The sequence below is a fragment of the Ramlibacter aurantiacus genome, from assembly GCF_016722895.1.
Taxonomy (GTDB): domain Bacteria; phylum Pseudomonadota; class Gammaproteobacteria; order Burkholderiales; family Burkholderiaceae_C; genus Ramlibacter; species Ramlibacter aurantiacus.
Window position 1 is genome coordinate 1,461,967 of record NZ_JAEQNA010000001.1, and the last position, 56,648, is coordinate 1,518,614.

At 70.6% G+C, this 56,648-nt stretch carries 50 protein-coding genes and 1 tRNA gene (2 of these 51 only partly in view); 37 read left to right on the forward strand and 14 right to left on the reverse strand.

From position 1 onward, the window contains the following. The 3 genes in view from JI739_RS06860 to lnt are tightly spaced (at most 29 nt apart) and all read left to right on the forward strand, a layout consistent with a single transcriptional unit that may run on beyond the window. Positions 1-532: the 3' portion of an SGNH/GDSL hydrolase family protein gene (locus JI739_RS06860; RefSeq protein ID WP_201683056.1), read on the forward strand. 554 nt of this gene lie to the left of the window's left edge; 532 of the gene's 1,086 nt are visible here — the last part of the coding sequence; its start codon lies off the left edge, out of view; its stop codon occupies positions 530-532. Positions 533-561: 29 nt separating this feature from the next. Continuing rightward, positions 562-1,293, forward strand: a complete 732-nt coding sequence (locus tag JI739_RS06865) for a hypothetical protein (RefSeq protein ID WP_201683057.1) — start codon at positions 562-564, stop codon at positions 1,291-1,293. Positions 1,294-1,301: 8 nt separating this feature from the next. Then, on the forward strand, positions 1,302-3,749 hold the full coding sequence (lnt, locus tag JI739_RS06870; RefSeq protein WP_201683058.1) for an apolipoprotein N-acyltransferase: 2,448 nt from the start codon (positions 1,302-1,304) through the stop codon (positions 3,747-3,749). 55 nt (positions 3,750-3,804) lie between these two features. On the opposite strand, the gene JI739_RS06875 is transcribed toward lnt, so the two are convergent. Beyond that, complete coding sequence (locus tag JI739_RS06875; protein ID WP_201683059.1) at positions 3,805-4,578, reverse strand: IclR family transcriptional regulator domain-containing protein; 774 nt, start codon at positions 4,576-4,578, stop codon at positions 3,805-3,807. 67 nt (positions 4,579-4,645) lie between these two features. Here JI739_RS06875 and JI739_RS06880 point away from each other — a divergent pair, with 67 nt between their 5' ends. The 3 genes from JI739_RS06880 to JI739_RS06890 all read left to right on the forward strand — a co-directional run bounded on the left by JI739_RS06880 (position 4,646) and on the right by JI739_RS06890 (position 7,532). Continuing rightward, positions 4,646-5,917 (forward strand): aromatic ring-hydroxylating oxygenase subunit alpha, encoded by a 1,272-nt coding sequence (locus JI739_RS06880; RefSeq protein ID WP_201683060.1) that lies wholly within the window; start codon positions 4,646-4,648, stop codon positions 5,915-5,917. Between the two features lie 148 nt (positions 5,918-6,065). Continuing rightward, entirely contained in the window at positions 6,066-6,539 is a 474-nt protein-coding gene (locus tag JI739_RS06885; protein WP_201683061.1) for an aromatic-ring-hydroxylating dioxygenase subunit beta, read from the forward strand. Between the two features lie 33 nt (positions 6,540-6,572). After that, positions 6,573-7,532 carry a tripartite tricarboxylate transporter substrate binding protein gene (locus JI739_RS06890; RefSeq protein WP_201683062.1) on the forward strand — a complete coding sequence of 320 codons (960 nt, stop codon included), beginning with the start codon at positions 6,573-6,575 and terminating at the stop codon, positions 7,530-7,532. Positions 7,533-7,554: 22 nt separating this feature from the next. Here JI739_RS06890 and JI739_RS06895 read toward each other — a convergent pair whose 3' ends face one another. Next, a complete protein-coding gene (locus tag JI739_RS06895; RefSeq protein WP_201683063.1) occupies positions 7,555-7,977 on the reverse strand; it encodes a DUF1810 domain-containing protein in 423 nt (140 codons plus the stop codon). 10 nt (positions 7,978-7,987) lie between these two features. Then, positions 7,988-8,908, reverse strand: coding sequence for a YihY/virulence factor BrkB family protein (locus JI739_RS06900; protein WP_201683064.1), 921 nt, complete (start codon positions 8,906-8,908; stop codon positions 7,988-7,990). A gap of 253 nt (positions 8,909-9,161) precedes the next feature. Between JI739_RS06900 and JI739_RS06905 the strand changes: the two genes are divergently transcribed. Both JI739_RS06905 and JI739_RS06910 read left to right on the forward strand, forming a co-directional pair. Beyond that, positions 9,162-10,118 carry a hypothetical protein gene (locus JI739_RS06905; protein WP_201683065.1) on the forward strand — a complete coding sequence of 319 codons (957 nt, stop codon included), beginning with the start codon at positions 9,162-9,164 and terminating at the stop codon, positions 10,116-10,118. After that, positions 10,118-10,726, forward strand: a complete 609-nt coding sequence (locus JI739_RS06910) for a DUF938 domain-containing protein (protein ID WP_201683066.1) — start codon at positions 10,118-10,120, stop codon at positions 10,724-10,726. Before JI739_RS06905 ends, JI739_RS06910 begins: the two co-directional genes overlap by 1 nt. Before the next feature lie 4 nt (positions 10,727-10,730). On the opposite strand, the gene JI739_RS06915 is transcribed toward JI739_RS06910, so the two are convergent. Continuing rightward, positions 10,731-11,975 carry a citrate synthase gene (locus JI739_RS06915; protein ID WP_201683067.1) on the reverse strand — a complete coding sequence of 415 codons (1,245 nt, stop codon included), beginning with the start codon at positions 11,973-11,975 and terminating at the stop codon, positions 10,731-10,733. Positions 11,976-12,110: 135 nt separating this feature from the next. On the opposite strand from JI739_RS06915, the gene JI739_RS06920 reads away from it, so the two are divergent. From JI739_RS06920 to JI739_RS06980, 13 genes are all read left to right on the forward strand, one after another. After that, complete coding sequence (locus tag JI739_RS06920; protein WP_201683068.1) at positions 12,111-13,070, forward strand: cupin domain-containing protein; 960 nt, start codon at positions 12,111-12,113, stop codon at positions 13,068-13,070. A gap of 49 nt (positions 13,071-13,119) precedes the next feature. Next, the gene (locus JI739_RS06925) at positions 13,120-13,677 is read left to right on the forward strand and encodes an NADPH-dependent FMN reductase (protein WP_201683069.1); all 558 of its coding nucleotides are present in this window, start codon (positions 13,120-13,122) and stop codon (positions 13,675-13,677) included. Between the two features lie 49 nt (positions 13,678-13,726). Continuing rightward, positions 13,727-14,899 carry an ABC transporter substrate-binding protein gene (locus JI739_RS06930; RefSeq protein WP_201683070.1) on the forward strand — a complete coding sequence of 391 codons (1,173 nt, stop codon included), beginning with the start codon at positions 13,727-13,729 and terminating at the stop codon, positions 14,897-14,899. A gap of 157 nt (positions 14,900-15,056) precedes the next feature. Continuing rightward, positions 15,057-15,941: a branched-chain amino acid ABC transporter permease gene (locus JI739_RS06935; RefSeq protein ID WP_201683071.1), complete on the forward strand. Its 885-nt coding sequence runs from the start codon at positions 15,057-15,059 to the stop codon at positions 15,939-15,941. Next, positions 15,938-16,924 (forward strand): branched-chain amino acid ABC transporter permease, encoded by a 987-nt coding sequence (locus tag JI739_RS06940; RefSeq protein WP_201683072.1) that lies wholly within the window; start codon positions 15,938-15,940, stop codon positions 16,922-16,924. Before JI739_RS06935 ends, JI739_RS06940 begins: the two co-directional genes overlap by 4 nt. Further along, positions 16,921-17,703, forward strand: coding sequence for an ABC transporter ATP-binding protein (locus tag JI739_RS06945; RefSeq protein WP_201683335.1), 783 nt, complete (start codon positions 16,921-16,923; stop codon positions 17,701-17,703). Before JI739_RS06940 ends, JI739_RS06945 begins: the two co-directional genes overlap by 4 nt. After that, entirely contained in the window at positions 17,696-18,424 is a 729-nt protein-coding gene (locus JI739_RS06950) for an ABC transporter ATP-binding protein (protein WP_201683073.1), read from the forward strand. The genes JI739_RS06945 and JI739_RS06950 overlap by 8 nt, the downstream gene beginning before the upstream one ends. Before the next feature lie 17 nt (positions 18,425-18,441). Continuing rightward, positions 18,442-19,056, forward strand: a complete 615-nt coding sequence (locus JI739_RS06955) for a VOC family protein (RefSeq protein WP_201683074.1) — start codon at positions 18,442-18,444, stop codon at positions 19,054-19,056. A gap of 10 nt (positions 19,057-19,066) precedes the next feature. Continuing rightward, positions 19,067-19,624, forward strand: a complete 558-nt coding sequence (locus JI739_RS06960) for a VOC family protein (protein ID WP_201683075.1) — start codon at positions 19,067-19,069, stop codon at positions 19,622-19,624. 23 nt (positions 19,625-19,647) lie between these two features. Continuing rightward, complete coding sequence (locus JI739_RS06965; RefSeq protein ID WP_201683076.1) at positions 19,648-20,826, forward strand: alpha/beta hydrolase family protein; 1,179 nt, start codon at positions 19,648-19,650, stop codon at positions 20,824-20,826. 188 nt (positions 20,827-21,014) lie between these two features. Next, positions 21,015-22,940 carry a PAS domain-containing hybrid sensor histidine kinase/response regulator gene (locus JI739_RS06970; RefSeq protein WP_201683077.1) on the forward strand — a complete coding sequence of 642 codons (1,926 nt, stop codon included), beginning with the start codon at positions 21,015-21,017 and terminating at the stop codon, positions 22,938-22,940. 33 nt (positions 22,941-22,973) lie between these two features. Further along, positions 22,974-23,453, forward strand: coding sequence for a bacteriohemerythrin (locus JI739_RS06975; RefSeq protein WP_201683078.1), 480 nt, complete (start codon positions 22,974-22,976; stop codon positions 23,451-23,453). A 141-nt stretch (positions 23,454-23,594) separates the two neighbouring features. Beyond that, entirely contained in the window at positions 23,595-25,241 is a 1,647-nt protein-coding gene (locus JI739_RS06980) for a tannase/feruloyl esterase family alpha/beta hydrolase (protein WP_201683079.1), read from the forward strand. A gap of 58 nt (positions 25,242-25,299) precedes the next feature. Here the strand turns inward: JI739_RS06980 and JI739_RS06985 are convergent, their stop codons facing one another. Beyond that, complete coding sequence (locus tag JI739_RS06985) at positions 25,300-25,689, reverse strand: polyhydroxyalkanoate granule-associated phasin (protein WP_236589093.1); 390 nt, start codon at positions 25,687-25,689, stop codon at positions 25,300-25,302. Between the two features lie 149 nt (positions 25,690-25,838). Between JI739_RS06985 and JI739_RS06990 the strand changes: the two genes are divergently transcribed. The 4 genes from JI739_RS06990 to ligA all read left to right on the forward strand — a co-directional run bounded on the left by JI739_RS06990 (position 25,839) and on the right by ligA (position 28,792). Then, positions 25,839-27,113 carry a LysR substrate-binding domain-containing protein gene (locus tag JI739_RS06990; protein ID WP_354003685.1) on the forward strand — a complete coding sequence of 425 codons (1,275 nt, stop codon included), beginning with the start codon at positions 25,839-25,841 and terminating at the stop codon, positions 27,111-27,113. A gap of 66 nt (positions 27,114-27,179) precedes the next feature. Further along, positions 27,180-27,890 carry an alpha/beta fold hydrolase gene (locus tag JI739_RS06995; RefSeq protein ID WP_201683081.1) on the forward strand — a complete coding sequence of 237 codons (711 nt, stop codon included), beginning with the start codon at positions 27,180-27,182 and terminating at the stop codon, positions 27,888-27,890. 14 nt (positions 27,891-27,904) lie between these two features. Then, a complete protein-coding gene (locus JI739_RS07000) occupies positions 27,905-28,342 on the forward strand; it encodes a nuclear transport factor 2 family protein (protein WP_201683082.1) in 438 nt (145 codons plus the stop codon). Between the two features lie 9 nt (positions 28,343-28,351). After that, complete coding sequence (gene ligA, locus JI739_RS07005; protein WP_201683083.1) at positions 28,352-28,792, forward strand: protocatechuate 4,5-dioxygenase subunit alpha; 441 nt, start codon at positions 28,352-28,354, stop codon at positions 28,790-28,792. 108 nt (positions 28,793-28,900) lie between these two features. Here the strand turns inward: ligA and JI739_RS07010 are convergent, their stop codons facing one another. Then, positions 28,901-29,548, reverse strand: a complete 648-nt coding sequence (locus JI739_RS07010) for a glutathione S-transferase N-terminal domain-containing protein (protein ID WP_201683084.1) — start codon at positions 29,546-29,548, stop codon at positions 28,901-28,903. A 164-nt stretch (positions 29,549-29,712) separates the two neighbouring features. Here JI739_RS07010 and selA point away from each other — a divergent pair, with 164 nt between their 5' ends. The 6 genes from selA to JI739_RS24830 all read left to right on the forward strand — a co-directional run bounded on the left by selA (position 29,713) and on the right by JI739_RS24830 (position 37,990). Further along, positions 29,713-31,146: an L-seryl-tRNA(Sec) selenium transferase gene (gene selA, locus JI739_RS07015; RefSeq protein ID WP_201683085.1), complete on the forward strand. Its 1,434-nt coding sequence runs from the start codon at positions 29,713-29,715 to the stop codon at positions 31,144-31,146. Between the two features lie 160 nt (positions 31,147-31,306). Beyond that, positions 31,307-31,399 (forward strand) — tRNA-Sec (locus JI739_RS07020). 95 nt (positions 31,400-31,494) lie between these two features. Then, complete coding sequence (locus JI739_RS07025; protein WP_201683086.1) at positions 31,495-32,391, forward strand: NAD(P)/FAD-dependent oxidoreductase; 897 nt, start codon at positions 31,495-31,497, stop codon at positions 32,389-32,391. Between the two features lie 18 nt (positions 32,392-32,409). Further along, positions 32,410-34,044: a UGSC family (seleno)protein gene (locus tag JI739_RS07035; protein ID WP_435531589.1), complete on the forward strand. Its 1,635-nt coding sequence runs from the start codon at positions 32,410-32,412 to the stop codon at positions 34,042-34,044. A 195-nt stretch (positions 34,045-34,239) separates the two neighbouring features. Continuing rightward, positions 34,240-36,180: a selenocysteine-specific translation elongation factor gene (gene selB / locus JI739_RS07040; RefSeq protein ID WP_201683089.1), complete on the forward strand. Its 1,941-nt coding sequence runs from the start codon at positions 34,240-34,242 to the stop codon at positions 36,178-36,180. A 370-nt stretch (positions 36,181-36,550) separates the two neighbouring features. Beyond that, positions 36,551-37,990, forward strand: coding sequence for a trypsin-like serine peptidase (locus tag JI739_RS24830; protein WP_201683090.1), 1,440 nt, complete (start codon positions 36,551-36,553; stop codon positions 37,988-37,990). Between the two features lie 9 nt (positions 37,991-37,999). On the opposite strand, the gene JI739_RS07050 is transcribed toward JI739_RS24830, so the two are convergent. From JI739_RS07050 to JI739_RS07085, 8 genes are all read right to left on the reverse strand, one after another. Then, on the reverse strand, positions 38,000-38,773 hold the full coding sequence (locus JI739_RS07050) for an HAD family hydrolase (protein WP_201683091.1): 774 nt from the start codon (positions 38,771-38,773) through the stop codon (positions 38,000-38,002). Positions 38,774-38,856: 83 nt separating this feature from the next. Further along, positions 38,857-39,717, reverse strand: coding sequence for a formate dehydrogenase accessory sulfurtransferase FdhD (locus tag JI739_RS07055; protein WP_201683092.1), 861 nt, complete (start codon positions 39,715-39,717; stop codon positions 38,857-38,859). Positions 39,718-39,775: 58 nt separating this feature from the next. Beyond that, complete coding sequence (locus JI739_RS07060) at positions 39,776-40,315, reverse strand: hypothetical protein (RefSeq protein WP_201683093.1); 540 nt, start codon at positions 40,313-40,315, stop codon at positions 39,776-39,778. Between the two features lie 21 nt (positions 40,316-40,336). Further along, positions 40,337-41,572: a formate dehydrogenase subunit gamma gene (locus tag JI739_RS07065; protein WP_236589095.1), complete on the reverse strand. Its 1,236-nt coding sequence runs from the start codon at positions 41,570-41,572 to the stop codon at positions 40,337-40,339. Then, positions 41,550-41,780, reverse strand: coding sequence for a hypothetical protein (locus JI739_RS07070; RefSeq protein WP_201683094.1), 231 nt, complete (start codon positions 41,778-41,780; stop codon positions 41,550-41,552). Before JI739_RS07070 ends, JI739_RS07065 begins: the two co-directional genes overlap by 23 nt. Next, positions 41,777-42,394 carry a formate dehydrogenase FDH3 subunit beta gene (fdh3B, locus tag JI739_RS07075; RefSeq protein WP_201683095.1) on the reverse strand — a complete coding sequence of 206 codons (618 nt, stop codon included), beginning with the start codon at positions 42,392-42,394 and terminating at the stop codon, positions 41,777-41,779. The genes JI739_RS07070 and fdh3B overlap by 4 nt, the downstream gene beginning before the upstream one ends. Positions 42,395-42,578: 184 nt before the next feature. After that, complete coding sequence (locus JI739_RS07080; RefSeq protein ID WP_201683096.1) at positions 42,579-45,539, reverse strand: formate dehydrogenase subunit alpha; 2,961 nt, start codon at positions 45,537-45,539, stop codon at positions 42,579-42,581. Between the two features lie 23 nt (positions 45,540-45,562). Continuing rightward, a complete protein-coding gene (locus JI739_RS07085) occupies positions 45,563-45,769 on the reverse strand; it encodes a formate dehydrogenase (protein WP_201683097.1) in 207 nt (68 codons plus the stop codon). 311 nt (positions 45,770-46,080) lie between these two features. Between JI739_RS07085 and JI739_RS07090 the strand changes: the two genes are divergently transcribed. From JI739_RS07090 to JI739_RS07115, 6 genes are all read left to right on the forward strand, one after another. After that, entirely contained in the window at positions 46,081-47,463 is a 1,383-nt protein-coding gene (locus JI739_RS07090) for a sigma-54-dependent transcriptional regulator (RefSeq protein ID WP_354003686.1), read from the forward strand. Then, entirely contained in the window at positions 47,448-49,448 is a 2,001-nt protein-coding gene (locus JI739_RS07095; RefSeq protein ID WP_201683099.1) for a sensor histidine kinase, read from the forward strand. Before JI739_RS07090 ends, JI739_RS07095 begins: the two co-directional genes overlap by 16 nt. A 332-nt stretch (positions 49,449-49,780) precedes the next feature. Further along, a complete protein-coding gene (locus JI739_RS24835) occupies positions 49,781-51,286 on the forward strand; it encodes a WD40 repeat domain-containing protein (protein WP_201683100.1) in 1,506 nt (501 codons plus the stop codon). 83 nt (positions 51,287-51,369) lie between these two features. Beyond that, positions 51,370-53,091, forward strand: a complete 1,722-nt coding sequence (locus JI739_RS07105; protein ID WP_201683101.1) for a WD40 repeat domain-containing protein — start codon at positions 51,370-51,372, stop codon at positions 53,089-53,091. 84 nt (positions 53,092-53,175) lie between these two features. Beyond that, complete coding sequence (locus JI739_RS07110) at positions 53,176-54,939, forward strand: WD40 repeat domain-containing protein (protein WP_201683102.1); 1,764 nt, start codon at positions 53,176-53,178, stop codon at positions 54,937-54,939. Positions 54,940-55,074: 135 nt separating this feature from the next. Next, positions 55,075-56,648, forward strand: partial view of a WD40 repeat domain-containing protein gene (locus JI739_RS07115; protein WP_201683103.1) — the 5' portion only. It continues 247 nt past the right edge of the window; 1,574 of the gene's 1,821 nt are visible here — the first part of the coding sequence; the start codon lies at positions 55,075-55,077; its stop codon lies beyond the right edge, outside the window.

Below are 56,648 nucleotides of genomic sequence, written 5' to 3' on the forward strand. Positions count from 1 at the left end.
GGGCTACGCCGCCGACAACGTGCAAAGCTCCTGCACCGACCCGACCAGCGGAACCCGGGTCAACGTGCAGGACGTGCTGTTGCCGCGCGTCGCGCGGATGAACTGGTCGATGTGCGAACTCGCGCGGCTGAAGGGCTTCCGCTGCACCGACAGCTTCGCGCAGTACATGGGCGCGGACTACGACAGCAACGGCGACGGCGTGGTCGATTCGGACGCGCTGCGCTACCTGCCGGGCGAAACCGAGGCGGCCTACGTGAGCCGCATCACCACCACCCTGCGCGCGACCATCCGCGATGCCAATGCGCACTTCGCCACCGCCAGCAGCAGCTACGACTACATCCAATCCGACGACACGCACCCGACCTACACCGGCGGCACGGTCAGCTCCGGGCTGTTCGGCAGCACGACCGGGTCGGGCGCGCCGCGCTACACCTCCTTCACCGACGGCAAGAGCCCGATCTGGAACCGCTACGGCCATGAGCGCATGGGCTGGGGCCTGTCCACGGCGCCGCCCGTGCCGCCGGCACCCTGACCGCGCTGCGCACACCGGGAGCAGCGGCCATGCACGAGCCCACCCGAGCCGGACGACGCAGCTCGAACGACCAGTCGCCCGCGAGCGGCGGCTGGGGCCCCTCGCGCCTCCTGCTCGGCGTCGCGGGGGCCACGCTGGCGGGCGCCGTCGCCTGGGCCGTGCTGGCGCCTCCAGGGGCGCCGGTGCAGCCCGCTTCGGCTCCCGGACCCCGCGCCGCTGCCTCGATCGATCCGGCTCCCGCGAATCCGCCGCTGGCAGCCACGGCCACGGAATCGCCGGCGGCGCCGCAAGCCGCCCTCCCGGCGCGGGTCGCCACCCGGCCGGCCGTCGAGCCGCCGAAGATCCCGCGCACGCGCGACCCGAACGGGGACCTCACGCCCGACCTGTCCGACTACATCAACGAAGGTGAGCGACCGACCATGGCCCAGGTGATCGAGCGGCTGCACCAGGTCGGCATCCACGGCGGCCTGGGTGCCTTCTCGCCGCCGGGTACGCGCCCGCCGCTGGTGGGCATCGCGGTGCCCGAGGATTTCGAGTTGCCTGAGGGCTATGTGCGCCACCACCAGGCCACCGACGATGGCCAGCCCATCGAGCCGATCCTGATGTTCGCGCCGGGCCGCAGCTTCGTCGATGCGTCGGGTCGGCCGGTGGACATCCCGGCCGATCGCGTCGTGCCGCCCGAGCTGGCGCCGCCCGGGCTGCCGATCCGGCGCATCGCGATCCCCGCGCCCGCCGACGCGGCGGGCAGGCGAGGCGGCTGACCGGCGCGATGGGCGGACCCCGGCTGCGCGATCGCCCGTGGGCCGGCATCGTCGCGAGCGCGCTGCTGTGCGCCCTGTACGCCCACGGCGGCGCGGCGTGGCTGCTCGGCTTCGTCGCCTTCGTGCCCTGGCTGCGCACGCTGGACACGTCGCGATCGCTGCCTCGCGCGTTGCTCGGGGCCTGGGCCCTGTCGGTCGGCTACACCGCCGCCGTCCTGGGATGGTTCGCCAGCGCGATCAGCGGCTACCTGCAGGTCGGCACGGCCACCGGGTGGGCGGTGCTGCTGCTGGGGGCGCCCCTGCTGCAGCCGCAGTTCCTGGCGTTCGCGCTGGTGCGGCACCTGGTGGGCCGGCGGCATGGCGCGGTGCTGCGCGCCTTCGCGGCTGTCGCGGCGTGGATCGCGACCGAGGCCTTCGTGCCACGCCTGCTGGGCGACACCTTCGGCATCGGCCTGTATCCCTCGCGCCTGTTCCGGCAGGCCGCGGACCTCGGCGGCGTGGCCGGCCTGACGGCGGTGCTGCTGCTGGTGAACGAGGCGCTGGCGTGTGCCCTCGCCCGTCGCCGCCTGGGCTGGCGTGCGCTGGCGACGCCGCTGGCAGGGGCCGCGCTCGGCCCGCTGCTGCTGGCCGGCCATGGCCTGTCGGCCCTGGCGGACCCACCGCCCACCGGCCCGCTGCTTCGGGTGGCGCTGGTGCAGTCGAACATCGTGGACTACGAGCGCCTGCGCCGGGAGCGGGGGGCCGCGGCGGTCGTGCACGAGGTGCTCGACACCCACGGCGCGATGTCCTGGGACGCCGTCGAGCGGCAGCGGGCGGACGCCGTGCTCTGGTCCGAGACGGTGTACCCCACGACCTTCGGCCGCCCCAAGAGCGAAGCCGGCGCGGAACTCGACCGCGAGATCCTCGGGATGGTGGAGGCGGCCGGGGTGCCGTTCGTGTTCGGCACCTACGAGCGCGATGCCGCCGGCGAGTACAACGCCGCCGCCTTCGTCGCGCCCGGCGCGGGCCTGGTCGGCTTCTATCGCAAGAGCCGGCCGTTCCCCTTGACCGAGTACGTGCCGCCCTGGCTCGATGGGCCGCTGCTTCGGCGCTGGCTGCCGTGGGCCGGCACCTGGCAGCCGGGCACCGGCGCACGCGTGCTGCCGCTGCGCTTGCGGGGCGGTCGCGAGGTCCCGGTGCTGCCGATGATCTGCCTGGACGACATGGACACCGGCCTGGCCGTGGCGGGCGCCCGGCTCGGAGCGCAGGCCATCCTCACGCTCTCCAACGACTCGTGGTTCACCCACGCGCCACAAGGGGCGCGGCTGCACCTCGCAGCGGCCGCCTTCCGCAGCATCGAAACCCGCCTGCCCCAGTTCCGCGTGACCACCAACGGCTACAGCGCGGTGATCCACCCGGACGGCAGCGTGCTCGCGGCCGCCGCCATGGGCGAACGCTCGCTGGTGGTCGGCGAGCTGCCGGTGCATGCAGCACCCCCGACGCTGCTGCTCGCGTGGGGCGACTGGCTCGGGCCTGCCGCCGCGCTGTTCCTGCTGCTGCTGGCCGCGGCTTCGCTCCTGCGCCGGTGGCCTGGGCCGGCGGGCGCGGGCTCGACCGCACGCGCCCACGCGCCGGTGTCCGTGCCGCGCCGGGTGGCCGTGCTGCCGCCGGCGGCGCGCCTGGCGGCCGGGCTGCTGCGGGGGTTCGCGCGCCTGGGCCTGCTCGGCATGGCCGCGGCGCTGTTGCTGGGCGACGCTGGCTGGCAGGGGCGCACCCTGGCCACCCTGCAGACCTTCACCCTCGTCTTCCTGGCACCGGAACTCGCCGCCTGGCTCGTGCTCCGCGCCTACACGGCGAATGCCGCGATCGAGCACGGCGTGCTGGTGCTGGCCCGCGGCCGCCACCGCCTCGACTTGCGGCTGGCCGACATCGCCGCGGCCGAGGCCTGGCGCGTGCCGCTCCCGCGCCCCGGCACCTGGCTGAGGCTGCGTTCCGGGCAGCGGTGGCCCTTCGGCCTGGCCCTGGCGGACACCCGCGCGCTCGCCACGGCACTGGGGATCCCTGGCCCGCCCGATGAGCCGGCCTCGCGCTTGTCGGCCTACGCCGGCACCTGGGCCGCCATCCGCCGGGCGGGACGGCTCGCCCACCCGATGGCCCGGTTCGTCGGGTGGCCGATGCTGCTGGCGATCCCGGCCTTCCGGCTGCACCAGCACATCCTGTACGGCAGCGGCCTGGGCGAATACCACGAGGCCGGGTTGCAAGCGTACGTAACCGGGTTCCTGGTCTGGTGGGCTGCATGGATCGTGGGCATGGTGCTGTACGCGGCGGTGCTGCGAACGCTCATCGAAGCCGGCACCTTCGCGGCGGCCGTGTGGCAACCCGTCGCGGCCCTGGACGTGCGGCGCTGGGTCGAACGGATCGGGCTGCTCGCCTTCTACCTGGGACCGCCTGCGTGGCTGCTGCTGCTGACGGCATGAGCCGTCTTCGAGGCGGCCGGCTCGGGACAAGCCCAGGGCAACCGGTGGATGGCACTCACAGCCGCGCCCTCACCCACTCCTGTGTCCGGCGCATCGCCGGCAGGTAGGCCGCGACCATCTCGCCCGTGGTCATGCGTTCCGCGCGGGTCGAGATCGTCAAAGCCGCGACGGTCTGGCCGGATGCATCGCCCAGCGGCACCGCGATCGAGCGCACGCCCAACTCGATCTCCTCGTCGCAAGCGGCCCAACCCCTTGCGCGGCATTCCTGCAGCCCTTGCATCAGGCCGCGCAGGTCCGTCACCGTGCGCGGGGTGAACGCCTCGCGCTGCGTCGACGCCAGCAGCTTGCGCGCCTGCGCGCCCGGCAGGTCCGCGAGCAGCACGCGCCCCGCCGCCGAGCAGTGCAGCGGCAGCCGGGAGCCCACGCCGAGCCCGACCCGGAAGGTGCGCCGGGCCGTGGATCGGGCCGCGATCACCACGGCCCCCTCGTGCAGCACCGCCAGCGAGGCCGAGTCGCGGCTGCGCTCGCTCAGGCTGTCCAGGGCAGGCTGCACCAGGCGCGGCAGGCGGGTCGAGGCGGCGTAGGCGTAGCTGATGCGCAGCGCCCCGTGGCCCAGCCAGAAATGCTTGCCGTCGGTCTGCATGTAGCCCAGCTCGCACAAGGTCAGCAGGCAGCGCCGCGCCGCCGCCAGGCTCACGTCGATGCGGCGGGCGGCCTCGGTGATGGTCATGCGGGTATGCGCCGAATCGAACGCCTCCAGCAACCTCAGCCCCTTGGCGAGCCCGGCGATGCGGTCCTTGTTGCGCGGCGGTTGGGTGGCGGCGGGCATGCGCGAATTCTGCGCTATGCGCAGGACGGCATTGCCGCCAGGCCCCTCGCGGGACAGACTCCCCCCGATGAACACCCCCGTCCTCGACGCGACCCCGGCAGCCGCAGCCGCCCACCGCAGCTGGCCCGCCGAAGGCTTCACCCGCGCGCCCTACTGGGCCTACCGCGACCCGGCCCTCTATGCGCTGGAGCAGGAGCGCATCTTTCGTGGGCCGCACTGGCACTACCTGGGCCTGGAGGCCGAAGTGCCCGAACGCGGCTCGTACAAGGGCACCTTCATCGGCGAGCTGCCGGTGATCCTGACCCGCTCCGAAGACGGCTCGGTCGCGGCGGTGCTCAATCGTTGCGCGCACCGGGGCAACCTGGTGGTCCGCGAACCCTTCGGCAAGACGCAGAAGCTGCACTGCGTCTACCACTCCTGGACGTTCAGCCTCAAGGGTGACCTGCTGTCGGTGGCGTTCCGCAACGGCCTGCGCGGCGAGGGCGGACTGCCCAAGGACTTCAGCATGGCCGAGCACGGCCTCAGGAAGCTGCGGGTGGCCACGATCTGCGGCTTCGTGTTCGCGACCTTCAGCGACGACACCCCGCCGCTGGAGGAGTGGCTGGGCGAGGTGGCCGACGGCATCCGGCGCGTGTGCCGCGACAAGCCGCTGAAGGTGCTGGGCTACGACACGCAGCGCATCCACGCCAACTGGAAGCTCTATCACGAGAACCCGCGCGACTCGTACCACGCCAACATCCTGCACACCTTCTACGGCACCTTCGGCCTGTCGCGCCAGTCGCAGGAGTCGGGCATGGTGCTGGACGCGAGCGGTCGGCACGTCTACTTCTACACCAAGGCCGGCACCGAGAAGGACTCGGCCGACTACCAGCAGACGGCCGCCGCGCTGCGATCGCACAACGCCGGGCTGGCGCTGGAGGACACCAGCATCCTGAAGTGGCGCGACGAGATCGGCGATGGCGTGAGCATCCAGATCCTCACCACCTACCCGTCCTTCGTGCTGCACCAGATCGCCAACAGCCTGGCCACGCGCCAGCTGGTGCCGCGCGGACCCGACGAGTGCGACCTGGTCTGGACCTACTTCGGCTTCGCGGACGACGACGAGGAGACCACCCGCATGCGCCTGGCGCAGATGAACCTGGTGGGCTCGGCCGGCATGGTGTCGGTGGAGGACGCGGCGGTGTGCGAAATGATGATGCGCGCCATCGGCGACGGCGCCACCGGCGAATCCTTCATCGAGATGGGCGGGCGCGAACTGGACGGCGGCGGCAACACCAAGCTGTCGGAGCGCGCGATCCGCAACTTCTGGCACGCCTACCGCCAGGACATGAGGATCTGACCCCCCCGAAGCGCCTTCGGCGCCTCCCCCCCAGGAGGCGCCACCGGTGGCCCGGCAAAGCCGGTTCCACGGTGGCCCTGGAATTGGCCGCCTAGCTCGAGCCGTTCAAGCGACCCGAAGTCGATGGAGAACTGAAACGATGTCACTGATGCATGAAGAACACTTCCGCGCGGTCGAGAACCTGGTGCACGAATGGGCACGGGCGATCGACGAGAACCGGGTCGAGGCCATCGCCGAGCTGATGCTGCCGAAGGGCCGCTACACGGTGCGCAGCCGCTTCAACGAGGACCGCGGCTTGCCGCACGCGCTGATCGACGCGCAATCGGCCGCGCAGGTGCGCGACCGCATCAAGTCCATGCGCCTGGCCAACATCTACGAGCCGCAGCACATGCGCCACCTGATCTCCGGCGTGCAGATCGTCGGTTCGCGGGACGGCCTGCTCGAGGTCCGCTCCAACTTCGCGGTGGTGCGCACGCTGGAGCTTGAAGGCGACATGAAACTCTTCGCCACCGGCCAGGCGCGCGACCTGGTGGACGTGAGCGGCGAGCGCCCGCTTTTCCACTCGCGCCTGCTGCTGATCGACTCGCGCGCGGTCGAGACCCTGCTGGTCATTCCGCTGTAGCCTGCGCAGGCCATCACCCAAGAAGGAGACAAGATGATCCGTGCCCTGTTCACCGCCCTCGTCGCCGGCAGCGCGGCGCTGGCCGCCGCGCCCTCGTTCGCGCAAGGCTATCCGTCCGCCCCCATCACGGTGGTGATCCCGCTGGCGCCCGGCGATGCGGCCGACACGGCCGCGCGTGCCATGAGCGAGGAGCTATCGCGCCAGCTGAAGACGCCGATCGTGGTGCAGAACCGGCCCGGCGCCGGCGGCAGCATCGGCGTGCAGGCCGTCACCTCGGCCAGGCCCGACGGCTACACCATCCTCTTCACGCAGAACGGTCCGCTGACCATCCGCCGGGTGTTCGAGCCGGCGGCCGCGGGGTTCGATCCGCTGAAGGAGCTGACCCCGCTGGCCATCACCACGCGCACGCCGTCCATCCTGGTGGCGCGGCGCGACGCGCCTTTCAACACCTTCGAGGAGATGGTGGCGCACGCCAAGCGGAACCCAGGGGGTGTGCGGGTGGGCAACGCCGGGCCCGGGTCGGCCGGCGACGTCAGCGTGCACATCATCAACGCGCAGGCCGGCACCGACATGACATCGGTTCCGTACAAGGGCGCGGCGCCTGCCGTCACCGACGTGCTGGGCGGCCAGGTCGAAGGCGTGATCCTGGGCCTGGGGGCGCTCAGCGCCCACCTCAGGAGCGGCGCGCTCAAGCCCATCGCCATCTCCAGCCCGTTCCCCGAACTGCCCAACGTGCCCACCCTGGGCAAGCTGGGCTACAAGCAGGACCTGCTGGGCGTGTGGCTGGCCTTCCTGGCGCCGTCGGGCGTGCCGGCGGAAGTCACCCGCGCGCTGATGCCGGCCCTCGAGCGCGCGGCCAAGAGCCCGGCGCTGGCCGAACGGCTGCTGCCGCTGGGCATCGCGCAGGACTGGGTTCCGGCGGATCGGCTGGCCGAGACCATCACCCGCGAATACGACACCGTCTCGGAGATCAGCCGGAAAATGAAGCGGTGACTGCCGACGTCTCGATCGGGGTTTATTCGCTGCCGGCCAGCAACCGATCCGTCAGTGGATCGCGCTCGCCCCCGAAGTGACTGGCCAGGCAGCGGGTGAAGCAGCTGTCGGCTTCGTCCGCCGCCCGCTCGAAGAGCGTCATGCACGAGCGCAGCTTCATCGCGTCGACCTCGCCGAAGATGTGTTCCGCCGTGAGCTGGGGATGCCGCAGCACCCGCTCGCAGGCCTGGCGCAGCCGGGGGCCCAGCACCGGATGCGCCAGGTAGGCCCGGGCCTCGTCCAGCCCCGACAGGCCATAGTGCTTCGCCGTGGCGCTGCGGCCCAGCGCCGTCAGCTGCGGGAACACGAACCACATCCAGTGGCCCTGCTTGCGGCCCTGCGCCAATTCGGCGCAGACCTGGTCCCACACCGGGTCCTGCGCGAGGACGAAGCGTTGGAGCTGCACGGGCCTGCCCTCACGAGCGCACGGGGGACTCCGACTGACGGTGCGGCTTTTCCGCCGCCGGCTGGCCCGGCGCGCGCTCGCCGATCTGCTTGCCTTTGGGCGAGTGGTGCTCCACCAGCACGTTGACCTCGGAGCCGACCAGCATCACCAGGCCGGCGATGTAGAGCCACATCATCAGGGCCACCACCGCGCCGATGCCACCGTAGACCGCGCTGTAGTCGGCGAAGTTCTGGGCGTAGATGGCGAAGCCCACCGAAGCGATCAGCAGCAGGATGGTGGCCACGACACCGCCGGGGGTGATGAAGACGAAGCGCTGGCCCCTGACGTTGGGCGCGAGGTAGTAGGTCAGCGAGAAGGCCAGCAGGATGGCCAGCACGATGATGACCCACCGCAAGCTGGCGAAGAACGTCAGCAGCGCATCACTGAAGCCGAAGCGTTCGCCCAGCCAGTCCTGCGCGATGCCGCCCATCACGATCAGCGAGAAGGCCGTGATCATCAACGCGCCGAACAGCAGGCTCAAGCCGATGGCCACGAGCCGCGCGCGGATGAAGCTGCGCGCCTCCTTCACGTCGTAGGTGATGTTGAGCTGCTGCATGATCGCGTACATGCCGGTCGAGGCGGCCCACAGCGTGCCCAGGGCGCCCACCGAGACGATGCCCCCGCTCTCCTTCTTCATCACCTCCTCCAGCACCTTGGTGAACATGCTGGCGGCGTCGGCCGGCAGGGTTTGCCGCATGAGGTCCATGATCGCCGTGTCCACCCTCGGAATGGGCAGGAACGGGATCAACCCCATCAGGAGGATCATGGCCGGGAAGATGGCCAGGGTCAGGTAGAAGCCCAGGGCAGCGGCGCCGTTGTAGACGTTGTCCTCGCTGATCTTGGCGTACAGCTCACGCAGGAACTGCATCGGGGGGATGCCGCGAATCTTCATGGTGGCAAGCGTCGCCGCTGCGCGCCACCCGGCCAGTCAGCCGGCGCCGCCGCATGCGGGTGAAGCCTGCCTACGTTCCAAAGATGAAGTAAACCGCCCGCACGGAGCACGAGCATGGCGGCCGGCCCGCCGCCGCCGGCCTACACGCGGTTTCCCCGTTGGCCCACATGCCGTCCGGCTCGCGGCCTTAGAGTGCAACGTCAAGCAGCGCGCAAGCGCGTCCCATCCACTCGTTGCAGCCGGAGGAACCCTCGTGAACACGCAACCCGCTTCCAGCATCCAGGACACCCGCAGCACCACCGGCTCGGCCATGCCCGGCGCCAGCAGCGCCACCGAACGCACCGGCACCGGCAACCCCGCCAATGAATCGTTCCTCAGCCGGGACAACATCCATCGCTTCGCCGACAAGGCCCACCAGGCGATCGATCGCCTGCAGCAGAAGCTGAGCTTCGGCAGCGGCCAAGGCTCGTCCCCGGCCACGCCCACCGATCTGCGCGAGCGCGCCCGGCAGTACGGCGAACAGGCCATGCACGCGGCCCAGCAGGCGCGCGACTACCCCGGGCGCCTGCGCGAGCAGGTCACCACCGAGCCGATCAAGGCGACCGCCGTCGCCTTCGCCGCCGGCGTGGTCTGGGGCATGCTGCCGTCGGGCCGCCGGCGGCACCACCACGTGGAAGTGGTCGAGGTGCCGGTCGCCCACGACGCAGGGGCATCGTTGAGCGCCCGCGCGAACCGCTGGATCGGCGCCGCCGGCGAGCGGCTGCACCACCTGGGCGAGTCGACGCACGACACCGCGCAGCGCCTGGGCGCCGGCACGATGAGCGGCGCCAGCCGCGCCCGCGCCTATTCGAGCCGGCTGTGGCACGACACCCGCAAGTCCATGCCCTACGCCAAGGACCAGCTGCTGGCCCGCTCGCATCACTACGGCAGCCTGGCCCGCACGCAGATGGAAACGCATCCGCTGGCCGGCCTGGCGGTGGCGATCGGCCTCGGGGCCTTGGCGGTGCGCATGACGATGGGGCAGCGCGGCTATCGCTACTCGGCACGCTCGTCCACCCTGGCTGTCGACAAGGACGGCCGCCCGCTGCGCGCCGAACCCGGCGACCGCTCGGCCAGCTCGATGGGCGCGGTGGCCAAGCCGATGATGTCCGGCGCGCTGGTGCTGGGCATGGGCGTGATCCTGGGGGCGCTGCTCTCTTCGCGCCGCTGATGGGCGGCCTGCCCGGCAGTCCCGCCGCCGACCGCAACAAGCAGCCGATCTTCGAGGTGCTGTGCCGCGTGCTGCCGGCCCGCGGCACGGCCCTGGAGGTCGCCGCCGGCACGGGGCAGCACGCCGCCTGGTTCGCCGCCCGCCTGCCGGGCTGGCGCTGGCTGCCCACCGATTTCGACGCCGGCATGCTCCCGGTGATCGCCGCGCGCACGGCGGACCTGCCCAACGTGCTGCAGCCGCGGGCGCTGGACGCGGCGCAGGCCGAGTGGCCGCTGCGCGAACGGTTCGAGCTGCTCTATTGCGCCAACATGATCCACATCGCCCCCTGGACCGCCGGCCAGGGCCTGCTGCGCGGCGCGGCGCGGCACCTGGTACCGGGCGGGCTGCTGGTGCTGTACGGGCCCTACCTCGAAGCCGATGTGCCCACCGCACCCAGCAATGCCGCGTTCGACCAGGACCTGCGCTCGCGCAACGGCGCCTGGGGCTTGCGACGGCTGGACGCCGTGGCGGCCGAAGCGGCGGACGCTGGCCTGGTGCTGCGCGAGCGGCACGCACTGCCAGCGAACAACCTGCTGCTGGTGTTCGCCCTCGACGACCCAGCGACCTGAAGGACTACTCGCGGCGGTGCCGCTGCCGCACCGGCATCGGCACGACGTTGAGCCGCTGCTCGATGGCGTGCGCCACCCAGCCGGCGCATCGCGCCAGCACCCACAGGGCACCGGCCGAGCGCCTCGGCAGGCCCAGCGCCCGCGCCGCGACCAGCAGCCCCAGTTCGAGGCCCGGCTGGTCCACCGCGTCCACATCGTGAAGGCGCATCCGGTCCAGCAGCTGTGACACCGCGGCCCGTTCATCGACCTGCAGGGCCAGCTCGATCAGCATCCGCGCGCGCGGATCGCCGTCGGCGTAGGGCGACTCGTCCTCGGCCAGTCGGCTGCCACGGCCGGCGGGCATCAGCCGGTTGGCCGACGTGCGCGGCACCAGCCCCTCGCACAGCAGGTCCTCCAGACGGTCCACGCTGCCGCCGAGGCGGTGGCCGGCATGCACGCTGAGCCCGGCCATCAGGCAGGCGCCGAGGCCGCTGCCGGCCGACGCCGCGATCCGCACCGCCGTGGTGGACGCGACCAGTCCGTGGTCGGCGCAGGCGATCAGCAGCGCATTGACCAGCCGCAGCGCCTGAGGCCGGAGTTCCGCGCCCAGCGCCTGCAGGATGACCTGCCCGATCGCCGCCTCGCCGGCCGCTTGTTCGAGGACTGACTGCCGCGGGCCGAGCACGCCCAGCGTGCAGGCCATGGCCATGAGCATGCGGCGCGCCAGCCGGGTGGTCGTGCCGTCCCGCAGTTCGACCCGCGCGGACTGGCCCATGACGATGCAGACCAGGCTGAACATCCGCAGCACCGGCACGTGCGGCTGCTGCGCCTGCAGCGCGCCCAGGCAGGCCGGCAGCGCGGCCGGCAAGGGCTCCGCCGGCCACTGCACGGGTTCGTCCATGAGCAGCCCGGCCCAGAGCATCTCGGCCACGTTCTCGAAACGACCCGGGTGCTCCAGCAGCGTCGCCAGCGCACGGCCACGGTAGCGCGGGCCGGCGGAGGTGAGCTGGCAGACCGCGCTGCCCGCGGCCAGGCGGTGCGAGGTCGGGCCGCGTGCGGGCATCGTGCCGGCGGTCGAGGCGGCGGCGCGCCGGCGGCCGGCCAGCCGCTCGACCTCGACGCGCTCGTACATGGATCGGCCCGAAGCCGCGTCCTGCTGGCGCTGCAGCAGACCTCGGCTGACGTAGCTGTAAAGGGTCTGCTGCTTGACTTTGAGCAGGCGGGCGGCCTCCTGCGAGGTCAGGTAGGCCGGATGGGCAGGGGATCGCATAAAAGCTCCCAGGTGCGACCCGCATGTTGATTCAAGGGGGTTGACAGTCAACCTAGGGAAAGCGTGGAGCGCGATCAAGCTCGCCCCCCCTAGCATCAGCCAGTCAACGGCCGCCCACGGGCCTGCTGATTACCCATGGACTACGACAGCATCAGCGATCTTCCCCTGTTGGTCGAAAGGCTGGCGATCGACGGCTGCACACCCGGCTGGGTGCGCCGCCGCAAGCCTTTGCTGTGGGCGCGCCCGCAGTCCACCTTCGAGCCGGCACACTGGTCTTACGCGCGGCTGCGCCCGGCCCTGCTGGCCGCCTGTCGCCTGATCGGCACCGACGAGGCCGAGCGCCGCAACCTCATCCTGCGCAACCCCGCGCCGGGGGTTGATTTCGCCACCACCAATACCCTGGTCGGCGCCTACCAGGCGATCCTGCCGGGCGAACAGGCCCGCAGCCACCGGCACGCGCCCCATGCCTTGCGCGTCATCCTCGAGGCCGAGGACGCCTGGTCGGTGGTCAACGGCGTGCGCCATCCCATGAACACCGGCGACATCGTGCTCACGCCCGGCCAGCACTGGCACGGGCATGGGCACGACGGCACCCAGCCCGCGCTGTGGTTCGACTGCCTCGACGTGCCGCTGGTGCACCTGCTGGAGCCCATGCGCTTCGAGGACCACCCCGCGGGCATGGAGCCGGTGCTGCGCACCATCGACGAATCGCCCATGCGCTGGCGTGCCGCCGACATCGCGCAGCGCCTGGCGCAGGCCCGCGAGGCCGACACGCGGCCCGACGCGCATTTCGGCCTGACGGTCGACCTGTCCTCGCCGGCCCTGCCCACCATCGCCATCCGCGTGCACGCGTGGGACACCGGCTGGGGCCACGCGCCCTACCGCCATGCCGCCAACGAGCTGCTGGTTGTACTGGGCGGACGGGGCACCAGCCGCATCGGCGAGCACCGCTTCGACTGGGGCTACGGCGACGTGCTGGCCCTGCCCATGGGCACAAGGGTGCACCACCAGGTGCACGAAGCGGCCCGGGTCGTGAGCCTGTCCGACGACCCCGTGATGCGCCTGTGCGGCTACTACTTCCTCGAGGGCGCCTGATGGCGCCGCGACCCGCGATTTCCCCTCACCATCGAACCCCCGCCTTTCCATGACCCTCAAGATCCTCGGCATCTCCGGCAGCCTGCGCGAGAAGTCCGTCAACACCCGCGCGCTCAGGGCCGCCGGCGCCGTGATGCCGGCCGGCATGCAACTGGAGATCGCCGACTACGGTGACGTGCCCCTGTACAACCAGGACCTGCAGGACCGCGGCATCCCGCCCGCGGTGGAACGCCTGCGCGCGGCCATCGAGTCCGCCGACGGCGTGCTCTTCGCCAGCCCCGAATACAACTTCTCGATTTCCGGCGTGCTCAAGAACGCGATCGACTGGGTGTCGCGCACCTCGCCGCAACCCTTCAAGGGCAAGCCGGTGGCCATCATGTCGGCCACCTCCGGCCTGTGGGGCGGCGCCCGCCACCAGTACGAGCTGCGCAAGATCCTCGGATCGATGGACGCACTGGCGCTGGTCAAGCCCGAGGTGCTGATCAACCTCGCGCTCACCAAGTTCGACGCCGACGGCCAGCTCACCGACGCCAACACGCTCAAGACGATCACCGACCAGATGGCGGCCTTCCGCGACTGGATCGTGCGCCTGCAGCCCAGGGACTGAGGTCCGCCGTTTCGTCAACTACCCGCCCACAACCACTTGGAGACATGACATGAACGCCTTCACCGCCATCCGCTCACGCCGCGGCGTGCTCGCCGTCGCCGCCGCCCTGGCCTGCGCCGCCGTGCCCGCCTGGGCCCAGCAGGCGAGCGGCCCCATCCGCATCGGCATGATCACCGACCGCGTGGGCCCGGCCAAGCCGTACGCCGAGCCGGTGGCGCAGGGTGCGGTGTTCGCGGTCAAGCAGCTCAACGCCAACGGCGGGCTGCTGGGCCGCCCGGTCGAGCTGCTGGTGGAAGACGACCAGGGCCGCCCCGATGTCTCGGCCACCGCCGCGCGCAAGCTGGTGGACTCGGGCGTGGCCTTCATCCTGTCGGTGTCGCTCACGCCTGCCACGCAGCAGGCGCAGAACGTGACCATGGAAACCAAGACGCCGCACATGACGCCGTCCAACAGCGGCGACACGCTCACCACCCAGATCAACAACCCCAACTTCTGGCAGACCGGACCGCTGGGCTCCACCCAGATCGCCACGCTGTTGTCGTACGCCAAGGCCAAGAACTACAAGCGCGTGGCCCTGATCACCGACAACTCCGACCTGGGCCAGCTGACCAACAAGTTCTTCAAGGCTGGCCTGGAAAAGGCGGGCGTGCAGGTCGCGGTCGAAGAGGTGGTGCCGCGCGGCTCCACCACGGCCGAGCCGCAGATGCAGAAGCTGCGCGCGGCCAATCCCGACGCCATCTTCATGACCGGCGTGCTCACCCCCGAGAACGCGCTCATCCTGCGCGCCTACCGGCAGCTCGGCCTCAAGGCGCCGGTGCTGGGCAACTACAACCTGTCGGTGCCACAGACCTCGTCGGTGGCCAAGGGCCTGCTCGATGGCGTCGTCTTCGTCGATGCCTTCGACCCCGACAAGCCCGAGACCAAGCGCTTCATCGAGGCCTTCAAGAAGGACCAGGGCACCGAGCCCTACAACCTCAACGGCTACGGCTACGACGGCGTGATGCTGGTGGCCGACGCCATCAAGCGCGCCGGCAGCACCGACAAGGAGAAGGTGCGCGAAGCCATGCAGGCGACCAAGGGCTTCGCCGGCGTGATGGGGGCCAAGGGCTCCAGCTACGGCTTCCCCGAGGGCAAGCGCACCGGCTTCGACCCCAATGGCATGGTGGTGCGCGTGTACGAAGGCGACAAGCAGGGCAAGGTGGTGCACGTGGGGGCGAAGTAGGGAGGGTTGGCGGGCCGCCCTGGGCTTGCGGGTCCTGGGCCCCGCCGAGGGGTCGAAGGGCCTGGACGCCACCAGGCTTCGACAGGCCTGTCCTGAGCCTGTCCAGGGCTCAGCCCGGACAAAGCAGAAGAGGCTCAGGCCGAACGCAGAACCACCCATGACCGATTTCTTCGAGATCCTGATCAGCGCCGCCGCCACCGGCTGCATCTATGGCCTGATCGCCCTGAGCTACCTGCTCATGACGCGCCCCACCGGCATCATCAACTTCGCCGTCGGCGAGTGGGGCATGGTCGGCGCCTTCTCCGGCTTCGTGCTCCTGAGCTGGCTCGAGTGGCCGTATGCCGCCGGCATCGCCCTCATGCTGGGCTTCATGCTGGTGCTGGGCTGGGCCACCGAACGGCTCACCGTGCGGCCACTGGTGGAAAAAGGCGCGCCGCCGCTCGCGCCCATCCTCGTGCTGCTGGGCCTGCTGGTGGTGCTGCGCGAGGCGGTGTCCATCGGCTTCGGCCCCGACCCGCGCCCGGTGCCGCCGGCCTTCGGCTTCGGCCGGGTCGAACTGGGCCTGCTGGCCGGTTCGCACCAGAGCTTCTTCACCATCGCGATGACCCTGGCGGTGTTCGCAGGCGTGTGGTGGTTCTTCGAGCGCACGCTGACCGGCAAGTCCTTCGAGGCGGTGGCCATCGACCGGCGCGCGGCCGCGCTCATGGGCATCAACCTCGGCCGCGTCACCGCGCTGTCCTTCGCTGGCGGTGCCGCCGTGGCCGGCCTGGCCGGCATGCTGGTGGCGCCCAACGTGTCCGCCCACTACCTGATGGGCCTGCCCCTGGCCATCCAGGGCTTCACCGCGCTGGTGGTCGGCGGGGTCAACCGGGTCGAAGGCGCCCTGCTCGGCGGCATCGTGCTGGCGCTGGCCGAGCAGCTCACGGTGCGCTACGCGCCGATTCCGGCCAGCCTGGCGCAGGGGGTGCCCCTGCTGCTGCTGATCCTGTTCCTGCTCCTGCGGCCCACGGGCCTGCTGACGGCCAAGGGGGCACGCGCATGAAGACGCTGCTGCGTTACGCCGCCGTGGCCCTGGTGCTCTCGGTGGTGGCCTTCATGCTCGGCTCCTACCACACCGACGTGTACCGCAAGCTCCTGCTGTGGATCGCGCTGGCGCTGGGCTACAACTTCCTGTTCGGCATCGCCGGCCAGGTCGCCTTCTCGCACTTCACCTTCTACGGGCTGGGGGCCTACGCCGTGGTGATCGGCGTGACCCAGCTGGAGCTGCCGCTGGCGCTGGCGGTGCTCCTGAGCGTCTCGATCTGCGCGGTGGTGTCGCTGGCCGTGGCCATTCCGGCCACCCGGCTCGAGGGCTTCTACCTGGCGCTGGCCACCATGGCCTTCGCCCAGCTCTTCGTGGTGTTGCTCAATGCCGGCGGCGACTTCACCGGCGCCACGGGCGGGCTGGCCAACTACCGGCTGCCCGAAGTGTTCGGGGTGTACGTCACCGGCCCCTGGTACACGGTGGTCGTGGTGCTGCTGCTGCTGTTCACGGTGGCGACGCTGTGGCGGCTGGACCGCTCGTACTTCGGCCGCGCCTGCCGCGCCGTGCGCGACAACGCGGAGGCCGCCGCCGCCATGGGCATCGACGTGCCGCGCACCAAGGTGCTGGCCTATGCCGTCACCAGCACCCTGGCCGGGCTGGCCGGCGTGGTGTACGCCTTCGTGGACAACACCGTGAACCCGGTGATCTTCGGGCTCGAGAACTCATTCCTGCTGCTGTTCATGGTGGTGGTGGGCGGTTCGGGCAGCTTCCTGGGGGCGGTCCTCGGCGCCGTGCTGCTGTACCTCATGCCCTTCGTGCTGTCGCCCCTCATCGGCCACCACCATGCGCTGGTGTTCGGCCTGGTCATGATGGCCGTGGTGATGTTCCAGCCCAAGGGCCTGGTCGGGCTGCTGCCGGTGCGCGCACCGCGCCGCGCCGTCACCGAACCCGCCAGCGGCGCACCGGCCGCGCCGGCGCCGCTCGGAAAGGCCGCGAAATGAACGCCCCGCTGCTGCGAACCCGCGGACTGGGCATGCGCTTCGGCGGCCTGCAGGCGGTGGCCGACCTCGACCTGGAGACCTGGCCCGGCGAGATCCTCGGGCTGATCGGGCCCAACGGCGCCGGCAAGAGCACCACCTTCAACCTGATCGCCGGGGCGATGCGGCCCACCAGTGGCGTCATCGAGTTCGACGGCCACGCCATGGTCGGCCGGCCCACGCACGACTTCGCCCGGCGCGGGATCATGCGGACCTTCCAGCACAACAAGCCGTTCGAGAGCATGTCCCTGGCGGACAACGTGAAGGTGGGCATGCACACCCGGCTGCCGCTGTCGCTGTGGCAGGTGCTGGCGGCGGCGCCTGCCACCCAGTCGGTCGAAGCGAAGGCCGCCCGCCGCGCCGAGGAGCTGCTCGAGTTCGTGGGCCTGGGCGAGTGGGTGCATGCCGACGTGGGCACCTTGTCCTTCGGCCAGGGCCGGCTGCTGGAGATCGCGCGGGCGCTGGCGGGCGAACCGCGCCTGATCCTGTTCGACGAGCCGGCCGCCGGTCTCACCGCCGCCGAATGCGAGCGCCTGGCGGGCATCATTGGGCGCATCGCCGCGCAGGGCATCGCGGTGCTGCTGATCGAACACGACATGCGTTTCTTGATGGCACTGGCGCACCGCGTGGCGGTGCTCAACTTCGGCCGCAAGATCGCTGACGGCACGCCCGCCGAGGTGCAGGCGCACGCCGACGTGGTGCGGGCCTACCTGGGCAACGTGGAGGCGCTGTCGAATGCTTGAACTCAAGGACGTGAGCGGCGGGTATGGCCACGGCCACGTGATCGAAGGCATCGACCTGCGGGTGGACACGGGCGAAACCATCGCCCTGCTGGGCCCGAACGGCGCCGGCAAGTCCACGCTGCTGGCTGCCCTCTCGGGCGTGCTGCCCAAGCGCGGCGGATCGATCCGGCTGGACGGCACCGAGCTGGCCCAGGCGTCCAGCCACCGCATCGTGGCCCAGGGCCTGGTGCAGGTGCCGGAGGGCCGGCGCATGTTCGCCCCGCTCAGCGTGGAGGACAACCTGCGCCTCGGGACGGTGGGGCTGCAACAGGCCAGCAGGTCGGCGGTGGCCGAGCGCTTCGACTATGTCTACAAGCTGCTGCCGCGCCTGGCCGAGCGGCGCCACCAGCGCGCCGGCACCCTGTCCGGTGGCGAGCAGCAGATGGTGGCCGTGGGCCGCGCGCTGATGTCGAAGCCGCGCGTGCTGCTGCTCGATGAGCCCTTCCTCGGCCTGGCGCCCCGCGTGATCGAGGAGATCCGCGCCGCGCTGGAGGCGCTGCGCGCCGGCGGCCTGACCATGGTGCTGGTGGAGCAGAAGCTGGACATCGCCCTGCCCTTCACCCGCCGCGCCTACGTGCTGATCAAGGGCCGGGTCGCCCTGGTCGAGGACAGCGCCACCCTGGCCCGGCGCGACGACCTGGCGCAGCTGTACTTCAACCTCGCCACGCAAGCGGCGCATTGAACACGAAGGAGACCCCCATGGCCGATGAACAGACGCCGCTGCGGGCCCGGCACACGGCCACCGCGGCAAGCCGGGGCGTGCATCACCTCGCCCTCAACACCGAGGACATGAAGCTCACCATCGACTTCTACACCCGGGTGCTGGGCATGCCGCTGATCCACGCGTTGCGCGTGCCACCGGGCGTGGGCACCGGCCCCGCCAACCGAGGCAACCCGCCGTTCGAGAACCTGCGCCACTACTTCTTCGATGCCGGCGGCGACACCCTGGTGGCGTTTTTCGAGATGCCGCGCGGCGCCAAGGGCGCGCACGACCGCGACGCGATCGGCGCCATGCAGCACTGCTCGTTCACCACCACGCAGGCACAGTTCGAGGTGCTGCACGCCCGGCTGCGCGAGGCCGGCGTGCCGGTGATCGGGCCGGTGAACGTGGGCGCCCAGACCTGGTCCATCTACTTCTTCGACCCCAACGGCATCCGCCTCGAGTATTCGTGGCAGGAGCATGATGGCGACGATCCGCGCGTGCTCGAGCGCTGGACCCAGACGCGCGAGGAGTGCCTGGCCGAGCTGCGCTCCGTGTCCGACGACGCGGACTGGCTGGCCCGGGTCACGCAACACCTTCCCGAACAGCGCTGAGGAGTACCCCATGTCCGACTTCGTTCCGATCCGACAACTGCACCACTTCGCCTGGCGCTGCCGCGACGCCGAGGAAACCCGCCGCTTCTACGAAGACCTGCTGGGCCTGCCGCTGACCCACGTGGTGCGCGCCGACCATGTGCCCAGCACCGGCGACCACTGCCCCTTCGTGCACCTGTTCTTCGAGATGCGCGACGGCAGCTCCATCGCCTTCTTCGACCTGGGCGACGACCAGGCCGCCGATCCGTCGCCCAACACGCCGGCCTGGGTCAACCACCTGGCACTGCGGGTCGATTCCGAAGCCGAACTGGTGGAGGCCCGGCGACGCCTGACCGAGGCGGGCGTCGAGGTGCGCGGCCCCATCGACCACGACGGCTTCGTCAAGTCCATCTATTTCTTCGACCCCAACGGCATCCGGCTGGAGCTGACCACCCTCACCGCGTCGGAAGACGAGCTGGCCGGCTACCGCCGGAAGGCCCGCGCCGCCTGCGACGCCTGGACCCGGGAGAAACAGGCCGCCCGCGCGGCCTCTTCCACCACCTCTTCCACCGCCTCTTCCGCCGCCTGACCGATCAGTCCCGAACGCACGACATGGCCGACACCACCCCCCGCTACCCGATCGATGCCGAATGGGTGCACATCAAGTTCGCGCAGAGCTCCGCCTTCAAGGAGGTCTACGGCTTCGCCGGCACCCAGGGCTTCGTCAACCTCGAGGGCATTCGCTACGTTCCTCGCGGCAAGCCCTCCAAGACGCTGCTGCTGTACATGCACCCGGCCACCACGCTGCAGCTGCTGCCTATGCCGCGCGCCATGGCCGAGAGCGGCATGCACGTGCTGTGCGCGGGCAGCCGCTACCAGCGCAACGACAGCGCCCTCATCATGGAAAACGTGGTGGTGGACCTGGGCGCCTACATGCGCCATGCGCGCGAGGTCTGGGGGTATGAAAAGGTGGTGGTGGTGGGCTGGTCGGGCGGCGGCTCGCTCGCCTTGTTCTACCAGTCGCAGGCCGAGCATCCCACCGTGACGCACACGCCGGCCGGCGACCCCTGCGGCATCGTCGAGGCCGGGCTGATCCCGGCCGACGGCTTCATCTTCCAGGCCGCGCATGTCTCGCGCGCGGTGGTGCTGACCGATTGGATCGACCCGTCGGTGCTGGACGAGAACGACCCCGACAAGCGCGACCCGGAGCTGGACCTCTACCACCCCGACCACAAGCCCCCTTATTCGGCCGAGTTCCTGGCGCGCTTCCGCGCCGCGCAACTGGCCCGGGTGCGCCGCCGCACGGCCTGGGTCAAGGAAACGCTGGAGATGCTGCGCAAGCGAGGCGGCCTCGAGATGGAACGCGGCTTCGTGACCCACCGCACCATGGCCGAGCCGCGCTTCCTGGACGGCCGCATCGAGCCCAACGATCGCCCGATCGGCACCTGTTTCACCGGCGTGCCGGAGACCGTGAACACCGGCCCGGTCGGCCTCGCCCGCTTCAGCACGCTGCGGGCGTGGCTGTCGCAGTGGTCGCCCGACGACACCAACGCCCATGGCGAGAAGTCCGCCGCGAAGATCTCGGTGCCGCTGCTGGCCATCGAGCACAGCGCCGACGACGCCGTGCCGCAACCGCACACCCAGCGCATCTACGACGCGGCCGCCAGCCGCGACAAGACCATGAAGGTGATCCCCGGCGCGACACACTACTTCTCCGGCCAGCCGGAACACCTGCAGCAGGCGGTGACGCTGTGCACGGAGTGGCTCGCGTCGCGCAAGCTGCTGGGGTGAGCTGGACGAGCTGGCCCATCCGCTCGCCCTGGGCCTGCCGCCTGGTGGCACCGATCCAGCTTCTGTAGCGACCCTTGTCCGCAAGGACGGGGTACACGTCCCTGGCTGGCTCTGCCGTGCCTATTGGGTATGCTCGTGGGCTGCTCCGATGAGCGCCGTCGAGCCGATGCCCCCCTGCCCGCAGACCGATGCGCACGCCTGAAGTACCCTCCGCCCTCGATCCCATCTCAGCACAGGCCACCGCGCTGTACGACCTGCTGCCGACGGGCATCTGCGTGGTGGACGACGAGGGCCGCGTGCTGGCGGCCAACACGATCTACTGCGACATGCTGGGCTATCCCCGCGAAGAGTTGATCGGCACGCCGGTCGCGCGGATCACCTCCGCCGACGACATCGGCCGGGACGACCGCATGCGCCACGACCTGCTGCACGGCGCGTTGCGCGAGTACCGGGTCGAGAAGCGCTACCGGCACAAGCAGGGCCACACGATCTGGGTGCGCGTGGACGCACGCCGGGGCGGTGTGCTGCCCGACGGCCGGCCCTACGCCGTCGGCACCATCAACCCGATCGAGGACCTCAAGCAGACCGAACGCGAGCTGGATCTGACGCGAGCGCATGTCAATGCCGTGTTCGAGCAGAGCACCATCGGCGTCGCGGAGACCGACCTCAGCGGCCGGCTGCTCGCGGTGAACGACCGCTACTGCGAACTGATGCAGCGGCCCCGCGAGGAGCTGATCGGCGTGCGCATGGACCAGTTCACGCATCCCGAGGACCTCGAGGCCAACCTGCCGCTGTTCGAGCGCCTGGTGCCGGGTGACCAACTGGCGATGGACAAACGATACGTCCGCCCCGATGGCTCGCACATCTGGGCCAAGGTCGCCATCTGCCCGATCCGCGGCAGCCGCGGCGAGCCGACCCAGGCGTTGCTGGCCTGCCTGTTCGAGATCACCGCACGCAAGCGATTGGAAGAAAACCTGCGCGAGGCCGACCGCCGCAAGGACGAGTTCCTGGCCATGCTCGCGCACGAGCTGCGCAATCCGTTGGCGCCGATCGCCGCGGCCGCCGGCCTGCTGAAGGATCCGGGCTTGCCGGCCGACAAGCTCGCGCGCATCAGCGACGTGCTGGCACGCCAGGCCCGCCACATGGCCGGCCTGCTCGACGACCTGCTGGACGTCTCGCGCGTGACCCGCGGCCTGGTGGAACTGGACAGGTCGCCGGTCGACCTGCGCACCACGGTGGCCGAGGCCATCGAGCAGGTGCGCCCGCTGATGGAGGCGCGCCGCCACGCGTTCGAGCTGCAGGTGGGCCCGCGCGCCCCGGTCGTCACCGGCGACGCCAAGCGGCTGGTGCAGGTGGTGGCCAACCTCCTGAGCAACGCCGCCAAGTACACGCCCCCGCCGGGCCGCATCCTGCTGTCGCTGCAGGTCGACGGACGCGACGCCATCATCCGCGTGGCCGACAACGGTATCGGCATGACGCCCGAACTGGCCGCCCAGGCCTTCGAGCTGTTCACGCAGGGCAAGCGGCCGGTGGACCGTTCGCAGGGCGGGCTGGGCATCGGCTTGCCGCTGGTGCGCAAGCTGGTCGAGTTGCACGGCGGCCAGGTGCGCGCCGACAGCCCCGGCGAGGGCCAGGGGTGCGAGTTCACGGTGGTGCTGCCCCTGGCCATGCAAGCCCATGCGGCCGGCACGCCGGCCGAGGGCGACGCGCTGGGGCATGCCGCGCGCCGTCCGCTGCGGGCCCTGGTGGTGGACGACAACGCCGACGCGGCGGCCATGCTGGGGCTGCTGCTCGAATCGCTGGGGCACCAGGTCACGGTGGCCAACGACGGCGATGCCGCGCTGGTGGCCGCTCGCGAGCAGCGGCCCGACGTCTGCCTGCTCGATATCGGCATGCCCGGGATGGACGGCAACACGCTCGCGGCACGGCTGCGCCGCATGCCCGAGACGGCCGAGGCCGTGCTGATCGCGGTCACCGGCTACGGCCAGGAGCAGGACCGCCGGGAGGCCGCCGCCGCGGGCTTCGACCACCACTTCGTCAAGCCCATCGCGATGGAGCCCCTGATCGACGTCCTGTCGTCCCTGCCGGCCGTCCAGGCCCGGCTGGAGATTTAGGGACAATACCCGGCCGACGTACCCGCCCGAGCCATGAAATCCGATCTCTCCCATCGCCACGAAGACGCACCGCGCCCGAACAGTGACACCAGCTTCATGTGGTCGGACGCCAGGCTGCTGGGCTTCGGGCCCATGGACAAGACGCACGAAGAGTTCTACACCGTGGCCTTCCGGCTGCTGACCTGCACGGCCGACCGGGCCCAGGCGGCGCTGGACGATTTCGAGGAACACGCCCGCGCGCACTTCGGCGAAGAGGAGGAGTGGATGCGCAGCACCGACTTCCCGCCCTCCGACTGCCACGTCGACGAGCACGCGGCCGTGCTCAAGTCGGTGCAGGACGTGCGCGAGGCGCTCACCGAGGGCCGCGCTGGCGTGGAGCTGGTGCACGACTTCGCCATGCACCTGTTCCAGTGGTTCCCCGGCCACGCCGACTACCTCGATTCGGCTCTGGCCGCCTGGATGGCCAAGCGCACTTACGGCGGCAAGCCGGTGGTGCTGCGCCGCAAGATCTGAACCCGCGGTGATCGCCGGCACTCGAGGCCGGCAAGTCGGCCGCCGACACGACTGGTTACCTTCACCGCTCCATCGCATCTCCTGCGCGTATACCTCGGCTGCCCGCGTCCCTGCGGTGCACATCGACGAAGGAGACAACCGATGAGAGCGACTTTCGGCCGGACAGCTTCGCTGACGGCATTGGCGGCTGCCGCCCTGGCAGCTTGCGGCGGCAGCGACGGTGACCCGGTGGTGCAGACCAAGGCCTGTGCCGATCTGGCCGGCATGACGCTTCCCAAGGACCGGATCGGGCTGGACAGCAACGGTGCCCGCATCGACACGGCCACCGTCGTGGCCGCGGCCGGGGGACTGCCTGAGCATTGCGACGTGCGGGGGGCGATCCTGCCGGTGGATGCCGTCAACGGACTGCCCATCAACTTCCGTGTGAACCTGCCGACCAGCTGGAACGACAAGGCCGTGCACTTCGGGGGCGGCGGCTACAACGGCACGGTGGTGTCCGGCACCGGCGCCGTGCCGTCCGCACCGACGGGTGATCCGGTTCCACTGGCGCGCGGCTACGCCACCTTCGGCAGCGACTCGGGGCATACCGGCGGCAATGCCAGCTTCGGCACCAATCCCGAGGCCGTGCTGAACTTCGGCTACGCGCAGATGAAGAAGACCCGCGATGTCGCCGTGCAGCTGATGCGCGAGCGATACGGCAAGGCGCCCAGCCGCACCTACTGGGTGGGCAGCTCGCAGGGCGGCCGCGAAGGACTGACGGTGGCGCAGCGCTTCCCCGCCGACTACGACGGCATCCTGGTCCGGGTGCCCGTGGTCAACTTCACCGGGCTGCAGATCTTCGGCAACCGCGTCGGCCAGGCCATGTACGACAACGGCAGCGGACTGGGCTGGATGAACAGCGCGAAGGTGCAACTGCTGCACAACGCGGTCATGCAGGTGTGCGATCCGCTGGACGGCCGCACCGACGGCGTGATCAGCAACTACGCCGCCTGCACCTTCGATCCGACCACGCTGCGCTGCCCCTCGGGCACCGACGAGGGCAACACCTGCCTGTCCGACAAGCAGATCGCCACCGTGAACGCCGTGCACCAGGACCTGAACTACGGCTTCACCGTCGCGAACAACGTGAACGGCTATTCCGGCTGGGGCTGGGGCCACGAGTTCGACCCGACCGCCAGCTGGGTGACCTGGGTGACCGGCAGCGCCGCGCCCACCCCCACCACCCCGGGCTCGAACATTGCCAACTTCGGGGCGCAGTACGTGCGCAACTTCATCGCCCGCGACCCGAACTACGACGCACTCAGCACCGACCCGGCGACCGGCTTCACGCCGGCGCGTTTCAGTTCACGGATCCAGGAACTCGCGCCCGTCGTCGACGCGACCAACCCCGACCTGAGCGGTTTGCGCGCGAGCAACGGCAAGCTGATCATCGTGGAGCACGGCGGCGACTACGCGCGCAGCCCGCGCGCCACCATCGCCTACTACAACAGCGTGGTCGCCCGCATGGGCCAGCCTGCGGTGGACGAGTTCGTGCGGCTGTACTTCGTGCCCGGCGCCGACCACGGCGGCAACGGCGCCAGCAACTGGCCCGCCACCCAGTTCGACTGGCTGGCGGCGCTGGAGGACTGGGTCGAGCGCAACCAGCCGCCCGGCGAACGCATCGAGACCGTGCAGCGGGTGGGCGGCTCCGTGGTGGCACGCCGCGCAGCCTGCAAGTGGCCGCTCTACCCGCGCTTCAACGGCGGTGATCCGAACACGGCCGCGGGGTACACGTGTGCGGCGCCTTGAGCAACTCAGGGGTTGAGGGTGAGGGATCAGTGGCTAGGGGGGACACGCCCCCTGGACCCTAGCCCTTCAGCGCTCCCAGGCGCTTCGAGTTGGCGGTCGCGCGGCGGTGCACCGGGGCCAGGCCGCGTGCGGCCACGGCCACGCTGGCGGCGCTCATGTTCTCGGCCCAGCGAGCGGCCGTCCAGGGGCCGCCGGTGAAAGCGCCGGCGGCCATGGTCCAGCTGGTGCGGGCCCACTCCATCCACATCGCCATCCACGATTCGACGAAGGCGGACGACTTCTCGGTGAACATCCGCTGGAACTCACGCCGATCGCGGTTCGACAGCACCGGGCCGGCCAAAGCCATGCGCGACACCCGGTGGGCGACGACTTGCGGGGCGGCGACCGCCAGGGCGGTGCACTGTTTCATCAGCGCCTGCTGGCGGCGCGCGTGGTGGCTGGAACTCATGGGCGTTGCGATTCTTGGTTGCGTTGGATGACCCAGTATCACCAGTGAGGATGGGCTGTGGCTGCCAGCGTGCAGGCATGCAGCACGTGGGCGAAGTCCCACGGTTCAGCCGGCCAAGCGCGCCGGACCCCGTCGATATACTCGCGCCCGTGTCGAGCGACGACCCCCGCCTGTCCCACGCCTCAGCCGCCGAACGAGAGGTGCCGGACAGCATCGAGCGCATCAAGGCACTGCGTTGCCTGTCCGCCGTCGCCGAACACGGCAGCACCACCCGCGCCGCCGAGGTGGTGCACCTGTCCCAGCCCGCCGTCACGCGATCCATCCGCGACCTCGAACACCACGTCGGCGAAGCCCTCTTCGAACGGGGTGCGCGCGGCATGGCTCCCACGCCGCTGGGCGCACGGCTCGCCACGCGGTCCGCGCGCATGCAGGCCCTGCTGGCCCAGGGTGCGGCCGAGGCCCTGCAACTGTCCACGCCGCCGCCACGCCGGGCCCCGCTGCCGCAGCGCTTCGCCGCCTCGGTGGCACCGGCCTTCCTCAAGGCGCTGCTGGCGGTGGCGGCCCGCTCGACCGAATCCGCCGCGGCCGAGGCGCTGGGCATCACCCAGCCGGCCGTGCACCGGTCGCTGCAGGCGCTGCAGGACGCCTGCGGGGCCTCGCTCTACATCAAGTCCGCCCGCGGCACGCGCCTGACCGACAGCGGCGAAGCGCTGCTGCGCCGGGTCAAGCTGGCGGTGGCCGAGTTGCGCGCGATGGAGGCCGACATCGCCGCCTGGCGGGGACAGGTTCGCGGCCGCGTGGTCATCGGCGCGCTGCCCATGTCGGTGCACCTGGTGCTGCCGCGAGCGGTGGCGGCCGTGCGCGAGCGGCACCCGGAGATCCGCGTGACGGTGGTCGATGGCACTTATGAAAGCCTGACCCGCCAGTTGCGCAGCGCCGACGTGGACCTCGTGGTCGGCGCCCTGCGCGCCGAGCCGCCGTCGGAGGTCGAGCAGGAGCCGCTGTTCCAGGACGAGCTGGCGGTGATCGCGCGACCCGACCACCCGTGCCTGCAGGGCGCCGACCTGAGCCTGCAGTCGCTGCTGCATTGGCCGTGGGTGGTGCCGCTGCCCAACACGCCGGCGCGCGCCGCGCTGGAGCGCGCCTTCACCGCGGCCGGGCTCGCGCCGCCAGACGACTTCGTGCAGGCCACCAGCTCGGGCTTCACCCGGGCCATCGTCTCGGGCACCGACTACCTGGCATTCGCCTCGATGGGCCAGGCGCGGCGCGACGAGCGCGCCGGCATCCTCCGCGTGGTGCCGGTGCCGATGTCGAGCACCACGCGCAAGATCGGCATCGCGATGCGCAGCGGCGGGGAGCCCTCGCCGGACCTGCTGGCGCTGCTCGAATCGTTGCGGCTGCAGGCTGGTGCGCTGGGCTCATAAGGCGAACAAATATCCCGGCAGCAATCCGCATTGGTCCCCGCTCGCGGCCCGTGCGATCCTGCCGGGATGGAACGACCGACCCTGGTGATGCTGCCCGGTCTGCTGTGCGACGACGCCGTCTGGGCGCCGCAGCAGCAGGCCCTGGCGGGCGCGCCGTGCTTCATCCCCGACTACGGCCTGGCGTCGTCCATCACGCAGATGGCGCGGCTCGTCCTCGAACAGGCGCCGGCCGAGCGCTTCGCGCTGGCTGGCCATTCCATGGGCGGCCGCGTGGCGCTGGAGATGGCGCGGCTTGCGCCGGCGCGCATTCAGCGGATCGCCTTGCTGGACACCGGCTACGAGGCCCGGCAGCCCGGCGACGCCGGCGATGCCGAGCAACGCAAGCGCCTGGCCCTGCTGGAGATCGCGCGCACCCGCGGCATGCGCGAGATGGCACGCGAATGGGCCGTGGGCATGGTCCATCCGGACCGGCTGGACACCCCCGTGTTCGAGGCCGTGCTGGACATGGTCGCGCGCAAGACGCCCGAGGTGTTTGCGGCCCAGATCGAGGCGCTGCTGCATCGGCCCGATGCCACGCCGGTGCTGCAGGGCCTGCGCTGCCCCACCCTGCTGGCGTGCGGCCGCCAGGACGCCTGGAGCCCCCTGCAGCGGCACGAGGAGATGCAGGCGCTGGTGCCCGGATCGCGGCTGGTGGTGATCGAGAATTCGGGGCACATGAGCACCATGGAGCAACCCGAAGCCGTCAGCGCCGCGCTGCGCGAATGGCTGGTGGACTGAAGGGCTGGACACCGATGAACGAACTCGAACGACTGACCATCACCGCCGCCTGCCGCGATGTGATCCACCGCGGCGCCGCGGCCGTGGACGCCAACGACGCCGACGGCTTTGCCGCGCTGTTCACCGAAGACGGTGTGCTCGAGCGGCCGAGTGGCGCGCCGCTGCAGGGCCGCGAGGCGGTGCGCCAGGCCTATGCCGCGCGCGCGCCGGAGCGCATCACCCGGCACCTGGTCACCAATACGCTGGTCGAGCCCGACAGTCCCACCGAGGCCCGTGCCACCAGCCTGGTGCTGCTGTGGGGCGGCAACGCCAAGGACGAGGCCGGCCCGTACGGCCGCCCGGCCGAACCCCGGCAGATGGTGGGCGAGTTCCACGACGTGCTGGTCAGGACCGACCAGGGCTGGCGCATCGCCCGCCGCCGAGCGCTGTTCGTGCTGCACGCCAGCCACTGAGGAGGCGCCATGTCGTCATCGCCCGATTCGTTCGAGAGCATTCCAGGCACCACGCTGTTCGACGCCCAGCAATCCCGCAAGGGCTACTGGCTCAACCAGTTCTGCATGAGCCTGATGAGCGCGGCAAACCGCCAGCGCTTCCTGGCCGATCCCGAGGCTTACCTCGCCGACTGGCCCATGAGCCCGGCGCAGAAGGAAGCCGTGCTCGCCCGAGACCTCAACAGGCTGATCGTCGAGGGCGGCAACATCTATTTCCTGGTCAAGCTCGGCGCCACCCACGGCGTGAGCGTGCAGAACATGTGCGCCAGCATGACGGGGCTCACCGCGCAGGCCTATCGCGACATGCTGCTGCAAGGCGGGCGGTCGATCGAAGGCAACCGGTACGTGGGGGAAGACGGCGACGCGCAGCCGCACAAGCAGCCGCAGGGGTCGGGCGCCGGGCGGTTCTAGGAACCCGCCCGGTCGCAGCCAGCCCCGCGGGAAGTACCTCGGACGGGCCCAGGGGAACGCTCCGTTCGCGGCCCAGGCATACCCGAGACTCTGCGACCGCACCTGCGCTCAGATGTCCCGCCCACCCGCGGCCACGATGCGCCGGAATGCCGGGGTCCGCAGGCCCGCATTGAACACCTCCGCCAGCCGCGTGCCCGACGCCGGCGCACAGTTCAGCCGGACCATCGTGAACACCGCCGGCACGACCAGGAAGTCCGCCAGGCCCAGGCTGTCGCCGATGCAGTGAGGGCCGCTCCAGTGGGCCAGCCAGCCCTCGAGCGCGGCCTGCCCTTCGCCGAACCAGTGCTGCACCCAGTCGCGCCCCGCCGCCTCGCCCCAGGCCGTGGCGACCCGGTCGCGCACGCGCATGTTGGTCAGCGGATGGATGTCGCAGGCCACCAGGTGGCACAGGCTGCGCACGCGCGCGGCCTGCAGCGGGTCGGCCGGAACCAGGGGCATCTGGGGATAGCAGGCCTCCAGGTACTCCAGGATCGCCATCGACTGCATGATCGCCTCGCCGTTTTCCAGCAGCAGCACCGGCACGCCGAGCGCGGGGTTCAGGTCGCGGTGCTGCGGCCCGTGCTGCTCCCGCTCGCGCAACTTGAGCGGCCGCAGCGGCAGGTCCACCCCCTTGTGGTCGAGCGCGCAGAGCACGCGCAGGCAGGCCGAGGACAAAGGATCGGCCACGATGGCGACCGGCGAGGTGGGGGTGCGCATGAGATCTCCTGGTCTTGTTGTTGTAGCTTCGAGGAAAGCTCGCAAGACGACGTTTTACCTTGAAACCCGTGACGCCCTTCATCGGGCGCCGCCGCGCGGCGTTGCCCTGATGGGCGAGGCCCGCACCGCGTCCAACCATCGATAGAAGCTATCCTGCCTGCATCATGTCCAGCCTGCCTTCCGAGCACCTTGCCTCGCCCAAGGACCTGCCGTCCGTCGACCGACTGCTGCATGGGCCGGCGGCGGCCGCGCTGCTGGACGAGCATGGCCGCACGCTGGTGCTGCACGAGGCGCGCGCGCTGCTGGAGTCGCTGCGTGCGCAGGCCCTGGCGGGCCGGCTCGACGCCACCCGCGTCGAAACGGATGCGCTGGTCACGGCACTGCGCGACCGCATCGCCGAACGCCTTCGCCCACGCATGCGGCGGGTCATCAACCTCACCGGCACGGTGATCCACACCAACCTCGGCCGGGCCCTGCTGGCCGAGCCGGTGATCGAGCACCTGCTGGCCATGCAGGGCCCGAACAACCTCGAGTACGACCTGGCCCGCGGCGGCCGTGGCGACCGCGATGACGTGGTCGAGGAACTGCTCACCACGATCACCGGCGCCGAGGCCGCGACGGTGGTCAACAACAACGCGGCGGCCGTGCTGCTGACATTGGCTGCGACGGCCCATGGACGCGAGGTCATCGTCTCGCGCGGCGAGCTGGTCGAGATCGGCGGCGCCTTCCGCCTGCCCGACGTGATGGCCTCGGCCGGCGCGCGGCTGGTCGAGGTGGGCACCACCAACCGCACGCACGCACACGACTACCAGCGCGCCATCAACGAGCGCACCGCGCTGCTGCTCAAGGTGCACACCAGCAATTACGCGGTGCAGGGCTTCACCGCCTCGGTCGACGAGGCGCAGTTGGCGGCCATCGCGCACGCGCATGGCCTGCCGCTGGCCAGCGACCTGGGCAGCGGCTCGCTGGTGGACCTGGCCACCTGGGGACTGCCGCGCGAACCGCTGCCGCAGGAAAAACTCGCGGCCGGCTGCGACGTGGTCACCTTCAGCGGCGACAAGCTGCTGGGCGGCCCGCAGGCCGGCCTGATCGTCGGCACGCGCGAGGCCGTGCGCCGCATCCGCACCTTCCCCATGAAGCGTGCCCTGCGCATGGGCAAGCTCCCCCTGGCCGCGCTCGAGGCCACGCTGCGCCTCTACCTGCGTCCCGAGAGATTGACGCAGGACCTCCCCACCCTGCGCCTGCTGACCCGCCCCGCCGCCGACATCCGCGCCATGGCCGAGCGACTCGCCCCTGCCGTCACCCACGCCGTGGCCCCTCGCTTCGCCGTGACCGTGGAGGACATGCAGAGCCAGATCGGCTCGGGCTCCCTCCCCATCGACCGCCTCCCCTCGGCCGGGCTCGCGCTCGCACCCGCAGGCACCGCACGCAAAGGCACGGGCAGCGCGCTCGAAGCCCTCGCCACCGCCCTGCGCGCCCTGCCCCAGCCCGTCATCGGCCGCATCGCCGAAGATCGCCTCTGGCTGGACCTGCGCTGCCTCGAATCACCGGATATGCTCACGGCCCAGTTGCCGCAACTTCAGCGAGAGCTCTCATGACCGCTGCTCGGCACGAGAGAAGCGAGCAGGCAGGCCGTCGCGCAGCGGCAGGCCGTTCCAGGGCAACCGCGGAACCGGCTTTGCCGGGCCGCTGGTTGCGCCCCCTGGGGGGATTCAGGGGGCTCGGCCGATAGGCCGCTTCGGGGGGTACAGCGGTTCAGGAGGGGACACGATCCCGGTGGATCGGCCGGGCTTCAAACCCGGTGGGTGGCGCCAAGCGTCGCCGGGTGGGTTCGACTCCCATTCCCCTCCGCCCACGCACGCGCTAGAGCCGCGACATAAGCAGCCCGCATCCCAGCGGCGCCGATGTGATTGCCCGGGCGGCGCGGTCGACGATAAGCTCACCGCATGCAACAGACAGACGTGGCAGTGGTCGGCGGCGGACTCGCCGGCCTGACAGCGGCGGCCGAGCTGGCTCGCCTGGGCGTGAAGTGCACGGCGTTCACCGGCCCCGCACCCGGCGGGCTGCTGCTCTCCATCGAATCGGTGGAAGGCATGCCCGAGCATCCCGAAGGCATCCCCGGCTACGACCTGTGCCCCATGGCGCAAGAGGCGGCGATGGATGCCGGGGCCGAGTTCATCAACGACGACGCCAGCGCCCTGCAGCCCGATGGCGACGGCTGGATCGTGACCAGCCCCGAAGGCAGCGTGCGCGCGCGCGCCGTGGTGCTGGCACCCGGCGCGCACCTGCGGCCGCTGGGCGTGCCGGGCGAGGAGCGCCTGGCCGGCAAGGGCGTGAGCCACTGCGCCAGCTGCGACGGACCACTGCTGCGCGGCAAGCCGGTGGCGGTGGTGGGCGGCGGCGACGCGGCCTGCCAGGAGGCGCTCACGATCGCCGCCCATGCCAGCGAGGTGCACCTGATCTCGCGCGGGCCGCTGCGGGCGCGCGAGAGCTGGCAGCAACGCGTGCGGGCCCAGCCGAAGATCCAGGTCCACGAGGGCGCCCGCGTCACCGCGATCGAAGGCGACAACGGCGTCGAGGCCGTGACCCTGGCCGACGGCCGCACCCTGCCGGTGGCCGGCGTGTTCGCCTATGCCGGCCTGCTGCCCAACACGGGCTGGCTGCAGGGCGTCGTCGAGCTCGACGCGGACGGCCGCATCCCTGTCGATGGACACATGGGCAGCAAGCAGCCGGGCCTGTTCGCCGCCGGCTTCGCGCGCAGCGGCAACAACGGCCAGGCCGCCGAGGCCGAGGCCGATGGCAAGGCCGCCGCCGAGGCCGCGCACAAATACCTCAACACCTGATACAGGAGACCGCGAGTCATGTCCCGCCTGATCCAAGTCCACGACCCGAGGGGCTACGCCCCCAAGGTGTCCGCCAAGCGCCTGGCGCCGCGCCTGCCCACGCTCGAGGGCAAGCTGGTGCACCTGGTCGATTGCCTGTTCGACAACTCCGAGGTCTTCATGCAGCAGCTGCAGGCCTGGTTCCGCGAACACATGCCCAGCGTGCGCACCGAGATCGTCAAGCCCCGCGAAAGCTGGGTCGACGATCCCGACATGCGGGCCAAGGTGGTCCGCGAGGCGGACGCGGCGGTCTTCGCCGTCGGTCTCTGAAGCACTTGCTGCCCGACGGTCGCCGGGCTGGCAATGGCGGTAGAGGCCGATGGTGTTCCCACCGTCGCCGTCCACACGCAACCCTTCGCACGACTGGCGCGCCAGTCGGCTCGCACCAATGGCACGCCCACGCTGCGCCAGGCCTTCGTGCCGCAGCCGGTGGTGGGCGTGCCACCCGAGCAATTGCGCGCCTACATCGACGGTCCCGACCCGGTCAGCAAGCGTCCCTTCATCCGGGAGCTGCTCGAAGGCCTGACCGGCGAACTCACCGCCGAGGACCTGGCGGGCGTGAGCTTCGAGCGCGACACGCCGCGCCTGCTGGACCCCGCTGACGAGGACAGCCTGCACCAGCTCTTCGAGCAGAACCGCTGGACCGACTACATGCCCGTGGTGCTGCCCACCGAGGAGCGCGTGCAGGCCATGCTGCGCGGCACCAGCCGCAAGCCCGACGAGATCGTGGGGCAGCTGCGGCCGGCGAACTTCCGCGAGTTCTGGCAGTTCACCGTGGAGAAGGTCGCGGTGAACGCGGTCATGGCGGGGGCCCGGCCGGAGTACTTCCCGCTGATCCTGGCCATGGCCGCCAGCGGCATGACCGCGCGTTCGAGCAGCACCACCAGCTGGGCCGCGCCGGCCATCGTGAACGGGCCCATCCGCCACGAGATCGGCATGAACAGCGGCATCGGCGCCATGGGCCCGTACAGCCATGCCAACACGGCGGTGGGCCGCGCCTACGGGCTGCTGAGCCAGAACCTGCAGGGCGGCTCGGTCATCGGCGAGACCTACATGGGCTCGATCGGCAACGTCTACAACTACGCCTGCACCTGGGCCGAGAACGAGGAGCGCAGCCCCTGGGAGCCGCTGCACGTGCAGCGCGGCTTCAAGGCCGAGGACAGCACGGTGACCCTCTACCTCGGTGGCTGGTACACCATCAGCGGCTTCGGCACGCGCGAGACCTGGCAGGAGCGCTTCCGCCGCAGCCTGGCGGCCTGCGAGACCTACAGCCCGCCCATCGTGCTGCTCGACCCCATCGCCGCGCGCGAGCTCGTCGACAAGGGTTTCCAAACCAAGCAGCAGCTGGTCGAATGGCTGGCCGACAACGCGCGCCTCACGGCCCGCGAGTACTGGGACGACCAATGGGTGCGCACCCTCATCAAGCCGCATGCCGAGGCCGGCGTGGAGCCCTGGGCGAGCATGCTCAAGGCCGCGCCCGACGAGGTCGTGCGCAAGTACCGCCCCGAGGACATCAGCGTGGTGGTGATGGGCGGCGAAACGCAGGCCGCGTGGAAGATGGTGGGCGGCAGCCTGGGCCGGGCCAAGACGGTGAAGGTGGACGACTGGCGGTGACGCAGGAAGCCCCGGGCTTCGCCCATCGTCCGCTGAATCACTGGAATGGCACCCCCCCAGGCGAAGCGAAACGGGACGCAATGCAAGGCGCAAGCCGCGGCGATACCCAGTGGTATCGCGAGGGTTTGCAACGCCGCAGTGCGCCCGTATCGCGCAGCATGGGGGTGCTCTTTCGGTGATTCAGTGGACTAAGCCATGATCGTCGCGGTCTGCGGCCATGTGGACCACGGCAAGACGCGGCTGGTGCACGCGCTCACCGGCGTCGACACCGACCGCCTGCCCGAGGAGAAGCGCCGGGGCATGACCATCGAGCCGGGCTTCGCCCATCTCGAGGCCGGCCCCGAGCCGCTGGGCTTCGCCGACGTGCCCGGGCACGAAGGCTTCCTGCGCCAGGCCATCGTCGGCCTGGCCGCTTCCGACGCCGCGCTGCTGGTGGTGGCCTGCGACGACGGCCCCATGCCGCAGACGCGCGAGCACCTGGACCTGCTGCAGCTGCTGGGCATCACGCGCGGCGTGGTGGCCCTGACCAAGACCGACCGCGTCGCACCCGAGCGGGTGGCGCAGGTGCGTGCCGCGGTGCAGGCCCTGGTGCGGGGCACGGCCCTGTCGGGCGCACCGCTGTTCGAGGTGAGCGCGGCCCGGGGCGACGGCGTGGGCGAGCTGCGCGAGGCGCTGCTCGCGCTGCAGGCGGACACCCCCGCCTCCGAGCCGCACGGCGGCTTCCGACTGGCGGTGGATCGGGCGTTCTCGCGCGCCGGCGCCGGCACGGTGGCCACGGGCACGGTCATCTCGGGCCAGGTGCGCGCGGGCGACACGCTGGTGCTGTCGCCGGCCGGCAGCCCGCACCGCGTGCGCGGGGTGCAGCGCGCCGGCACCGCCGTCGACGTGGTCCGTGCGGGCCAGCGCTGCGCCATCGCCCTGCCCGGCGCGCCGCGCGAGCAGCTGGCGCGCGGCACCTGGCTGGTCGATCCGGCGTTGCACGCACCCACCCTGCGGCTGGACGTGCGGCTGCGGCTGCTGCCCTCGGCACCGCGCCCGCTGGAAGGTCACGCGCAGGCGCAACTGCACATCGGCGCGGCGGCTTTGCCGGCCCGGCTGCTGTTGCTGCAGCCGCTTCGTCTGGAGCCGGGTGAAGAAGGATGGGCCCAGGTGCAGCTGCAGGCGCCGGTGAGTGCGCTGCACGGCGACCGCTTCGTGCTGCGCGACCCTTCGGCGCACGCCCTGCTCGGCGGCGGCGTGGTGCTCGACGACGCGCCGCCGCTGCGCAGCCGTCGCGGCGGCGCGCGGCTGGCCGAACTGGCGGCGCTGCAGGACGACGACGCCGCCCGCGTGCTGGGCCGACTGCTGGAGCTGCGCCCCGGAGGCGTGGACCTCGCCGTGTTCGCGCGCCAGTGGAACCTGCAGCCCGAACGCATGGACGCGATTCGACAGGGCCTGGACGCCCGTGCGGTCGCCATGCCGCACGGGCCTCGGCTGGTCAGCGAATCGGCCTGGCGTGCGCTGGTGGAGGCGGTGCCGCGGGTGGTGGACGACTGGCACCGCGACCACCCCTCGCGCGTGGGCATCGGCGAGTCGGCCCTGCTGCGCGCCTTGCCGGCCGCCTCCGGGCACCGCGCCGACGAGGCGCCGCTGCGGCAGGCCGCGATCCGCGCGGCCGTGGCGGACGGGCTGCTGGTGCGGGACGGCTTTCTCTTGCGCCGGCCAGGACACCAGGCGCGGCTGGATCCACAGGATGCCGCGCTGGTGGAGCGCGTGCGGGCGCTGCTGCAGCCCACGGGCCTGCGGCCGCCGCCCCTGGGCGAGCTGGCCGCTTTGCTGGAGCTGCCCGTGGAGGAGGCCAGCGCCGCGCTGGCGCGCGTGGCGGGCATGGGCCACGTCGTGCAGGTCGCTCGCAACCGCTACTTCCTGCCCGAAACCGTGCACGCGCTGATGGCGGTGGCGCGCGAGACGGCCGCCGCGGCGCCCGAGGGCTGGTTCGATGCGGCGAGCTTTCGCGACCGCTCGGGCGTGGGCCGCAACCTCACCATCCAGTTGCTGGAATTCTTCGACCGCATCGGCTTCACACGTTACCGCGCCGAGCGGCGGGTGATCGCCGGCGATCCGGACCAGAAAGCGGGTCGACTCGAAGGCCGATGACCTGGCGTCCGGCTGGGGGCGCGGGGTCGATGGCCCGTTCGGGTCATTGGCTGGGCAGCCGTTCGGCCCGACAGTCGCCCGGCCGGGCAGCGCCCGATCCGTGAAGTACCTGAACGTCGGCATGCCCCCTCCCCCTTTCCCTCGCCCGGCCGCCCTGCGGTCATCCTGGGCCGCCCTGTGCGCGGTCTTCGTCGCCGGCTGTGGAGGCGGCGGAGGCGGTGCGGCACCCTCGTCGCCCCCGGCCGTGGAGGCGCCAGCACCCCCGGCCAGCCCGCCGGTACCGACACCCCTGCCGGACCCCCAGCCGGCGCCGCCCTTGCCTGCTCCTGCTCCTGCTCCTGCTCCTGCGCCCGCTCCCGCCCTGGCACCCGTGCCGGCGCCCGCGCCCGCACCGGCCCCCGTGCCGGCGCCCGCGCCCGCACCGGCGCCGCCACCCGCCACCCCCGCACGGATCGAGCCCTACGACGACCTGAACCTTCGATCAACCCCTGCCTCCTCCGGGGCGGGCCCAGACACGCTGGCACTGCCAGCCGAGTGGGTTCAGCTCGACCCGGCGCCCGCACCGCAGCCGCGGGCGGCCTCGGCGGCGGCCGCCGGTGGCACCGGCCGGATGCCACCGCGCCAGATCGGGCAGGCCCGGCCCGTCGGTGCCACCGCCAGCCTGGCCGCGACCGCGCGTCGGCTCGGCTGGCGCCGACTGGCCGACGGCCGCTTCGCCGGGGCGCTCAACCTGCGTTCCGAGGGCGCCGCGTCGATTCGCCTGGGCCTGCTGGTGCATCGCCTGCCCGACGGCGCCCAGGTCCGGGTCGCACGACCCGAAGGCCCGGTCGCCGCCACTCTCGGCGGTCGGGAGATCACCGCCGCGCTGGAACGCAACCGGCGGGCCGGCGATACGAGCGAGGCGGGCCGGACCTTCTGGCTTCCCGCCATCGGCGGCCCCGACGCGCAGCTGCAGATCGTGCTGCCGGCCGGCACCGCTCCGTCCGAGGTGCAGGTGGCGGTGCCCCGCCTGTCGCACCTGTGGGTGGACCTCGCGCGCTCGCAGGACGCCTTCCTGAAGATCGGCGAGGCCTCGGTCTGCAACGTGGACGCATCCTGCGAGAACGCCTGGCGGCCCGAGAGCCGCGCCGTCGCCCGCATGGAGTACGTCCGCGACGGCATCAGCTACCTGTGCACCGGCACCCTGATGGCCGACGTGGCCGCGAGCGGCACGCCCTGGTTCCTCAGCGGACAGCACTGCATCGACAGCCAGACCGTCGCCTCGACGGTGGTCACCTACTGGTTCTATCGGTCGGCCTTCTGCGACAGCGGCACGCTGGATCCCAGCTCGATGCGGCTGCTGGGCGGCGCCACGCTGCTGTACGCGTCGACGGCCACCGACACCGCCTTCATGCGGCTGGAGCGAACGCCGCCGGCCGGCGTGCGCTACGCCGGATCGCTGCTGTCGGCCCCGCTGGCCGGCACACCGGTGACCGCCCTGCACCACCCGGCCGGGGACCTGCTGAAACTCAGTGCCGGAGAGATCACCGGCACCACCGGCTGTGCCTGGCTGAGCGAAGGCGGGCTCAGCTGCGAGGAACCCGGCGACGACTTCACCCGCGTGCGCTGGAGCCGGGGCACCACGCAGGGCGGCAGCAGCGGTTCGGCGCTGTTCCAGTCCGTCGACGGGCGGAACTACCTCTCGGCCAACCTCTACGCCGGTTCGGCAAGCTGCCAGGCCAGCACGAGCCCGGACTACTTCGGCCGCTTCGACCGGCCGTACCGTGACGCGCTGTATCGCTGGCTGGGTGAGGTTCCGGGCGCGCGCTGAAGGCGCGCGTCACTTCATGGCTTCTTCCAGGTTGGCATGCGGCACGGCGGAGGTGCCCAGCGCGTCTTCGGCCGGCCGCAGCAGGGCCAGCAGGTCGGAGGTGGTCGGCAGGACCATGTGCGCACCGGCCGCGCGCAACTCCGCTTCGGTGCCGAAGCCGCACAGCACGCCCACGGTCTGGGCCCCGGCGCTGCGGCCGGTGGCGATGTCGACCTGCGTGTCGCCGATCATCAGGCACGCGTCGGGCGGCACGCCCATGGCGTCGGCGGCGTAGAGCAGCGGTTCCGGATGCGGCTTCATCCGCCGCGTGGTCTGGGCGCCGACCACCGCCTTGAAGTGCTGGCGCACGCCGTAGTGCTCGAGGAACCGCTCGACGCGCGGCGCGGTACCGGTGGAGATGGTCGACATGGGGAAATGCGCCGCCAGCAGGGACAGCATCTCCTGCACGCCGGCCATCATCTCGTGCGGCACCTCGTCGGCGGCTTCGGGGTTGCGCCCGTGGGCCGGCCCGGGACTGGCGCGGCGGACCTGCTTGATCCGTGCACGCAATCGGTGGAAGGGCCCATCGAGATGCAAGCGATCGAGCAGCCCGTAGGCCCGGTTCACCGGGTTGGCCGCCCCCATGACGATCTGCCGCGCCAACCGCTCGGCGCGCCGGCCGCTGAGCAGGGGCACGCGGTAGAGGAGGCTTGCGACCTGCGCCACGATGTGGTCGTCGGTGTCGGCGATGGTGCCGTCGACATCGAAGCACAGGGCACGAACACGCGAGAGGTCCAGGTGCATCGAGGCAGTTTAGGGAAAGCCGGGCACCCGTGGGGCCGCCCCGATGGCCCTTGGATCGCCTCGGGGAGAACAGAATGATTCTTTCAATCCCGCCCGCTCTCGCGCCGTTGGCCGGCCAGCCCCGGCTGCAGCACCAGTCGGTCCGGCGCCGTGTAGCAGTAGAAGTGCCGGTTGGTGGCCCGGCCGATCGCGCATAGGCCGATGCGGCTGGCGATGTCGTGGCCCATCTGGGTGATGCCGCTGCGCGAGACCACCACGGCAACACCCATCTGTGCCGACTTGATGACCATCTCGCTGGTCAGCCGGCCCGTGGTGTAGAAAACGAACGGTGAATCGGGCTCGGCTTGCGCGGTGCCCACGCCGTGCATCCACATCCAGCCGGCGATGGTGTCGATGGCGTTGTGCCGGCCGACGTCCTCGACGAAGACCAGCATCTCTTCGCCGCGAAACAGCGCGCAGCCGTGCACCGAGCCGGCGGACTTGTACGTGCTCTCTTGCAGGCGGATCACGTTGACCAGGGCATAGAGCTGGGCCTGGGTGAGTTGGGCCGCAGGCAACCGCAGCTCGTGCAGTTCGTCCATGAGGCCGCCGAAGACGCTGCCCTGCCCGCAGCCGGTGGTGACCACGCGCCGGGCCGTGCGCTCCTCGATCCGGTCGATGCCATCGCGCGTGCGCACGGCGGCGGCTCCCACCTCCCAATCGACCGAGACCGACTCCACGTCGGCCGGCGAGCGCACCAGGCGCTGGTTGCGCAGGTAGCCCAGCACCAGCCACTCGGGATGCGCGCCCAGGGTCATCAGGGTGACCAGCTCGCGCCGGTCCACGTACACCGTGAGGTCTCGTTCCGCCGGGATCTGCAGGGTTTGCGCCTGGCCCCACTCGTCCACGACCTGGATGTCGCGAACGAGCGGCGCGCGGGCTTGGGTGAGGCGGGGCAGGACCATGGAGGGGCCATGCGGGTCCCGCACCGCGGGACCCGGGCCGGTGCGTGGGAGCAAAGGGCTACTTGGGAGCCGGGTTCATCTGGGACGAGTTCGGAAGCACGCTGGGCGTGGAACCCGGGTTGGCGGCCGGCGAGTGCGCGCCCGATGTCTCCAGGGGCCGTTCGGCCGGAGGCGTATAGGCGAAGGGGCCGGGCTCGACGCAAGGGGCGATGTTGCCGCCCGCCGCCGGTGCGCCGGCGGTCTGCACCACGGAACCGGCGGGCGCCGTGGTGGACGCTGCAGCGCCCGCCGTGGACGTGGCAGGTGATGCGGCGGCCGTCGCGTTCGCCGAAGCCGGCCCATTGGCGGGAGCCGACGCAGTCGCAGGCGCGGCGGTGCCGGACTGCTGTGGCTTGGGTCCGCTCTTCTTGTAGTGCGACACCACACGGTCTTGCGAGCGGCACAGCTGGAAGGCGTCGACCTTGGCTTGCCAGGCGGCCTTGGCCCTGGTTTCCTCGGCCTTGGCCTTGGCGGCATCGTCGAGCTTGACCTCGGGCAGTTTGGCCAGCGCCAGCGGCGCCAGCAGGGTGATCAGCAGGGGGGCCAGGATTCGCTTCATCTTGCAGGCTCCGTGGTTCGTTCAGGCGGGCCGCACGTCGGCGGCTGCCGGCCCGGTCGGATGGGTGGTGCTGCGCTGCGCCGGGATGCGGCCAGCGACGATGTCGTCGTGCCAGTAGCCGTGGTGCTCGCGCGCCCACTCGTCGTCGACGTAGCCCTCGCGCATGGCGCGGTAGGCCCCGCGCATGCCGATGGTGCCCATGTAGATGTGGCCGAGGAACATGACCATCATCAGCACGGCGGCCACGGCGTGGATCATGTGGGCCACCTGCATGGTGCCGCGGTCGTAGAGCAGCCCCGGGATGAGCATGTCCATCACCAGGCCGGAGCCGATGACGATGGCGCCGAGCAGCAGCACCCCGATCCAGAACACGAACTTCTCGCCGGCATTGAAGCGGTGCGAAGGCACCGGCTGCTTGCTCAGCGTACCGCCGGCCGTGAAGATCCAGCGGCCGTCGCCACGCTGCGGCAGGTTGTCGCGCACGAACACCACGAAGACGATGATCATCGAGACGACGAACAGCGGGCCGACGAAGTTGTGCAGCGTCTTGAGCGCGTAGGTCAGCCAGCCGAACAAGGTGGTGCCGATCAGCGGCTGCAGGATGTACCGGCCGAAGGCCATGACGAGCCCCGAGATCGCCAGCACCACGAAGGCGATGGCGTTGGCCCAGTGCGCCGAACGTTCGAACGGCGTGAATCGCTCGATGCGGCGGCCGCCTTCGTGCATGGGCGAGCCGATCGGTCCCTTGGTGAAGTAGAAGATCGCCAGCGCACCCAGCATGATGAGCAGCAGGGCGCCGCCGTAGGGAATGATCCAGATGTTGCGCACCTGGCGCCAGGCCTCCCCGGCGGTGGTGAAGCGCGAGCCCGGGTACTGCACCTGGGGCTGGATCAGCACGCCGGCCTCGGGCGCCTGCGAAGGCGGCAGGCTGCTGGTGCCGGCGACGCCATTGCCCACCGCGCGCCACAGGGGCGCGTTGTTGCCCGGCTGGACGCGGTTGCGCTCGGCGTTGCTCTGGTTCATGTAGCCAGGCTGCTGGTCGGCGTCGGGCTTGACGTCGAAGATGTTCTGGCTGCGGATGCCGCCATCGGCCGGTGCGGCCGGAGCCGCCCGGGTGGCGGCGGGCGGAGGCGCCTCGTCGGCCGGGCGCACCTGCTGGGCGGCGGCGCCACCCGCCAGGCCCAGCAGCATGGCGGCGGCCAGCGCGAAGGCGTGCAGCGGGGACGTGCCCGTCTTATTGCTGGCGTACGCGGACATATTCGTTCTGCGTCTGGTTGCGGGTGCGCAGCTGCTGCTCCCAGCTGGCCTTGTCGCCCTGCTTCCAGTCGGACAGGGCGTAGGGCTGGCCGGTGCCGGCGTAGTTGGGCGTGTCCGACTTCACGCCCGAGGCGGTTTGCGGTTCTTCACTGCAGCCGGCCAGCAGCGCCAGGGCGCCAGCCGCGATCACGAATGCGCGTGCCTTCATCGTGTGCCTCCCGTCGGTTGTCCGGCCTGCTGCGAGCCGTAGGCGGTGCCCCAGCCCCAGACCTCGGCTCCCTTGCCGCGCGCCAGCACGCGGGTGCGGAAGATGTCGGCCACCATGTCGCCGTCGCCGGCGAGCAGGGCCTTGGTGGAGCACATCTCGGCGCAGGCCGGCAGCTTGCCTTCGGCCAGCCGGTTGCGGCCGTACTTGGTGAACTCGGCCTCGGAGCCATTGGCCTCGGGGCCGCCGGCGCAGAAGGTGCACTTGTCCATCTTGCCGCGCACGCCGAAGGTGCCGGCCGCCGGGAACTGCGGCGCGCCGAAGGGGCAGGCGTAGCTGCAGTAGCCGCAGCCGATGCAGACGTCCTTGTCGTGCAGGACCACGCCTTCCTCGGTGCGGTAGAAGCAGTTGACCGGGCAGACCGCCATGCACGGCGCATCCGAGCAGTGCATGCAGGCCACCGAGATCGAGCGCTCACCGGGAACGCCGTCGTTGAGCGTGACCACCCGGCGGCGGTTCACGCCCCAGGGCACCTCGTTCTCGTTCTTGCAGGCGGTGACGCAGCTGTTGCACTCGATGCAGCGCTCGGCGTCACAGACGAATTTCATTCGGGCCATTTGCATGTCTCCTGGCAGTACTCAATTGCGCTTCGCGTCACCCGCTCCGAGTGGATGCAGACCATGCAACCACAGGCCACCGCGCAGCGGCAGGCCCTTCCAGCGGCAACCGCGGAACCGGCTTTGCCGGGCCGCTGGCTGCGCCGCTCGAGGGGAGGCGCCGAAGGCGCTTCGGGGCGGTCGTTCATGCTGCTCGCTCGATGTTGCAGATCGTCGTTTTCGACTCCTGCATCATCGTCACGCTGTCATATCCGTAGGTGGTGGCCGTGTTGACCGCCTCGCCGCGCACCACCGGGTACGCGCCCTTGGGGTAGTAGGCGAGCATGTCGGCGCCCTGCCATCGCCCCGAGAAGTGGAAGGGCATGAAGGCGGTGTCGGGGCCGACGCGCTCGGTCACCATCGCCTGCACGTTCAGCCGCGCACCCGTGGGGGTGAGCAGCCACACGCGATCGCCATTGCGGATGCCGCGATCGGCCGCCGCCTTGGGGTTGATCTCGACGAAGGCCTCCTGCTGCAACTCGGCCAGCCAGGGGTTGGACCGGGTCTCCTCGCCGCCGCCCTCGTATTCGACCAGTCGGCCGGAGGTGAGAATCAGCGGGAACTTCTCGTGCACCTTGTCCTGGATGTTCTTCTGCTGCACCGACTTGTACAGCGTGGGCAGGCGCCAGAAGGCCTTCTTGTCGTCGTGCGCCGGGTACTTGGCGACCAGGTCCGGGCGGGTGCTGTAGAGGGCCTCGCGGTGCTGCGGAATGGGATCGGGGAAGTTCCAGACCACCGCGCGCGCCTTGGCGTTGCCGAAGGGGTGGCAGCCATGGTTCTTCATGACGACGCGGATGATGCCGCCCGAGTTGTCGGTCTTCCAGTTCTTGCCCTCGGCCGCTTTCTGCTCCTCGGGGGTCAGCTCACCCCACCAGCCCAGCTTCTTGACCAGGACGTGGTCGAACTCGGGATAGCCGGTGGTGATGTCGGCGCCCACGGAGTGCGATCCGTCGCCGGCCAGCAGGCTCTGGCCTTCGCGCTCCACGCCGAAGTTGGCCCGGAAGTTGCCGCCGCCGTCCATCACGTGCTTGGTGGTGTCGTAGAGGTTGGGCGAGCCCGGATGCTTCATTTCGGGCGTGCCGAAGGCCGGCCACGGCAGGCCGAAGTAGTCACCCGTGAGGTCGTAGCCGCTTTCCTTGTCCTTGCCGCCCTTGGCCTTGAGCGTCTTGACGTCGAAGACGTGCATGTTGCGCATGTGCGCCTTCAGCCGCTCCGGGCTCTGGCCGGTGTAGCCGATGGTCCAGACCGAGCGGTTGATCTCGCGCAGGATGTCCTCGGGCACGGGTTCGTCCATGCCCCTGACCTTCTGCATCTTGTAGTTCTTGACCAGCTCCGGTCCGAAGCCGAGCTTCTGGGCCAGCTGGTACATGATCATGTGGTCGCTGCGGCTTTCCCACAGCGGCTCGATCACCATCTCGCGCCACTGGATGGAGCGGTTGGACGCGGTGGCCGAACCCGAGGTCTCGAACTGCGTGGCCGCCGGCAGGAGGTACACGGCGCGATTGGGGTTGCGATCCTCGGGCCGGCCCGGCATCGCCGCCATGGCGGCGGTGGCCGACGGATAGGGGTCCACCACGACGAGCAGGTCGAGCTTGTCCATGGCCTGCTTCATCTCCAGCCCGCGCGTTTGCGAGTTGGGGGCGTGGCCCCAGTAGACGACGCCGCGCAGGTTGGGGTCCTGGTCGATGTTCTCGTTCTTCTCGAGCACGCCGTCGATCCAGCGCGACACCGTGATGCCGGGCTTGGTCATCATCGAGGGGTTGGCGAACCGGCCCTTGATCCAGTCGTAGTCCAGGCCCCAGGCGGTGGCGAAGTGCCGCCACGACCCTTCGGCGATGCCGTAGTAGCCGGGCAGCGAGTCGGGGTTGGGCCCGACGTCGGTGGCGCCCTGCACGTTGTCGTGGCCGCGGAAGATGTTGGCACCGCCGCCGGACACGCCGATGTTGCCCAGGGCGAGCTGCAGCAGGCAGGACGCGCGGACCATGGCATTGCCGATCGTGTGCTGGGTCTGGCCCATGCACCAGACGATGGTGGAAGGCCGGTTCTTGGCCATGGCCTCGGCGACCATCGCCACTTGCGCCTCGGGCACGCCGCAGGCTTCCTCGACCTTGTCCGGCGTCCACTTGGCCATGACCTCTTCACGCACCTTGTCCATGCCCCAGACGCGGTCGGCGAGGTACTTCTTGTCCTCCCAGCCGTTCTTGAAGATGTGGTGCATGACGCCGAACAGGAACGGGATGTCGCTGCCCGAGCGGATGCGCACGTACTGGTCGGCCTTGGCGGCGGTCCGGGTGAAGCGCGGATCGACCACGATCATGCGGCAGCCATTCTCCTTGGCGTGCAGCATGTGCAGCATGGAGACCGGGTGCGCCTCGGCGGCGTTGGAGCCGATGTACAACGCGCACTTGCTGTTCTGCATGTCGTTGTACGAGTTGGTCATCGCACCGTAGCCCCAGGTGTTGGCGACGCCGGCGACGGTGGTCGAGTGGCAGATGCGCGCCTGGTGGTCGCAGTTGTTGCTGCCCCAGAGGCTCACGAACTTGCGCATCAGGTACGCCTGCTCGTTGCTGTGCTTGGACGAACCGATCCAGTAGATCGACTCGGGCCCGCTGGCCTTGCGCAGCTCCAGCATCTTGGCGCTGATCTCGTTGAGCGCCTGGTCCCAGGAGATGCGCTGGTACTTGCCGTCCACCAGCTTCATGGGGTAGCGAAGCCGGTACTCGCCGTGGCCGTGCTCGCGGATCGAGGCACCCTTGGCGCAATGGGCGCCCAGGTTGATCGGCGAATCGAACACCGGCTCCTGGCGCACCCAGACGCCGTTTTCAACCACGGCGTCGATGGCGCAACCCACCGAGCAGTGGGTGCAGACGGTGCGCTTGACTTCGATCTTGCCGCGGCCGACAGCGGCGGGCCCGGCAGCCTTGGCCTTGCGCACCAGGACCAGGCTGGAGGCGGCGAGGCCGACCCCGACACCCAGGCCCGAGCGGCGCAGGAAGCCCCGGCGATCCATGGTGGGCAGTGCATGCGAGAGGCCTCGCTGCAGGCTGTGGACGAAAGGCGAGCGCTGGCCGCCCGAGGCGTCGCCGGATTTCTTGGTGAGCAACATGGGTGTCTCCCGCAGTCGGTGGGTCAGACGAGCGTGGTCTTGAAGTAGCGGCGCACGTGCTCGCTCAGGTAGTAGCCACCGCCGCGTGCGGGCGGCTCCTTGGCGACCGGCTGCGGCGCGGGTTCGTCGCGCACGCCGGGCAGGAGGGTGACGGCTGCGGCGGCGGCACCGACGGTGCCGGCGCCAGCGAACAGCTTGCGGCGGGAAAGCTGGCGTTCAGGCTGGCTCATGGTTGTCTCCGGAAAGCTCGTAGGTATGCACACCCGTGCATACCAGCCCGACCAATCTATCGCTGCCGCAAGGCGTGGGCAACAGGGATGACCCAGGGGGAACCTCTGCAGGAAGCATGCCCGCCGCCCGATGCGATACCTCGTGACCGCTGTCAGAGGAGGTTGCACCGCAGCATGAACGCCCCTCGCGTCAAACTGTCGCGGCCCTCGCGACAAGTTGTCGCACCCGGGGCTGGCGACGAGGGCATTCCCGGTCGAAGCGCGAGGCCCGGGTTCCTAGAATGGCTGCGCATCCCGCCGTACCGCAACCCGTGAACCTCTCCCCTGCCGCCACCGCCGAGCGTCCTGGTGACCGCTGGCCCTTCTGGTCCATCCTGGTCGTCGACGACGAGCCGGGCATGCGCAACTTCCTGGTCAAGTCGCTGGCGCCGCGCTGCCATCAGGTGCTGGAGGCCGGCAACGCCGACCAGGGCGCGCAGCGCCTGCGCACGCACCACGTGGACCTGGTGATCCTCGACGTGTCGCTGCCGGGCAAGAACGGCGTGGTGTGGCTGAAGGAGCTGCGCGAGCAGGGCTTCTCGGGCGACGTGATCCTGATCACCGCCTTCGCCGACCTGGAGACCGCCATCGAGGCCCTGCGCGCGGGTGCATCCGACTTCATCCTCAAGCCGTTCCGCATGCCGCAGATCCTGAACGCCGTGCGTCACTGCTGGGAGCGTTCGCGCCTGGTCCGCGAGAACTACATCCTGCGGCGCGGCGAGGCCGCCGGGGCCGCTCCACGCGGGGGGCTGGTAGGTTCTTCCGCGGCCATGGAACGGCTGTGGCAATCGGTGTGCCGGGCCGCGGCCGTGCACAGCACGGTGCTGCTGCAGGGCGAATCCGGCACGGGCAAGGAACTGGTGGCCCGTGCGCTGCACGCGCTGGGGACCCGCTCGCAGGGGCCGTTCGTGCCGGTGAACTGCGCGTCGATGTCGCCGGAGCTGATCGAGAGCGAACTCTTCGGCCACGCCAAGGGCTCGTTCACCGGCGCCACCCGCGCCCGCGACGGGCTGTTCCATTACGCGCAAGGTGGCACGCTGTTCCTGGACGAGGTGGCGGACCTGCCGCCGGCGGTGCAATCGACCCTGCTGCGCGCGCTGGAGGACCTGAAGATCCGGCCGGTGGGCAGCGAGCAGCTGGTGCCGGTGGACGTGCGCATCATCGCCGCCACCAACCGCCACCTGCCCGACGACGTGGCCCAGGGGCGCTTCCGCAAGGACCTCTATTACCGGCTCCAGGTGGTCGAACTCGCCCTGCCGCCGCTGCGTGAGCACAAGCAAGACATCCCTGAACTGGTCCAGCACTTCATGGCGCGCATGGCGCCGGCGCTCGGCGTCGAGCCGCTGGAGCTGGGACCGACCGAGCTGGCCTTCCTGACCCGCTACGACTGGCCGGGCAACGTGCGCGAACTGCGCAACCTGATCGAGCGTTCGCTGATCCTGGGCGCACTCAACGTGTCGGCCCTGTACGCGCAGCCGGCACCGGCGCGGCTGACCACCGCGGGCGGCCAGCCCACCGACCTGCACGCACTGGAAAAGCAGCACATCCTGAGCGTGCTGGACTCGGTGCAGGGCGACAAGACGCGGGCGGCACAGTTGCTGGGCATCTCGCGCCGCACGCTGGAGCGGCGGGTGGCCGAATGGTCCGTCGCCTGATCCCCGGGCGGGCCGTGCACTGGCTGGCGCAGTCGGTGCGCCGCAAGCTGCTGGCCATGGCCCTGCTGCCGCTGGTGGTGGTGCTGCCGCTGCTGGTCGCCGTGCTGGTGCTGTGGGCCGAGCGGGCGTACGACGGGCTGTTGATCTCCAAGGTACGCAGCGACCTGGCCGTGGCGCACGGCTACTTCGACCAGGTGGTCGCGGAAGTCGGTGGCGGCACCGAGTCGGTGGCGCAGTCGCATGCCTTGCACCGTCTCATGGCTCGCGGCGAGACGGCTGGCGTCAGCGAGCTGCTGGCGCGCCAGCGCCAGGAGCTGGGCCTGGATTTCCTGACCCTCGCCGCACCGGGCGATCCCGGCTGGGCGGGGCAAAGCGCCGGCGGTCGCGCGGCTCGACTGGCGGTGATCGACGGGGTGCACGTCGCCCGCGTGGCACCCCACCTGGCCGAGCGCATCCGCGTGCCGCTGGTCTCCACGCGCAATGCCGCACCCACGGCTCGCACGGTGGAAGACCGGGCGCTGGTGGTGTTGGCGACATCGCCGGTGCGCGACGAGGCAGGCCAGACCGTGGCGCTGCTGCGCGGCGGGCTGCTGCTCAACCAGAACCTGCCCTTCATCGACCACATCAACCACATCGTCTATCCCGAAGGCACCCTGCCCTTCGGCAGCCAGGGAACGGCCACGCTCTTCCTGGACGACGTCCGCGTGACCACCAACGTGCGGCTGTTCCAGGACCAGCGCGCGATCGGCACGCGCGTGTCGCAGGCCGTGCGCGATGCCGTGCTGGAGCGAGGCGGCAGCTGGTTCGATCGCGCCTTCGTGGTCAACGACTGGTACGTGTCGGCCTACGAGCCGCTGGTGGACGGGCACGGCGAACGGGTGGGCATGCTGTACGTGGGCTTCCTCGAGCAGCCCTTCCGGCTGGTGAAGTGGGGCGTGCTGGGCGGCATCGGCCTGCTGTTCCTCGTCACCATGGCGGGGGCCGCCTTCCTGTCGCTGCGTTTGGCGCGCAGCATCTTCGAACCGGTCGAGCGCATGAACCGCACCATCGAGCGCGTCGAGGGCGGCGACAGCGCGGCGCGGGTGGGCCCGCTCGCCTCGCGCGACGAGGTGGGCTCGCTGGCCCAGCACCTGGACCACCTGCTGGATGTGGTGGCGCAGAACACCCACAGCCTGCAACGCTGGGCCGCGGAGCTGGACCACAAGGTGGCCGAGCGCACGCGCGAACTCGCGGCCAGCAATGCCTCGCTGGTGCAGGCGCAGCAACAGCTGCTGAAATCGGAAAAGCTCGCCACCATCGGCCAGCTCACCGCGGGCGTGGCGCACGAAATCAACAACCCCATCGCGGTGATCCAGGGCAACCTCGACCTGCTGCGCGAGACGCTGGGCGAACACGCGCGACCGGTCCTTCCCGAGCTGGACCTGCTGGACCAGCAAGTGCAGCGCATGCGCCTGATCGTCACGCAACTGCTGCAGTACGCGCGCCCGACCGACTACGCGGGCTACGTCGAGGCGCTCGATGCGGGCAAGGTGTTCGACGAGTGCCTGATGCTGGCGCGGCACCGGCTGGAGCAGTCGCAGGTGGTTGTGGAACGCAACTACCACGCCCGCGCGGCCGTCGGCTTCAACCGCCAGGAGCTGCAGCAGGTGCTGCTCAATCTGTTGATCAACGCCATGCAGGCCATGCCCGAAGGCGGCCGCCTGGTGCTGCGCACGCGCGACGAGGCGCAGGCGGTGGTGCTGGAGGTGCAGGACAACGGCCCCGGCCTGCCTGCGGGCGATCCGCGCGAGCTGTTCCAGGCCTTCGTCACCACGCGGCCGGAGGGCCACGGACTGGGCCTGTGGATCAGCCAGGGTCTGGTGGAGCGCTATGGCGGGCGGATCGAAGCCGGCCCGGCGCCGGGCGGCGGCGCGCTGTTTCGGGTGCGGCTGCTGCGTGAGGCGGACGTGGCGGCGCAGGCTGCGGGGCCGAACGCGATTCTTTGATCCCGCTCACGGCTGAACGGCCCGGAACCCGTTCTTTGGTTCTCCTGTTGATCCTGCCAGGGGGTTTGATCTAGTACGTAAGTACACTTCCAGACCTTTCAAGCCGGGAGCGTACTTTGAACCCCAGACCCCTGACGGCCGCACTGCTGCCGGTCGTGCTTTCGATTCTGCTGGCCGCCTGCGGCGGCGGCGGTGGCGGTGGAGAGGTGGCAGGTGCTGCCGGCACGTCGGGCGAAAGCCCCGCAGGCGCGACCCACACCGACAACACCGCCCCGACCAGCAGCACCGCCCCGCCCAGCAGCACCGCCGCGGCCGACAGCAGCGACACCGCGGTGCCGGCCACCACGGCGTCGGCGTCCGCCGATGACGGCCCGGCGGGGCCGACCAAGCTCACCGGCATGACCGACCGCAAGCGCTACGAGCTGACATGGCCCGCGGCCGAGGGCGCAACGTCCTACCAGATCCTGTTCGACCCCGACGGCGAACGGCCCCATCCGCCCGAGGTGATCGCCGAGGTGCAGGCACCCCAATTGAAGGCTTCGATCCCCGTGCCATTGGACTGGCACGACCTGGAAAACCGGGCGCAGTTCAGCATCCGCAGTTGTGCGAACGGCCGATGCGGCAAAGCTTCTGCGGCAACGCCTGTCTACGCCATCACGGCCACTTTCACATTCAAGGGCTCGCCGACCCAGGAGGGTTCGGAATTCGGTTTCGCCGTGGCCCTGTCCGCGGACGGCGATACGGTGGCCGCGGCGGCGCCCAAGTGGGTGAACCAGGCCAAGGACCGCTTCGGGCGCGTCAGCATCTACCGGCGCGAGGCAAGCGAGTGGGTCGACTACTCCGTTGACGATATTTCGCGCAAGGCGAACCGCGAGTACGGGCTCAGCGTGGCCCTGTCGGCCGACGGTCGCACCCTGGCCATCGGCGTGCCCGGCGAAGGCGACGGAGGCATGGTCATGCTGTGCCGCCTGAAGCAGAGGTATGTGTGCGACCAGATCCTGGAAGAACATAACGGCCTGTCGGGCCTCAGCGTGAGCCTGTCGGGTGATGGCCGCGTCCTCGCGATCGGTGCGCCGAACCTCCATTCGGTGTTCATGATGGCGGTGCCGGACGACGGAACCGTCCCGACGCAGCGCCGCACCGTCCATTCAGGCACTCAAGGCTTCGGCGCCCAGGTCGCCCTGTCGTCCGACGGCAAGACCTTGGTCGCCACGGACCACTTGCCTGGCGAGGACCCTCGGAGTGGCCAAACGGTCTTCGTGACGCACGACGCGGATGGCGACTGGACGGAGGACCCTGCCAAGCCCGAGCCGGCGCCCGTTCCGCTGCTCACCACCGGCACCACCATCGCGGTGTCGGCGGACGGCTCGCGTATCGCCGTCGGCGTGTGGCAAGAAAAGCGGGTCCACTTGTTCGAGCGCCAGGCCGACAAATACGTTCGGGGTGCGGAGCTCACGGCCGCCCACCCGAGCCAGCAGCACGACCTGTTCGGGGCCTCGGTCGCCCTGTCCGGCGATGGCAAGACCTTGGCGGTGGGCGCCCTGGAACCGCCACGCGGCAACCCGCCGATGCCCCGTTCCGGCTCGATCCACGTTTTCGCGCTGGGCCCGGACGGCTGGTCCTCCCGGATCACCCCGCCGCCACCCAAGGGCTTGCGCGGCATCGGCGCCGTGCCGCTCGGAACCCAGCTCCACCTGCCCAACATCGCGCTGTCGCGGGACGGCAAGTCGCTCGCCGTCGGCGACGTCGGTGAGAGGTCGTCCTCCTATGGCTACCTCGGCTGGGCCCTCGGGCGAACAGACAGCGGCCGCAGCTACGGCGCGGTCCACCTGTACTGAGCTTTCCGGGCGGCCCGCGCCGCCTGGATGCCCGGTGACTGCACGTCGCGCTCGAGTTTCAACTGGTATTCAAGAGAACTCGCATGTCCCCTCAACCCTTGTCGCGCGTCATCGCGCCTGCCTTGCTCACCATCCTGTTGACCGCCTGCGGCGGCGGTGCAGGTGGCGGCGACACCGGTTTGGCAAGCGAAAGTCTCGCAGGCGCACCGGCCACGGATGGCGCCACCTCCAGCAGCAGCAGCAGCAGCACCACGCCCTCCGACAGTGGCGATGCGGCAACCGCGGCGGCCGGATCGAGCGGCACCCCGGCGCCAGCCAGCACCGCGTCGGCGTCGGCGTCGGCGGACGCCGGACCTGCGGCACCCACCAAGCTCACCGCCGTGGCCGACCGCAAGCGCTACGAGCTGGCATGGCCCGCGGCCGAGGGCGCAACGTCCTACCAGGTCTTGTTCGTCCCCGACGGCGCACGAACCCAGCCGCCCGAGGTGATCGCCGAGGTTCCGGCCACCCAGCTGAACGTCTCCATTCCCGTGCCACTGGACTGGTACCAACTGGACAACCGCGCGCAGTTCAGCGTCCGCAGCTGCGCGAAGGGCCGCTGCGGCAACGCTTCTCCGATTACGCCTGCCTACGCCATCACGGCCTCGTTCATGTTCAAGGGCGGGCAGGTCCAGGCCGGTTCTGAGTTCGGCTATGCCGTGGCCCTGTCCGCGGATGGCGATACGCTGGCTGCTGCGGCGCCCAAGTGGAAGAACCAGGACAAACCGGGTTTTGGTCGTGTCAGCATCTACCGGCGCGAGGCAAGCGGGTGGGTCGAACACTTCGTTGACGATATTTCGACCCAGACAAACCAGTACGGGCTCAGCGTGGCCCTGTCGGCCGACGGTCGCACCCTGGCCATCGGCGTACCCGGCGAAGGCGATGGCGGCACGGTGATGGTGTGCCACCTGAAGGCGAGCTATGTGTGCGACCAGATCCGGGAAAGGCAGAACGGCCAGTCAGGGCTCAGCGTGAGCCTCTCGGGCGACGGCCGCCTCCTCGCCATCGGTGCGCCAAACCTGGGGGCGGTGGTCGTGATGGCAACGCCGGACGACGGAAGCGCTCCAACGCACCTTCGCACCGTCTCTTCCGGCACCGAGGGCTTCGGCGCGCAGGTCGCGCTGTCTTCCGACGGCAAGACCCTGGTCGCCACAGACCACTTGCCTGGCGAAGACCTGCGCACCAACCACACGGTTTTCGTGACGCACGACGCGGATGGCGATTGGTCGCTGGGCCCTGCCAAGCCCGAGCCGCTGTTCACCACCGGCACCACCATCGCCGTGTCGGCGGATGGCGCGCGTATCGCCATCGGCGTGTCTCATGACATGCAGGTCCAGGTGTTCGAGCGGCAGGGTAACGACTACGCCCTGGGTGCGGTCCTCACGGCCAGCCGGGCGAGCCCGCAGAACGACCTCTTCGGCGCCTCGGTCGCTCTGTCCGGTGATGGCAAGACCCTGGCCGTGGGCGCCCTGAATCCGCTGCGCGGCCGAGTGTCGAATCCCCGCTCCGGCTCGATCCACCTCTTTGCGCTGGGCCAGGGCGGCTGGACCTCCAGGACGGTCCCGCAGCCGGGCTGGGGCATACGCGGCATCGGCGCCGTGCCGCTGGGCAGCCAGCTGTACCTGCCCAACATCGCGTTGTCGCTGGATGGCAAGTCGCTCGCCATCGGTGACGTCGGTGAGATGTCGCCCTCCCCGGGCTACCTGGGGTGGCCTGGCGAGAAAAAAGACAGCGGCCCCAGCTACGGCGCGGTCCACCTGTTCTGAGCTTTCCGGGCGGCCCGGGCCGCCTGGGTGCCCGGTCACCGCACATCTGGTTCAAGTTTCCACTAGCACTCGAGAGAAAGACGTATGAACCCCCAACCCTTGGCACGCGCCATCGCGCCTGCCCTGCTCACCCTCTTGTTGACGGCCTGTGGCGGCGGCGGAGGCGGTGGCGACACCGGCTCGGCGAGCGTCACCGGGCCGTCTGCGCAGGCACCTGCAGCCGCACCAGCTGACACGGCTTCGACTGCGGACACGTCTTCGGCAGCGGACACGGCTGCGACTGCTGACTCCGCGAACACAGCGGACGCGGGCACCCCTGCCACGACGGCTTCAAGTTCGGCACCGCCCACCACCGGCGGCCCCGCCGCGCCGTCCAACCTCAAGGTATTCCACGATCTCAAGCGGTACGAATTCAGCTGGCCAGCAGTGGAAGGCGCCACCTCGTACGAGATCCTGATGGACCCCGACGGCCCTGCCGGCCGCGCCTTGCCAATCCCTGTCGTCACGGACATCCCACCCACCCAACTGCAGGCGTCGATGACACCGCCCGCAGCCTGGCATGGCCTCGATCTGAAGGCCACTTTCAGCGTGCGCGGATGCGCCGCGGGCCGATGTGGCGAGCCGTCACTCGCGGTGTGGCTCGCGGGTGAAAAGACCATCGGGTACCTCAAGGGCCAGGAGATCCAGGCGGGGTCGGACTTCGGGTTTGCCGTCGCCCTCTCCGCCGATGGCAACACCCTGGCTGTCGCGGCGCCGCGTTGGAAATTCAACTCGCAGACAGGCACCCAGTTCGGGCTCGTGAGCATCTATCAGCTCAGAGGTATGAGCTGGGTTGAGGATCGGATCACGCATGTGACTTCTTCTGCGCCTGCATTCGGCTTCAGCCTCGCGCTCTCGGCCAACGGCCGCAAGCTCGCCGTGGGCATCGCATCCGAAACCAGTGAGAGCGGCCGCGTGGGCCTGTGCCACTACCTGCCCGCGTCGCAGACTCAGGAAGAAGGATGGACATGCGAAACAGCGTTCGACGGAGAGAGCGGCAGCCAGGCGGGACTTAGCGTGGGCCTGTCCGGCAATGGTGAGGTCCTGGCTGTGGGCGCACCGGGAAACGGCTCCGTTGTCATCCTGACGGCAGCCCATGGCATCAAGCTGCGCGATCGGTTCCTCGCCGCGGCCCAGCCCGGCCTCGATCGCTTCGGCTCCCAGGTTGCCCTGTCTGCGGACGGGATGACCCTGGTCGCGACCGACACCGTGCCGGGCGAAAAGGCGCGCTCCGGCGCGGTGTACGTCATGCAGGCCACGGCACAGAACTGGTCTACCGGTCCCGGCGTGACCTCGCCACTGATCGAGCTGTCCAGCGCCGGCAGCAGCGTGGCGATTTCCGGTAACGGCGGTCTCATCGCAGTGGGCGTTCCCCAGGAGAAGGAGGTGCAGATGTTCGCGCGCGAGAGCACGGGATACGTCAAACGAGCACCGGTCAAAGCCTTCGTCGCTTTTGATGAGTTCGGCTCTTCGGTCGCGCTGTCGCATGACGGCAAGACCTTGGCAGTCGGCGAGATCGGCCGAGCCTTTTTCGGCGATCGGTCCAGCAGTTACATCCACCTCTTCAGCCACAGCGAGGCGCTCGGCTGGCAAGCGGTCAGGCTACCGAGGCAGTCGTCCGGCAAGCGCGGCATCGGCGCGGCTGCGATCAATGACAAGCTGGCACTACCGAGTCTGGCGCTCTCCGGAGACGGCAAGACCCTGGCCGTAGGCGACATGGACCATCCCGAGCCGGACACCGGCATCCTCAAGCCGCCTTTCAATTACCCGAAGGGTGGCCCGAGCTACGGCGGCGTCCTTCTCTATTAAGGGATGGCACATCCGGCCACGGGTCGTGGCCGGCCGCCCGAGCCGAACCTTCCATGGGTCCGGGCCGCCGAAGCTGCCCGGACCTGCGGCTCCTCGTCGTGCAGTACCTGCCCTTGTTCATCCAGGGAGAACGTCTTGAAGCGTGGATCCTTGTCATTTGCCATCGCGCCGGTCCTGCTCGCCACCCTGTTGACTGCCTGCGGCGGCGGCGGTGGAGGAGCTGGCATCTCGGACAGCAGCACGACCCCGGTGGCAGCCGCCGAGCCGGTCGTCGCCACCGGCTCGGCGCCGCCTGCACCGGCCGAAGCGGCAGCGGCCCTCGCCCCCGACAAGGGCACTGCCGACCCTGGCACGCCTGTCACCAGCGCGCCGGCTTCACCCCCGGCTGAGGCACCGTTGCCAGCATCGAACACACCGGACACACCGGCCGCACCGGCCGCACCGGCCGCACCGGCCGCACAGGCCACACCAGACACACCCCACGCGCCGCCGACGCTCAAGATCGACACGGCGTTCAAGAGCTATGCCTTCAGCTGGCCACCCGTGGAGGGGGCCAGCTCCTACGAGATCGTGCTGGACCCCGACGGCCCGGGAGCCGCACCGCCGATCCCCGTCCTGGCCGGTATCCCGGCGGACCAGCTGGAGGCGCGCCTCACGCTGCCAGCCACCTGGCAGGGACTCGACCCCGATGCGGCCACCTTCAGCGTCCGCAGCTGCCACGGTGGCCGCTGTGGGCCTCCGTCCGCTGGCGCCAGAGCCCGCCCGGCGGAGACCGCGGGGCTGCTGAAGGGCGATGCGCCCCAGGCCAGCTCCGACTTCGGCTTTTCCGTGGCGCTGTCCGCCGACGGAAACACCTTGGCCGTGGCAGCGCCGAAGTGGCGTTTCCCGGGTTCGACGATGACGGGCCGCGTGAACGTGTACGTGCGCAGCGGTGACCACTGGACGGAACACAGCCTGCCGGAGACGCAGACGCCCGATGCCGAGGACGGCTACAGCCTCGCCCTTTCCGCCGATGGACGCACGCTCGCCATCGGCATTCCAGGCGAAGCCGGCGTCGGCAAGGTCTGGCTGTGCCACGAGGCATCGAACCCGGAGTCGACACGGCTTGCCTGGGACTGCCCCACCACCATGGCCGGCAGCAAAGGTGGCCGCCTGGGCATGTCCGTGAGCCTTTCCGGCGACGGGAGCCTGCTGGCCATCGGCAACCCCTCCGCACGCCAGGTCTACCTGCTGAACGCCCGCCCCGACGAGCGATCCAGCCGGTTCATCCGCATCCTCAGCCATTCCACCACCGGCTTCGGCTCGCAGGTCGCCCTCTCGTCCGACGGCACCACGCTCGCGATGACCACGGTGCTGCCGGGCGAGCCCCCCGGCGCTCAGGACACGGCGTACCTGATGCGCGCGGAACATCGCGACTGGAAAACGACGTCCGCCACGCCGGTCCCCCTGCCCAGCACGGGCAGCACCGTGGCCGTAGCGGCCGATGGCAGCCTGGTCGTCCTGGGCGTACCCCACGAAAGGCGCGTGCAGTTCTTCGGGCGCGAAGGCGACCTCTACGTCGAACTGCCGTCGCTCGCCTCACCCGCCGCCAGCGGCTACCTGTTCGGCTCGTCCGTTGCGGTCTCTGGTGACGGCAAGGTGCTCGCCGTCGGCGCGGTGAGCCCACCCTTGGCCTCGACCGGCGAGCGCGCGGGTTCGCTCCACCTGTT

Coding starts and splice junctions, on each gene's coding strand:
- JI739_RS06960 (WP_201683075.1), top strand. CDS start 19,067: ATGTCCGACTTCGTTCCGATCCGACAACTGCACCACTTCGCCTGGCGC.
- JI739_RS06885 (WP_201683061.1), top strand. CDS start 6,066: ATGCATGAAGAACACTTCCGCGCGGTCGAGAACCTGGTGCACGAATGG.
- JI739_RS06890 (WP_201683062.1), top strand. CDS start 6,573: ATGATCCGTGCCCTGTTCACCGCCCTCGTCGCCGGCAGCGCGGCGCTG.
- JI739_RS07065 (WP_236589095.1), bottom strand. CDS start 41,572: ATGTCCGCGTACGCCAGCAATAAGACGGGCACGTCCCCGCTGCACGCC.
- JI739_RS07050 (WP_201683091.1), bottom strand. CDS start 38,773: ATGCACCTGGACCTCTCGCGTGTTCGTGCCCTGTGCTTCGATGTCGAC.
- JI739_RS06980 (WP_201683079.1), top strand. CDS start 23,595: ATGAGAGCGACTTTCGGCCGGACAGCTTCGCTGACGGCATTGGCGGCT.
- JI739_RS06975 (WP_201683078.1), top strand. CDS start 22,974: ATGAAATCCGATCTCTCCCATCGCCACGAAGACGCACCGCGCCCGAAC.
- JI739_RS06965 (WP_201683076.1), top strand. CDS start 19,648: ATGGCCGACACCACCCCCCGCTACCCGATCGATGCCGAATGGGTGCAC.
- JI739_RS06970 (WP_201683077.1), top strand. CDS start 21,015: ATGCGCACGCCTGAAGTACCCTCCGCCCTCGATCCCATCTCAGCACAG.
- JI739_RS07055 (WP_201683092.1), bottom strand. CDS start 39,717: ATGGTCCTGCCCCGCCTCACCCAAGCCCGCGCGCCGCTCGTTCGCGAC.
- selB (WP_201683089.1), top strand. CDS start 34,240: ATGATCGTCGCGGTCTGCGGCCATGTGGACCACGGCAAGACGCGGCTG.
- JI739_RS07010 (WP_201683084.1), bottom strand. CDS start 29,548: ATGCGCACCCCCACCTCGCCGGTCGCCATCGTGGCCGATCCTTTGTCC.
- JI739_RS06950 (WP_201683073.1), top strand. CDS start 17,696: ATGCTTGAACTCAAGGACGTGAGCGGCGGGTATGGCCACGGCCACGTG.
- ligA (WP_201683083.1), top strand. CDS start 28,352: ATGTCGTCATCGCCCGATTCGTTCGAGAGCATTCCAGGCACCACGCTG.
- JI739_RS06945 (WP_201683335.1), top strand. CDS start 16,921: ATGAACGCCCCGCTGCTGCGAACCCGCGGACTGGGCATGCGCTTCGGC.
- fdh3B (WP_201683095.1), bottom strand. CDS start 42,394: ATGGCCCGAATGAAATTCGTCTGTGACGCCGAGCGCTGCATCGAGTGC.
- JI739_RS06865 (WP_201683057.1), top strand. CDS start 562: ATGCACGAGCCCACCCGAGCCGGACGACGCAGCTCGAACGACCAGTCG.
- JI739_RS06985 (WP_236589093.1), bottom strand. CDS start 25,689: ATGAGTTCCAGCCACCACGCGCGCCGCCAGCAGGCGCTGATGAAACAG.
- JI739_RS06880 (WP_201683060.1), top strand. CDS start 4,646: ATGAACACCCCCGTCCTCGACGCGACCCCGGCAGCCGCAGCCGCCCAC.
- JI739_RS07000 (WP_201683082.1), top strand. CDS start 27,905: ATGAACGAACTCGAACGACTGACCATCACCGCCGCCTGCCGCGATGTG.
- JI739_RS06955 (WP_201683074.1), top strand. CDS start 18,442: ATGGCCGATGAACAGACGCCGCTGCGGGCCCGGCACACGGCCACCGCG.
- JI739_RS06915 (WP_201683067.1), bottom strand. CDS start 11,975: ATGCGATCCCCTGCCCATCCGGCCTACCTGACCTCGCAGGAGGCCGCC.
- JI739_RS07060 (WP_201683093.1), bottom strand. CDS start 40,315: ATGAAGCGAATCCTGGCCCCCCTGCTGATCACCCTGCTGGCGCCGCTG.
- JI739_RS07080 (WP_201683096.1), bottom strand. CDS start 45,539: ATGTTGCTCACCAAGAAATCCGGCGACGCCTCGGGCGGCCAGCGCTCG.
- JI739_RS07070 (WP_201683094.1), bottom strand. CDS start 41,780: ATGAAGGCACGCGCATTCGTGATCGCGGCTGGCGCCCTGGCGCTGCTG.
- JI739_RS06875 (WP_201683059.1), bottom strand. CDS start 4,578: ATGCCCGCCGCCACCCAACCGCCGCGCAACAAGGACCGCATCGCCGGG.
- JI739_RS07085 (WP_201683097.1), bottom strand. CDS start 45,769: ATGAGCCAGCCTGAACGCCAGCTTTCCCGCCGCAAGCTGTTCGCTGGC.
- JI739_RS06940 (WP_201683072.1), top strand. CDS start 15,938: ATGAAGACGCTGCTGCGTTACGCCGCCGTGGCCCTGGTGCTCTCGGTG.
- JI739_RS07105 (WP_201683101.1), top strand. CDS start 51,370: ATGTCCCCTCAACCCTTGTCGCGCGTCATCGCGCCTGCCTTGCTCACC.
- JI739_RS06900 (WP_201683064.1), bottom strand. CDS start 8,908: ATGAAGATTCGCGGCATCCCCCCGATGCAGTTCCTGCGTGAGCTGTAC.
- JI739_RS06920 (WP_201683068.1), top strand. CDS start 12,111: ATGGACTACGACAGCATCAGCGATCTTCCCCTGTTGGTCGAAAGGCTG.
- JI739_RS06995 (WP_201683081.1), top strand. CDS start 27,180: ATGGAACGACCGACCCTGGTGATGCTGCCCGGTCTGCTGTGCGACGAC.
- lnt (WP_201683058.1), top strand. CDS start 1,302: ATGGGCGGACCCCGGCTGCGCGATCGCCCGTGGGCCGGCATCGTCGCG.
- selA (WP_201683085.1), top strand. CDS start 29,713: ATGTCCAGCCTGCCTTCCGAGCACCTTGCCTCGCCCAAGGACCTGCCG.
- JI739_RS06925 (WP_201683069.1), top strand. CDS start 13,120: ATGACCCTCAAGATCCTCGGCATCTCCGGCAGCCTGCGCGAGAAGTCC.
- JI739_RS06935 (WP_201683071.1), top strand. CDS start 15,057: ATGACCGATTTCTTCGAGATCCTGATCAGCGCCGCCGCCACCGGCTGC.
- JI739_RS06910 (WP_201683066.1), top strand. CDS start 10,118: ATGGGCGGCCTGCCCGGCAGTCCCGCCGCCGACCGCAACAAGCAGCCG.
- JI739_RS06930 (WP_201683070.1), top strand. CDS start 13,727: ATGAACGCCTTCACCGCCATCCGCTCACGCCGCGGCGTGCTCGCCGTC.
- JI739_RS07110 (WP_201683102.1), top strand. CDS start 53,176: ATGAACCCCCAACCCTTGGCACGCGCCATCGCGCCTGCCCTGCTCACC.
- JI739_RS07095 (WP_201683099.1), top strand. CDS start 47,448: ATGGTCCGTCGCCTGATCCCCGGGCGGGCCGTGCACTGGCTGGCGCAG.
- JI739_RS07025 (WP_201683086.1), top strand. CDS start 31,495: ATGCAACAGACAGACGTGGCAGTGGTCGGCGGCGGACTCGCCGGCCTG.